General features: G+C 39.4%; 53 protein-coding genes, 1 tRNA gene and 1 pseudogene (1 of these 55 running past the window's edge). 30 read left to right on the top strand and 25 right to left on the bottom strand.

Going from position 1 to position 57,671, the window contains the following annotated elements:
• On the bottom strand, positions 1–442 hold the 5' portion of the coding sequence (locus NQ782_RS13780; RefSeq protein ID WP_000701693.1) for an META domain-containing protein. 89 nt of this gene lie to the left of the window's left edge; only the first 442 of its 531 coding nucleotides appear in the window; it begins with the start codon at positions 440–442; its stop codon lies off the left edge, out of view.
• Positions 443–650: 208 nt separating this feature from the next.
• Here NQ782_RS13780 and NQ782_RS13775 point away from each other — a divergent pair, with 208 nt between their 5' ends.
• Positions 651–1,823: an acyl-CoA desaturase gene (locus tag NQ782_RS13775; protein ID WP_057093899.1), complete on the top strand. Its 1,173-nt coding sequence runs from the start codon at positions 651–653 to the stop codon at positions 1,821–1,823.
• 113 nt (positions 1,824–1,936) lie between these two features.
• The gene (locus NQ782_RS13770) at positions 1,937–3,379 is read left to right on the top strand and encodes a YdiU family protein (RefSeq protein ID WP_001160208.1); all 1,443 of its coding nucleotides are present in this window, start codon (positions 1,937–1,939) and stop codon (positions 3,377–3,379) included.
• A 63-nt stretch (positions 3,380–3,442) separates the two neighbouring features.
• Here the strand turns inward: NQ782_RS13770 and NQ782_RS13765 are convergent, their stop codons facing one another.
• Together NQ782_RS13765 and baeS are read right to left on the bottom strand one after the other, a co-directional pair.
• Positions 3,443–4,129, bottom strand: a complete 687-nt coding sequence (locus tag NQ782_RS13765; RefSeq protein ID WP_000680577.1) for a response regulator — start codon at positions 4,127–4,129, stop codon at positions 3,443–3,445.
• 19 nt (positions 4,130–4,148) lie between these two features.
• A complete protein-coding gene (gene baeS, locus NQ782_RS13760) occupies positions 4,149–5,807 on the bottom strand; it encodes a sensor histidine kinase efflux regulator BaeS (protein ID WP_012300504.1) in 1,659 nt (552 codons plus the stop codon).
• 131 nt (positions 5,808–5,938) lie between these two features.
• Here baeS and NQ782_RS13755 point away from each other — a divergent pair, with 131 nt between their 5' ends.
• From NQ782_RS13755 to NQ782_RS13740, 4 genes are all read left to right on the top strand, one after another.
• Positions 5,939–6,319 (top strand): hypothetical protein, encoded by a 381-nt coding sequence (locus NQ782_RS13755; RefSeq protein WP_000784267.1) that lies wholly within the window; start codon positions 5,939–5,941, stop codon positions 6,317–6,319.
• 289 nt (positions 6,320–6,608) lie between these two features.
• Positions 6,609–8,411 (top strand): acyl-CoA dehydrogenase C-terminal domain-containing protein, encoded by a 1,803-nt coding sequence (locus NQ782_RS13750; RefSeq protein WP_001136747.1) that lies wholly within the window; start codon positions 6,609–6,611, stop codon positions 8,409–8,411.
• A gap of 167 nt (positions 8,412–8,578) precedes the next feature.
• Positions 8,579–10,360 (top strand): acyl-CoA dehydrogenase C-terminal domain-containing protein, encoded by a 1,782-nt coding sequence (locus NQ782_RS13745; protein ID WP_001123422.1) that lies wholly within the window; start codon positions 8,579–8,581, stop codon positions 10,358–10,360.
• A 118-nt stretch (positions 10,361–10,478) separates the two neighbouring features.
• Positions 10,479–10,961 carry a phosphate-starvation-inducible protein PsiE gene (locus tag NQ782_RS13740; RefSeq protein ID WP_057093901.1) on the top strand — a complete coding sequence of 161 codons (483 nt, stop codon included), beginning with the start codon at positions 10,479–10,481 and terminating at the stop codon, positions 10,959–10,961.
• 37 nt (positions 10,962–10,998) lie between these two features.
• Here the strand turns inward: NQ782_RS13740 and NQ782_RS13735 are convergent, their stop codons facing one another.
• Positions 10,999–11,382 carry an RcnB family protein gene (locus NQ782_RS13735; protein ID WP_000743009.1) on the bottom strand — a complete coding sequence of 128 codons (384 nt, stop codon included), beginning with the start codon at positions 11,380–11,382 and terminating at the stop codon, positions 10,999–11,001.
• A gap of 164 nt (positions 11,383–11,546) precedes the next feature.
• Here NQ782_RS13735 and NQ782_RS13730 point away from each other — a divergent pair, with 164 nt between their 5' ends.
• A complete protein-coding gene (locus NQ782_RS13730; RefSeq protein ID WP_004739912.1) occupies positions 11,547–11,993 on the top strand; it encodes a hypothetical protein in 447 nt (148 codons plus the stop codon).
• A gap of 313 nt (positions 11,994–12,306) precedes the next feature.
• Here the strand turns inward: NQ782_RS13730 and NQ782_RS13725 are convergent, their stop codons facing one another.
• Both NQ782_RS13725 and znuD read right to left on the bottom strand, forming a co-directional pair.
• Positions 12,307–13,770 carry a phospholipase D family protein gene (locus tag NQ782_RS13725; protein WP_046127674.1) on the bottom strand — a complete coding sequence of 488 codons (1,464 nt, stop codon included), beginning with the start codon at positions 13,768–13,770 and terminating at the stop codon, positions 12,307–12,309.
• A 75-nt stretch (positions 13,771–13,845) separates the two neighbouring features.
• A complete protein-coding gene (gene znuD, locus NQ782_RS13720) occupies positions 13,846–15,927 on the bottom strand; it encodes a zinc piracy TonB-dependent receptor ZnuD (RefSeq protein ID WP_049594531.1) in 2,082 nt (693 codons plus the stop codon).
• 135 nt (positions 15,928–16,062) lie between these two features.
• Here znuD and NQ782_RS13715 point away from each other — a divergent pair, with 135 nt between their 5' ends.
• The 5 genes from NQ782_RS13715 (at position 16,063) to NQ782_RS13695 (ending at position 21,131) form a co-directional block, all read left to right on the top strand.
• Positions 16,063–16,827 (top strand): DUF4184 family protein, encoded by a 765-nt coding sequence (locus tag NQ782_RS13715; RefSeq protein ID WP_001116941.1) that lies wholly within the window; start codon positions 16,063–16,065, stop codon positions 16,825–16,827.
• 170 nt (positions 16,828–16,997) lie between these two features.
• Positions 16,998–18,776: an aspartate--tRNA ligase gene (aspS, locus tag NQ782_RS13710; RefSeq protein WP_017725390.1), complete on the top strand. Its 1,779-nt coding sequence runs from the start codon at positions 16,998–17,000 to the stop codon at positions 18,774–18,776.
• 141 nt (positions 18,777–18,917) lie between these two features.
• Positions 18,918–19,136 carry a hypothetical protein gene (locus tag NQ782_RS13705; protein ID WP_267581232.1) on the top strand — a complete coding sequence of 73 codons (219 nt, stop codon included), beginning with the start codon at positions 18,918–18,920 and terminating at the stop codon, positions 19,134–19,136.
• Positions 19,136–20,074 carry a glycosyltransferase gene (locus NQ782_RS13700; protein WP_001170031.1) on the top strand — a complete coding sequence of 313 codons (939 nt, stop codon included), beginning with the start codon at positions 19,136–19,138 and terminating at the stop codon, positions 20,072–20,074. Before NQ782_RS13705 ends, NQ782_RS13700 begins: the two co-directional genes overlap by 1 nt.
• A gap of 37 nt (positions 20,075–20,111) precedes the next feature.
• The gene (locus NQ782_RS13695; RefSeq protein ID WP_000498151.1) at positions 20,112–21,131 is read left to right on the top strand and encodes a glycosyltransferase; all 1,020 of its coding nucleotides are present in this window, start codon (positions 20,112–20,114) and stop codon (positions 21,129–21,131) included.
• Between the two features lie 27 nt (positions 21,132–21,158).
• Here NQ782_RS13695 and rfbC read toward each other — a convergent pair whose 3' ends face one another.
• From rfbC to NQ782_RS13635, 12 genes are all read right to left on the bottom strand, one after another.
• Complete coding sequence (gene rfbC / locus NQ782_RS13690) at positions 21,159–21,710, bottom strand: dTDP-4-dehydrorhamnose 3,5-epimerase (protein WP_001195721.1); 552 nt, start codon at positions 21,708–21,710, stop codon at positions 21,159–21,161.
• On the bottom strand, positions 21,700–22,590 hold the full coding sequence (gene rfbA, locus NQ782_RS13685; protein ID WP_000054001.1) for a glucose-1-phosphate thymidylyltransferase RfbA: 891 nt from the start codon (positions 22,588–22,590) through the stop codon (positions 21,700–21,702). Before rfbA ends, rfbC begins: the two co-directional genes overlap by 11 nt.
• Entirely contained in the window at positions 22,587–23,480 is an 894-nt protein-coding gene (gene rfbD / locus NQ782_RS13680) for a dTDP-4-dehydrorhamnose reductase (protein ID WP_000698332.1), read from the bottom strand. The genes rfbA and rfbD overlap by 4 nt, the downstream gene beginning before the upstream one ends.
• Positions 23,481–23,482: 2 nt before the next feature.
• Entirely contained in the window at positions 23,483–24,550 is a 1,068-nt protein-coding gene (rfbB, locus tag NQ782_RS13675) for a dTDP-glucose 4,6-dehydratase (RefSeq protein ID WP_000670932.1), read from the bottom strand.
• 135 nt (positions 24,551–24,685) lie between these two features.
• A complete protein-coding gene (locus NQ782_RS13670; RefSeq protein ID WP_000193718.1) occupies positions 24,686–25,729 on the bottom strand; it encodes an ELM1/GtrOC1 family putative glycosyltransferase in 1,044 nt (347 codons plus the stop codon).
• A 12-nt stretch (positions 25,730–25,741) separates the two neighbouring features.
• Entirely contained in the window at positions 25,742–26,725 is a 984-nt protein-coding gene (locus NQ782_RS13665; protein ID WP_000705219.1) for a glycosyltransferase, read from the bottom strand.
• Positions 26,726–26,727: 2 nt separating this feature from the next.
• The gene (locus NQ782_RS13660; RefSeq protein ID WP_000499405.1) at positions 26,728–27,537 is read right to left on the bottom strand and encodes a polysaccharide deacetylase family protein; all 810 of its coding nucleotides are present in this window, start codon (positions 27,535–27,537) and stop codon (positions 26,728–26,730) included.
• A 13-nt stretch (positions 27,538–27,550) separates the two neighbouring features.
• A complete protein-coding gene (locus NQ782_RS13655) occupies positions 27,551–28,438 on the bottom strand; it encodes a mitochondrial fission ELM1 family protein (protein ID WP_000548418.1) in 888 nt (295 codons plus the stop codon).
• 67 nt (positions 28,439–28,505) lie between these two features.
• The gene (locus NQ782_RS13650) at positions 28,506–29,432 is read right to left on the bottom strand and encodes a branched-chain amino acid transaminase (protein WP_001046506.1); all 927 of its coding nucleotides are present in this window, start codon (positions 29,430–29,432) and stop codon (positions 28,506–28,508) included.
• A gap of 24 nt (positions 29,433–29,456) precedes the next feature.
• On the bottom strand, positions 29,457–32,207 hold the full coding sequence (gene glnE, locus NQ782_RS13645) for a bifunctional [glutamate--ammonia ligase]-adenylyl-L-tyrosine phosphorylase/[glutamate--ammonia-ligase] adenylyltransferase (protein ID WP_023060606.1): 2,751 nt from the start codon (positions 32,205–32,207) through the stop codon (positions 29,457–29,459).
• A gap of 68 nt (positions 32,208–32,275) precedes the next feature.
• Positions 32,276–33,544 (bottom strand): sensor histidine kinase KdpD, encoded by a 1,269-nt coding sequence (locus tag NQ782_RS13640; RefSeq protein ID WP_000194110.1) that lies wholly within the window; start codon positions 33,542–33,544, stop codon positions 32,276–32,278.
• 533 nt (positions 33,545–34,077) lie between these two features.
• Positions 34,078–34,164 (bottom strand) — tRNA-Leu (locus tag NQ782_RS13635).
• A gap of 181 nt (positions 34,165–34,345) precedes the next feature.
• On the opposite strand from NQ782_RS13635, the gene queA reads away from it, so the two are divergent.
• The 8 genes from queA (at position 34,346) to secF (ending at position 42,911) form a co-directional block, all read left to right on the top strand.
• A complete protein-coding gene (gene queA / locus NQ782_RS13630) occupies positions 34,346–35,383 on the top strand; it encodes a tRNA preQ1(34) S-adenosylmethionine ribosyltransferase-isomerase QueA (protein WP_001177138.1) in 1,038 nt (345 codons plus the stop codon).
• An 85-nt stretch (positions 35,384–35,468) separates the two neighbouring features.
• Positions 35,469–36,470, top strand: a complete 1,002-nt coding sequence (locus NQ782_RS13625; RefSeq protein ID WP_004739925.1) for a hypothetical protein — start codon at positions 35,469–35,471, stop codon at positions 36,468–36,470.
• Between the two features lie 92 nt (positions 36,471–36,562).
• Entirely contained in the window at positions 36,563–37,591 is a 1,029-nt protein-coding gene (locus tag NQ782_RS13620; RefSeq protein ID WP_001121115.1) for a hypothetical protein, read from the top strand.
• Positions 37,592–37,677: 86 nt separating this feature from the next.
• Positions 37,678–38,247, top strand: coding sequence for a LemA family protein (locus NQ782_RS13615; protein WP_000147157.1), 570 nt, complete (start codon positions 37,678–37,680; stop codon positions 38,245–38,247).
• Positions 38,248–38,422: 175 nt separating this feature from the next.
• On the top strand, positions 38,423–39,556 hold the full coding sequence (gene tgt / locus NQ782_RS13610; protein ID WP_000667231.1) for a tRNA guanosine(34) transglycosylase Tgt: 1,134 nt from the start codon (positions 38,423–38,425) through the stop codon (positions 39,554–39,556).
• Between the two features lie 98 nt (positions 39,557–39,654).
• The gene (yajC, locus tag NQ782_RS13605) at positions 39,655–39,984 is read left to right on the top strand and encodes a preprotein translocase subunit YajC (RefSeq protein ID WP_000051669.1); all 330 of its coding nucleotides are present in this window, start codon (positions 39,655–39,657) and stop codon (positions 39,982–39,984) included.
• Positions 39,985–40,035: 51 nt separating this feature from the next.
• A complete protein-coding gene (gene secD / locus NQ782_RS13600; RefSeq protein WP_001270222.1) occupies positions 40,036–41,937 on the top strand; it encodes a protein translocase subunit SecD in 1,902 nt (633 codons plus the stop codon).
• Between the two features lie 8 nt (positions 41,938–41,945).
• Positions 41,946–42,911: a protein translocase subunit SecF gene (secF, locus tag NQ782_RS13595; protein ID WP_001984787.1), complete on the top strand. Its 966-nt coding sequence runs from the start codon at positions 41,946–41,948 to the stop codon at positions 42,909–42,911.
• 63 nt (positions 42,912–42,974) lie between these two features.
• On the opposite strand, the gene coaBC is transcribed toward secF, so the two are convergent.
• Entirely contained in the window at positions 42,975–44,228 is a 1,254-nt protein-coding gene (gene coaBC, locus NQ782_RS13590; protein ID WP_000006956.1) for a bifunctional phosphopantothenoylcysteine decarboxylase/phosphopantothenate--cysteine ligase CoaBC, read from the bottom strand.
• A gap of 100 nt (positions 44,229–44,328) precedes the next feature.
• On the opposite strand from coaBC, the gene radC reads away from it, so the two are divergent.
• On the top strand, positions 44,329–45,048 hold the full coding sequence (gene radC, locus NQ782_RS13585) for a DNA repair protein RadC (protein WP_085920667.1): 720 nt from the start codon (positions 44,329–44,331) through the stop codon (positions 45,046–45,048).
• A gap of 61 nt (positions 45,049–45,109) precedes the next feature.
• The gene (locus NQ782_RS13580) at positions 45,110–46,021 is read left to right on the top strand and encodes a bestrophin family protein (protein ID WP_000637021.1); all 912 of its coding nucleotides are present in this window, start codon (positions 45,110–45,112) and stop codon (positions 46,019–46,021) included.
• Positions 46,022–46,028: 7 nt separating this feature from the next.
• Here the strand turns inward: NQ782_RS13580 and NQ782_RS13575 are convergent, their stop codons facing one another.
• Positions 46,029–46,880: a PHP domain-containing protein gene (locus NQ782_RS13575; RefSeq protein WP_001161530.1), complete on the bottom strand. Its 852-nt coding sequence runs from the start codon at positions 46,878–46,880 to the stop codon at positions 46,029–46,031.
• A gap of 44 nt (positions 46,881–46,924) precedes the next feature.
• Here NQ782_RS13575 and NQ782_RS13570 point away from each other — a divergent pair, with 44 nt between their 5' ends.
• From NQ782_RS13570 to mnmC, 4 genes are read left to right on the top strand one after another with little or no spacing between them, the layout of a single operon-like run.
• Positions 46,925–47,539, top strand: a complete 615-nt coding sequence (locus NQ782_RS13570; protein ID WP_000645707.1) for a septation protein IspZ — start codon at positions 46,925–46,927, stop codon at positions 47,537–47,539.
• Between the two features lie 34 nt (positions 47,540–47,573).
• On the top strand, positions 47,574–47,876 hold the full coding sequence (locus tag NQ782_RS13565; RefSeq protein WP_001115789.1) for a YciI family protein: 303 nt from the start codon (positions 47,574–47,576) through the stop codon (positions 47,874–47,876).
• 4 nt (positions 47,877–47,880) lie between these two features.
• On the top strand, positions 47,881–48,360 hold the full coding sequence (locus NQ782_RS13560; RefSeq protein WP_001175201.1) for a hypothetical protein: 480 nt from the start codon (positions 47,881–47,883) through the stop codon (positions 48,358–48,360).
• Between the two features lie 23 nt (positions 48,361–48,383).
• The gene (gene mnmC, locus NQ782_RS13555) at positions 48,384–50,255 is read left to right on the top strand and encodes an FAD-dependent 5-carboxymethylaminomethyl-2-thiouridine(34) oxidoreductase MnmC (protein WP_004833934.1); all 1,872 of its coding nucleotides are present in this window, start codon (positions 48,384–48,386) and stop codon (positions 50,253–50,255) included.
• Positions 50,256–50,306: 51 nt separating this feature from the next.
• Here the strand turns inward: mnmC and NQ782_RS13550 are convergent, their stop codons facing one another.
• Entirely contained in the window at positions 50,307–50,621 is a 315-nt protein-coding gene (locus NQ782_RS13550; protein ID WP_000619820.1) for a rhodanese-like domain-containing protein, read from the bottom strand.
• Positions 50,622–50,712: 91 nt separating this feature from the next.
• On the opposite strand from NQ782_RS13550, the gene NQ782_RS13545 reads away from it, so the two are divergent.
• Positions 50,713–51,201, top strand: coding sequence for a YajQ family cyclic di-GMP-binding protein (locus NQ782_RS13545; protein WP_001138893.1), 489 nt, complete (start codon positions 50,713–50,715; stop codon positions 51,199–51,201).
• 35 nt (positions 51,202–51,236) lie between these two features.
• A complete protein-coding gene (locus NQ782_RS13540) occupies positions 51,237–51,731 on the top strand; it encodes a DUF4442 domain-containing protein (RefSeq protein ID WP_000083571.1) in 495 nt (164 codons plus the stop codon).
• A gap of 40 nt (positions 51,732–51,771) precedes the next feature.
• On the opposite strand, the gene NQ782_RS13535 is transcribed toward NQ782_RS13540, so the two are convergent.
• From NQ782_RS13535 to NQ782_RS13525, 3 genes and pseudogenes are all read right to left on the bottom strand, one after another.
• The gene (locus NQ782_RS13535; RefSeq protein ID WP_001287658.1) at positions 51,772–52,194 is read right to left on the bottom strand and encodes an acyl-CoA thioesterase; all 423 of its coding nucleotides are present in this window, start codon (positions 52,192–52,194) and stop codon (positions 51,772–51,774) included.
• A 1-nt stretch (position 52,195) separates the two neighbouring features.
• Complete coding sequence (gene trxC, locus NQ782_RS13530; protein WP_000587654.1) at positions 52,196–52,633, bottom strand: thioredoxin TrxC; 438 nt, start codon at positions 52,631–52,633, stop codon at positions 52,196–52,198.
• Positions 52,634–53,586: pseudogene (locus NQ782_RS13525) on the bottom strand (alpha/beta hydrolase).
• A 191-nt stretch (positions 53,587–53,777) separates the two neighbouring features.
• Here NQ782_RS13525 and NQ782_RS13520 point away from each other — a divergent pair.
• Positions 53,778–54,113: a TIGR01244 family sulfur transferase gene (locus tag NQ782_RS13520; protein WP_001293924.1), complete on the top strand. Its 336-nt coding sequence runs from the start codon at positions 53,778–53,780 to the stop codon at positions 54,111–54,113.
• A 280-nt stretch (positions 54,114–54,393) separates the two neighbouring features.
• On the opposite strand, the gene NQ782_RS13515 is transcribed toward NQ782_RS13520, so the two are convergent.
• Complete coding sequence (locus NQ782_RS13515) at positions 54,394–55,869, bottom strand: hypothetical protein (protein ID WP_004833926.1); 1,476 nt, start codon at positions 55,867–55,869, stop codon at positions 54,394–54,396.
• 148 nt (positions 55,870–56,017) lie between these two features.
• Between NQ782_RS13515 and NQ782_RS13510 the strand changes: the two genes are divergently transcribed.
• Positions 56,018–57,391: a dihydrolipoyl dehydrogenase gene (locus NQ782_RS13510; RefSeq protein ID WP_057093823.1), complete on the top strand. Its 1,374-nt coding sequence runs from the start codon at positions 56,018–56,020 to the stop codon at positions 57,389–57,391.
• The last annotated feature ends 280 nt before the right edge of the window (positions 57,392–57,671 follow it).

Here is a 57,671-nt window from a genome sequence, read left to right as displayed (position 1 = left end):
GTAAAGAATCGACCAATTCTGCTTCTTGCGCCAAAGCGCCATCACAACTCGAATGACCTGCGTTAACTTCCATATCAAGTTTCTTTTGGCTGAAATCAAAAGTGTATCGCCCAAAAACACGATTACATCCTGTATGACCAGTTACTGTTTTGACTGTAGAGTTCAATGAAAGAGTCGGCCACTGGTTAAAGAATTTTGCCTTATGACCATTTATCTGGGTAATTTGCCAATCTATATCTTGAACACCATCTGGACTCACTTTCTTTTTCACAACTGGCGTTTGTACACGATGTGTTGGTTTTACTTGGCCTTTGTGATTATTTGGTTGCGGCGTGCTTTGACATGCTGCCAATACAAGGCTGATTGCGATGAAAAGACATTTCAATGGCAATTTCCTTGCAATATCAATGCTATTCTTTTTTCTCAATCGCTGTATTTTCATTACACAACTTCTCCTATCTGAAATGTTGTCAGGCATGGTTTAATTCTGTTACGGTTCTTTCAATACATCTGTACAATAATGCTAGTGATTCTCACTAAGCACGTGCTAATATGATGTGCAAAATAGCAATATATCTTGAAGATTGGTTTTGCTATGTCGATTTGTCTTTTTACCTTGTATGACAAGGTTTCTAGGAGCGCTGCCGGATATGACTTCCGCCCCACTCAAGGCCCCAATTAACTGGACCGCTAGCATTACCTTAATTGGTTTACCAATTCTTGCTGCAATCATAATCCCGATTTATGCGTATTATTATGATTTTAGTGTAAGCGCATGGGTAAGCTTATTTTTTCTTTTAGCTTTAAGTAGCATGGGGATTACTGCTGGTTACCATCGTCTTTGGGCACACCGTGCTTATGAAGCGTCGTTACCACTTAAAATTCTTTTAATGATTGGCGGCACATTTGCTGTACAAAACAGTATTCTGCTTTGGGCATCTGGTCACCGTACCCATCACCGTCATGTCGACGATGTAGATGAAGATCCATATTCAATTGAACGTGGCTTTTGGTATGCCCATATGGGTTGGATGATCCGCGATCATTCTCCATCTGAACCAGATTTTAAAAATGCACCAGACTTACTCAATGACAAACTGGTGATGTTCCAGCATAAATACTATGCCTTGATGGTCGTAGCAGTTCACGTTGGTATTTTAGGTTTGGTTGGCTGGGCAACTGGCGATTTATGGGGTGTTGTACTTCTTGGTGGCCTATTACGTTTAATCATTAGTCATCAAGTTACATTCTTCATCAACTCACTTTGCCACATGTTCGGTAAACGTCCTTATACCGATGAAAACTCAGCACGCGATAACTTCTGGTTAGCGATTGCAACTTGGGGTGAGGGTTACCACAACTATCACCATATTTTCCAGTACGACTATCGTAATGGTGTGAAATGGTGGCAATATGATCCAACAAAATGGCTCATTTGGACATGCTCTAAGATTGGTTTAGCAAAGAACCTACGTCGTATTCCAAGCTTTAATATTAAAAAAGCAGAATTGGCAATGAAGTTTAAATATGCTGAACAAGACTTGGCTATTTATGGTCATGATGTAAATGCCGACATTAGTCAAATGAAGCAACGTATTGCTCAAGAGTATGAAGCATTTACACATACTTTAAATGACTGGGCGAAACTCAAAGAACAAGAGTTACAAGCAAAGAAAGCAGCAATGGCTGAAAAGATTCACAAAATGGATCATAAGTTAAAAGTTGATTTCCAATTGCTTGAACATCGTTTGAGTCATCACCGTGAGTGTTTAGAAACTTTAATGCGTAACATTAAAAAGAACACAAACGTCGTACCAGACTAATACGTCTTTATCCCGAAATAGCACCTGTAGAGCCATACTTTGCAGGTGCTATTTTTTTGGCTTGTTTTTAACTATGGTATAGTGAATTTTGCCTCAAATATTTAGTCCAGCCTATGCAATTTAATCCGCTTTATTCATCGCTCAATCCTAAACTTTTTCATATCCAGCAACCTTCTCCGCTTCGTGGTGCAAAGGCTGGACACTTTAATTTAGCTTTAGCCGAAGAGTTACAATGGACAGATGAAGAAAAACAGGCTTGGGTAGAAATTTGCAGTGGTCAGCGTACCTTCTCGGAATTCCCGCCTTTGGCTATGGTGTATGCAGGCCATCAGTTTGGGCAATGGGCCGGTCAACTAGGCGACGGACGCGGCTTACTCATTGCGCAGATTCTTAATAAAAAAGGCCAAACCATAGATTTACATTTAAAAGGTGCAGGCCCCACGCCCTATTCGCGTATGGGAGATGGGCGAGCAGTTTTACGCTCTGTTATTCGTGAATATTTAGCAGGACATGCTTTAAATGCTTTAGGGGTTGCTTCTAGTCACGCAGTAGGTTTTACAAGCTCCACTCAAGGTGTACAGCGTGAAAAGCTAGAACCTGGCGCAATGTTACTTAGAACATCTGAATGTCATATCCGTTTAGGCCATTTTGAATGGATCAATCAATATGCACCTGAGCTATTGGCCGAGTTCACTCAAAAATGCATTGAATGGCACTATCCAGAATGCCAACAAGAAGAGCAACCTATTTTAGCTTTTGCTAAAGCTGTGATTAGAAATACAGCCATTATGATCGCCAAATGGCAGTTGGTCGGTTTTGCTCATGGTGTGATGAATACCGATAACTTAAATATTACGGGTTCTACACTCGATTTTGGTCCATACGGTTTTATGGAACGTTTCCGACCAAATTGGATTAACAACCATTCCGATTACCAAGGGCGTTACACCTATCAAAACCAACCGAGTATTGCGCACTGGAACTTATGGACTTGGTTAAATAATCTCATTCCACTTGCCGAACCTGAGCATAAAGAGCAGTTCAAAGAAGCGTTGGCCGCTTGCCTAGAAGAATTTGAGCCGACTTTTATTGAGCATTACACCACTGGGTTATGTCAAAAAATGGGGCTTCCTCATTTTCATAAAGACAGTACTGAATGCGGCTTAAGCTTTTTGCGTATTCTGCAAGCGGAGCAGCTCGATTACACCCAAAGCTTCATTCGCCTTCAAAATAAAGAATACAAAGCTTTACGTGATGACTGCCTTGATATTCGACAATTTGATGCATTCCTTACGCAGTATCAAAACATCCGTGAATATCAAGATATTGATGAGCTTGATGCAAACATGCAGCAGGTAAATCCAATTTATATCTTACGTAACCATATGGCACAGCGAGCTATTGAGGCAGCGGAGCGAGATGATTTTAGTGAGGTTGACCGCTTATTTAAGCTACTCAACCATCCCTATACAAAGCAATCAGATTTGGAAAAACCGGAAGATTTAGGTCCGTTACCAAGCGATGTACCTGATGTCGCGGTGAGCTGTTCTTCTTAATTTTTTATCCACATTTTCTGTGGATAACATTGTGGTTATCCACAGCATAACTTTTCTAAGCAATTATTCTTCTGGATATTCGAAGCGGTAACCTACTCCATAAACAGCTTGAATCCACTCATGACGGTTACCAGTTTCGGCCACTTCCGTGATTTTTCGACGCAAGTTTTTAATATGGCTATCAATAACTCGGTCGGCAACATCAAAGCTGTCCGGATTAATATGATCTAATAATTGTGCACGTGAATAAACTTGCCCCACATGTTCTAAAAATAACTCAAGTAGGCGAAATTCTGTGGGCGTTAAACTTAAAGATTTTTGTTGATACCAAATTCTTTGCTGTGCTTTATCAATACGGAAAGAATCATTTTGCTCTGGCTCAGCCTTACGTTCTAAACGGCGTAAAACGGCCTGTACACGAGCAACCAGTTCTTTTGGACTAAAAGGTTTGCACACATAATCATCTGCCCCCATGTTTAGGCCTAAGACACGATCAATTTCTTCGGTACGTGCTGTCACCATAATAATCGGTAAATCTGACTGTTCACGTACCTTACGGCAAATCGTTAAACCATCCATTCTTGGAACCATTAAGTCCAGAATCATTAAATTAGGTTTACGTTGTTGAAAGCTCGTGTAAGCATCCTGACCATCATGAAACATGCTTACTTCGAATCCAGCAGCCTCAAGATAATCACGCACCAGATGCGCTAACTCGACTTCATCCTCAACCAACATAATATGTTTCATGGGCCATTTTTCCTTTTATTTAACTCTGCTTTTTAAAGGTCAGTACACAACGTAAACCACCTAATGGTGAGTGTTCAAAACTGAGTGTACCACCAAGCGCCTGCGCAATTTTACAAGATAAAGCTAAGCCTAGTCCTGTTCCACCTGTACTACGCGTACGCGAATCATCGACACGATAAAAACGTTCACCTAAACGTGATAATTGCTCATCACTTAAACCAAATGGACTGTCATCAACATATAAAGTCCACTCCTGAGACGTTTGATTTGTATGAATATGAATCTTTCCACCTGTTTCGGTATAGCGAATACTATTACCGATCAAGTTAACAATAATTTGTTTAAATCGATCACGGTCTAACAATAAAGAAGCGCCTTCACCTTCCACCTCAATTTCTAACCCTGCTTGTTCGAGTTTAGGTCTGAAATTTTCGACTTCTTGCAGTATAACTTCCCAAGGATTAACCGAACTCAAATAACATTTAAGTTGTTGAGCATCAGCCTGAGCCAAGTCTGCCAGATCTTGTGTCAATTTCTTTAAACTCGAAACTTGTCGCATCATGGCATCAAGATGTTCAGGTGTTGCCTTTCGGATACCATCTTGCATCGCTTCAATCTGCGCTTGCAAAACAGCCAATGGAGTTTTCAATTCATGAGAGGTATCTGCAACCCATTGACGTCGTGATTCTTCATGCTGATGTAAAATTTCAGCTAAATGATTTAATTGAGTAGATAAATCACCTAACTCATCATTTCGTTTAATCACAACTTGGTGTTGATAATTACCTTTTGTTAACTCATTTGTTGCATTTAATAGACGCTGAATTGGCTTTTTAAAATAAGTTGCCATTAAAAGTGCTGCAACTAAACTCGACAGTAATGTTAAGGCATAAATTAAAAGTAAATAGCGCTTTTGATTACTGAAGAAATTAATACTTAATGCATCTTCTTTATCTAAAACTGGTTTTAGACCTAAATAACCTACGACCTGACTATTGACCATAATCGGGCGATAAGACATCTGATCCGAAGACGGCGGTTCACCGACTACAAACTGGTGTTTGGCATCATATAAAGATAAACGAGAACTTAAGCCCAGCCGGTCTGGTAAAGCAATAAAACGCTTCTTACCATTTTGCGTCTCAATGTCTTTGAGGCTTCCTTTTTTTGATTTGTTTTTATCATCGCTTGGACGAAACTGGTTTGCACTTAGCGGGAATCTTAAACCTTCAAACGGTTGATATTCCGAAGGTAAGTTTTGCTCAAGTGTACGTAGTTCTTCATCACTAAAAATAGAGTTTTTATTTACCGTTCCCGCATCTGGAGAAATATTAATGAGAGTGTGTTCATCGAAAGAATGCTGCTGAATGGCAATATCATATTGACGGCGTAACCACCACTGGGAAAGACGGTCATAATCATCTGGTGCTGCCGTTCCTTCAATTTGTAAGATTTGCGCCTGAATCGCATTCCCCCAATCATGATAAACAGTATATACATTTCCCAGATTAGTAATGAGCCGATCTAGCTTTTGCATTTCAACATCGGCTACATATTTGGCAAAGTTCTTTTGCATCGTCCAGTGCAGAACACTCAAACTTGCAGTTGCAATTAACAGCGTGGTAAGCAAGACCGTTAAAAATAACCGCAAGGCTATGGGAACACGTAGAACGTTCAAAAGCACTCTCTCATTTTTACTCTATATTTTGCATTGTAACCAACAACGAAAAGAAAAACTCTCCATTGTTTCTTCATCTTTATTATCTAATCTTTAAGCCATCTTAAAACAAACATTAAAGGGTTTTAACCATGAAAATGACGGCTAAAATTGCATTATTCAGTGCAGCAATTGTAACTATGGGTAGTTTGGCTGCTTGTCAATCAACAACTCAACCACCTAAGCCAGAACATGGCATGATGCAAGATGGCCCACGTGATGGTCACCACCATCGTATGAAACACCGTGAATTTACGCCTGAACAAAAAGCAGCATGGGAACAACACCGTGCAGAGCGTAAAGCTCGTTTTGAGCAAATTCAAAAAGCATGTGAAGGTAAAGCTGTTGGACAAACTGTCAATGTTCAAGTTGGAGATAAAACACTTGAAGGTACATGTAACCTCCGCTTTGAGCCAAAACGTCCTCAACCACCAGTCAATGCACCTGCTCCAGTAGCATCTCAAGCAAAATAATTCTAAAAACAATAAAACAAAAGGCGCCAGAAGGCGCCTTTTGTTTATACATAACTATTTACGATTTTGACTATTTGTCTCATCTAAACTTCATCAAAAGTGTTTACACTCAAAGCACTTACATAGTTCAAGTATTTTTTTCTTGACTTTGCAGTCACAAAGTAAAGGCCCCGAGGTGCTTGTACAGTTATGCAAGTTGTTGCACGATGTAATAGTTCAAGGTGCCTTATGGCACATTATCGTAGATTAGGATTATAACTCTGGTTTCACCAGTATTGAGGAACCCGATATGCCACAATACAAAGCGCCCTTACGTGATATGCAATTCGTTTTGCATGAATTATTAAATGCTGAAGAACACTATGCAAAATTACCTGACTTTCAAGGTAACGTAAGCCGTGAATTGGTTGATCAATATTTAGAAGCTGCGGCAGACTTCTGTGAAAATGAACTTTCTCCTTTAAACCAAGTTGGCGACCGTGAAGGTTGTACTTGGAATGATGGTGTTGTAACTACACCAACAGGCTTTAAAGAAGCTTATCAAAAATACATCGAACTTGGCTTCCCGTCTTTATCAGCAGAAGAACAATACGGTGGTCAAGGTTTACCTAACTCTTTAGGTATCGCAATTTCAGAAATGGTAGGTAGCTCTAACTGGGCATGGGGTATGTACCCTGGTTTGTCTCACGGTGCAGTACGTACATTAGAACATCACGGTTCTGAAGAGCAAAAAAATACTTACTTACCAAACCTTGTTTCAGGTGTTTGGACAGGTACGATGTGTTTAACTGAATCTCATGCAGGTTCAGACTTAGGTATTATCCGTACTAAAGCAGAACCAAATGCAGATGGTAGCTATGCAATCTCTGGCGAGAAAATCTTTATCTCTGCTGGTGAACACGACATGGCTGAAAACATTATCCATATCGTTCTTGCTCGTCTACCAGGCGCACCAAAAGGGACTAAAGGGATTTCGTTATTTATCGTTCCTAAGTTCAACGTCAATGCAGACGGAACTCTAGGCGAACGTAATGCCGTACGTTGTGGTTCAATCGAACACAAAATGGGTATTCACGGTAACGCGACTTGTGTCATTAACTTTGACCAAGCAAAAGGTTATTTAATTGGCCCTGAAAACCGTGGTTTGAACTGTATGTTTACCTTCATGAACACAGCACGTATTGGTACCGCGGTTCAAGGTTTATCTGCATCTGAGTCTTCTTTCCAAGGTGCTTTAACTTACGCGAAAGAACGTTTAGCTATGCGTTCACTTTCTGGTCCTAAAGCTCCAGAAAAAGAAGCAGATCCAATTATCGTTCACCCTGCCGTTCGTAATATGCTTTTAACTCAAAAAGCGTTTGCTGAAGGTGGTCGTGCACTTGTGTACTTACTTGCTCAATATGCAGATATCGTTGAAAAAGGCGAAACTGAAGAAGAGCGTAAGTTTGCTGACAACATCTTGTCTTTATTGACTCCAATTGCAAAAGCATTCTTAACTGAAACAGGTTCTGAATCAGCTAAGCACGGTGTTCAAGTGTTCGGTGGTCATGGCTTCATTTCTGAGCATGGCATGGAGCAAATCGTACGTGATACACGTATTGCTTGCTTGTATGAAGGTACAACTGAAATTCAAGCACTGGACTTGTTAGGCCGTAAAGTTTTACAAACTCAAGGTGCAATGCTTCGTGATTTCACTAAGATTGTTCACAAGTTTGTAGAAGCAAATAAAGACAATCCTGCCATGAAAGAGTTTGTTGAGCCACTTGCTGCGCTGAACAAAGAATGGGGCGACCTCACTATGCAAATCGGTATGCGTGCAATGCAAAATCCGGATGAAGTGGGTGCAGCGGCTGTAGATTACCTCTACTTCTCTGGTTACGTTACTTTAGCTTATCTATGGGCTCGTATGGCGCTTGTAGCACAAGAGAAATTAGCGGCGGGTACAACCGATGTTGATTTCTACAATGCGAAAGTAACTACTGCTCGCTTCTACTTCAAGAAAATTTTACCGCGTGTACGCTCTCATGTAGACGTTATCGCAGGTGGTTTAGACCCATTGATGGCATTAGATGCTGAACATTTCGCTTTCTAATCATAGTTAGTTGCGATATGCAATGTTAAAAACCAAAAAAGGACTGCTCAGTTTTGACGGTCCTTTTTTTATAAAATCAATGATAAATTTAGATTTTAAATTCAATATCCATTTCGTTTTACAGGATATCTAGCACAGGCCGATGTGCACAAAAAAGGTGAACGATTATGCCAATTTACAATGCTCCTTTAGCTGATATGAAATTCATCTTAAATGATGTATTTAAAGCAGAACAATTTTGGCAGGCTAATGAGAAACTCGCTCATGTAGATGCTGCAACAGCTGAAGCAATTTTAGAAGAAATGGCTAAATTTGCTCAGAACGTGACTCATCCATTAAACCGTACTGGTGATGAAGAAGGCGCTCGCTACGAAAACGGCGAAGTCTTTACTCCTGCTGGCTTTAAAGATGCATTTCGTCAATATGCAGAAGGTGGTTGGATTGGCTTAGGTGCAGATGAAGAATGGGGCGGTCAAGGCATGCCAAAAATGCTTACCGTTCTTGCCGATGAAATGTTATTCGCGACAAACCCATCTTTCATGCTTTACCCGCTTCTTTCAGTGGGTGCAGGTATGGCTTTAAGCAGCTACGCATCTCAAGAACAAAAAGAAACGTATTTACCTAAGATTTATTCAGGTGAATGGTCAGGTACCATGTGTTTGACTGAACCACATGCCGGTACTGACTTAGGTATTATCAAAACTAAAGCCGAGCGCAATGAAGATGGTACTTATAACATTACAGGTACTAAAATCTTCATCACTGGCGGTGACAACGATTTAGCAGAAAACATCATTCACTTAGTACTTGCTAAAACTCCAGATGCTCCTGCTGGTTCACGTGGTATCTCGCTATTTATTGTACCGAAATACCTTGTAAATGAAGATGGTTCTTTAGGCGACCGTAACCATGTTGGTCCAGGCTCTATTGAACATAAGATGGGGATCAAAGCATCTGCAACTTGTGTGATGAACTTTGACGGTGCGAAAGGTTACCTCGTTGGTAAAGAAAACGAAGGCCTTGCTGCCATGTTCGTGATGATGAACTACGAACGTTTATCAATGGGTATTCAAGGTTTAGGTGCTTCTGAATTTGCTTATCAAAATGCTGCTCAATACGCGACTGACCGTTTACAAGGTCGTAGTGCAGCTGGTGTTCAGTCACCAAGCAAACCCGCTGATAGCATTTTAGTCCACGGCGATGTACGTCGTATGTTGTTAAATGTACGTGCAAACAACGAAGCTTCTCGTGCCTTTGCAGTTTATGTAGGCCAGCAGCTCGATATCACTAAATTCTCAACTGATGCAGAAGCCGTGAAAAAAGCCAATGACCGTGTTGCGCTTTTAACCCCAATTGCAAAAGCTTACCTCACAGATACAGCCTTCCAAGCGACATTAGATGCTCAAATGGTATTTGGTGGTCACGGTTATATTCGTGAATGGGGTATGGAGCAATGTATCCGTGATCTTCGTATTGCTCAAATCTACGAAGGAACTAACGGCGTTCAATCTCAAGATTTAATTGGTCGTAAAACCATTAAATGTGGCGGTGCATTCATTGCTGAATACATCACTGAAATTCGTGACTTTGCAAATGACTTAGACACTGATTTGAACTTCATTAAAGATGCAACTTTAGATGCTGCAACTGAAATCGAAGCAATCACTCAGTTTATTATTGAGCAAGCTGCAGAGAACGTAGAGTTCCCGAACTCTGCTGCTGTTGATTACTTACATGCAGTGGGTCTACTCAGCTTCTCTTATATGTTTGCAAAAATTGCTGCCGCTGCTAAAGACAAGTCTGGTGATTTCTACCAAAACAAACTTGCATTGGCTCAATACTTTGTTGAACGTATCTTGCCAGATATTGATGCACGTATTGCTAAAATCAAAGCAGGTTCAGACTTAATTATGGGCTTTAGTGAAGATTACTTTACAAACCAAGCGTAATTAAATTTTTTATAAAAACGCCTGAATAATCAGGCGTTTTTTATTTTGTATTTACTATTTCCATTGGCACAAAATTTGTTTAATTTCTAAACATTCTCATATCAAAAAAGATTTTACTATGCCTGATCCCAAAAAGTTTGAAAGAACCCTTGATTGGTTTGGACATTATGCTGTTGAGGCTTTTCATTATTTAGCCTTATTTATTATAGGCTGTATGATTGCTTGGTCTGCTGCTCATACCGTTTTTGAAATTTTGACCGTCAAAAAATATGCATCAATCGATGACATCTTATTGTTATTTATTTACCTAGAACTTGGGGCAATGGTTGGAATTTACTTTAAAACCAATCATATGCCTGTACGCTTTCTTATTTATGTCGCCATTACAGCCCTAACACGTTTACTTATTTCTGATATCCAACATGACCATAAAGCCGACCTTGATCAAGTCATTATTACTGGCTCAATTCTTATTTTAGCTCTCTCTATTTTAGTTGTCCGTTTTGCTTCTTGGCACTACCCATCTGTTATGAAAGAAAAACATTCAAAAACACCTACTTCTTTAAAAACACCCCAACCGCAAGATGACGAGTTGGCATAAAAAAATGGCCCTAAGCTGGCCATTTTTTACTTTACGTTTAACGAACTCGATAAATGTGATGTTTCGAGTCAACCAATAAGTATTGGTTAGGAGTCTTCACCCAGTGGTATCCACGTGGTGGTGCATATAAGCGATGTGCACGCCAGTCGGAGACATAATAACGGCTATTACGGTATTCCACAGGAATACGATCACCGCGCTTAAAGGCTACATATCGGCCATAATGGTTGCCACGCTCAGAGTGTGACCAAACAGGAGCTCTATGATCATTGCGGTGGTCATAACGATAATCATGACGCTGTTCATAGCGATTATGGTCTTTACCGTGATAGTTATCCCAACGATGATTTGAATCGGCCATCGCAGTTGCCGACATACCCAACATTAATGTTGAAAGTACGAGAACAATAGGCTTTTTCATGGAGTATTCCTTTTTATCTTGATCTGAAGCTAGATTAAGAGAGAGTCAAGGAGAAACCATGAATAAAATGGCTTTGATTGATATTGTTTGTAATGACTATAAAGAAAATATGAAGAATCTGTATCTGTGCTACCATTAGCATTTTTCAAGCTAGGTCAATTGCTGTGTCTGAAATCAGTTTTGAACGTCTTCATCAATTTTTCTGCAAAGTTCCAAGTGTACAAGAAGCCCGTATCATGGCTCATGGAGCAGATGGCGAACGCGCTTGGTGGTTTAAGTTCAGTATTGATGTAGAACACCCTCTCGCATGGCAAACCGTTCAAGAACTAGGGCATGTTTTAAATTACCTGTCGACGAATGAGCGTTTACCTACTTTATTCTTTCCTGTGTCTCCACCACCTTACATGAATGGTGAAGCAAAAGATTTTTTATCATGGGTTATTCAGTGTAATCACCCTGAGTTTTCTCCAGATGTGGTTTGTGATTGGCTTGAAGCGCGTTTGCCGAATCCTGTAGATGATGAGTCGCAGTGGAAAATTAAGACGGATTTGAGTGAAATAGAGAAGTTAGATGATAAGGCTTTAGATCAGTTGATTCCGCCTGCGCCTTAAAATATTCCAAGTTTTATTCTCTATTTTTAATTAGCACGACGGGGTCTTACCGCTTTAAGTTCTACTTTTAGTAGCTAATTCGTTACTTTGGTTTCGCCCAAAGTAACCAAAAGCATTTGTCATCCACAAAACCTGAGGTGCGAATAGCAAAGATTAATAATCTTTGCCGTACCGCAAGGCGAAAGCTATGCTTGAGTTTGAACTACGCACTTTGTTTGTCTTGCGCTCGAAGCAAACGATGTTTGCTTTCCCTCGCTCAGGTTGTGGATGACTCTAAGCACAAGCCATTTTTTGGAAAACTTCAAGATAGTAATTAAAAAGTCGATAAACCTGACCATTCCATAAAACGATAAATCCAATACTTCACTTTAGACTCATCAGCATACTTCGCATAATCCACGCTCATCTGTCTACCTTGTAGGTTTGACCACGAAGTATTGAAGTAATTCTGAGCGTCTTTAAAGACTTGATCTTGAACTTTGCCTACAACCAACATATCCGTTTCAAGGTTATAATTTTTTAAATTACGGGCTGTAAAATTGGCAGATCCTACAATTAACTCAGCTTGTTGAGCATTATATTTCAAGATCATTTTGCTATGGTTCTGCTCGCCATGAGTATCACACCAACGAATTGGAATGCCAGCAGCATGTAACTCTGACGCTACCTGACGGTTTGGGATACCATTCTTTTGTCTACCAAACGCATCTTTATTTGGATCGAGTAAAACACGAACAATAACGCCACGTTCTTGGGCACTTTTTAGAGCTTTAATAATCTTACGTTCAGACAAATAGAACATACTTAAATCAAGATGTTCTTTAGGTTTAGCCGTATTAATTAATTTTAATACAGCTTCATAGATTGCCCCTTCAGTTAGCACTTGAACTTGAGGCTTGCTAACGTCTTTTTCAAAATCGCCTAAAATAAGTGATGGTGTACTACTTCCTGACATTTGCGCAACAGCAGCTTCGGTTTGAAGTACATCAGCAGCTGTGGCTCCATTTACCACCAATGCCACATTAGAATGGCGCGAACTACCATCATGCGGATTTGCTGAGGTCACCAATGACTTCCAACCCGCATCGGTATCAACGACAACAGTTTTACGATGGTTTGCTTTAAAGTTAAATAAGTTCAAATAACTACGTAGCGTAATTTTTTCATCGCCAAATGGGTTGGGTAACCAGCCTTTCTCTGGATTATTGCCAATATTTTGGCAACAGATGTACCAAAACCCTGACCAGAATGGGTTAGAAGCACGTAAAGGTGCCAGATTCGTTTCGATGACATCAACACCAGCTTGGCGTAATTGACGGTAGTGTTCAGGGCTTAGTCCACCATATACCGAATTAATCGGGTCGGTAATCATAACAACCTGAATTTGAGGGTTTTGTCTTTTTTTACTCACTAATGCATCAGTGAGCTCTTGCATCAATGGTCTTTGCTTGAGTTTCGAGTCACCCACTTCTGAATTAAACAAGAACATATCTACCACAATCGTGGTTTTTGCCTCATCAATCATTTTCAAGATTTCATCAAAGATGTGCTGATCAACCTGCTGTTGCCCTTTCGCATCAATATACGTTTTATCAGCTAAAAATTTGACTTCGGCATGTCTAAGCTTGCCACTAAAGTTAATCCCTTGTGGTAATGGTTTTACTGTGTGATAAATTGTCGATGCAAGATATGCAATAGCAACAACGCAAAGTATGACCGCCATATAACGACGTCCTGACCAATTTAACTTTTGATGAATTCGCTGAAAAATACGCATAAAAAAGACCTAACTTGATAGTTTCAAATTAGGTCTTTTGGCTTGATTTTTCAAGTTTAGTTTCGTGTTGAAGCCTTAGAAACTAAAATCTACACCGACGGTAAAGTTACGTCCAACTTGCGGGATATTTGATAAGAACGACGCATGTTGATAAACCGTGTCATCTAACAAGTTATTTGCTTTCATATAAACACGATAATCTGTTTTTGCACCATATTGTCCAGAGTATGCTACCCCTAAATTGAGCATGTTGTAGCCTTCTGTTTCGGTTTCATAAGCTGCGATCTTATCTTGATTAAAGACATGGTAGTACTCGGCAGAACCACTAAATCCATAGCCAAAGTCTGCATCAACTTTAGTACCTAAACGTCCCGCTGGAATACGTGGGGCGTTACCCTCGGCATCAATTTTACCGCGTACATAGTCACCAAAAGCACTGATCTTGTACATTGGAGTAATTTGATAACCAATTTCACCCTCAGCACCATAGAAACGTGCTTTATCTTGAGTATATTGAACTAAGCGAAAGTCTTTATAACGGTCAAGGGTTTGCGCATAGATGTAGTCATCAAACCAGTTATGGTAAACATGAAGATGATAATCAAGTTTGTCATTATCAAAATGCAAACCTAACTCAACATTATTTGATTTTTCCTTACTGAGTTGATCATTTCCTAACTCATAAGTATTGGTCGCAAAATGGGCACCATTTGCATATAACTCTTGAGCAAGAGGCAGACGCTCTTGGTGTGATGCTACAAATGAAAGCTTATAATTTGGCGCAAACTCCCAGTTGGCAGCACCTGCATAGGAAAAAGCAGAACCGTCAAAATCTTGTTTAGAGTTATCATCTACATCGATTTCTTGCTGATCTGCACGAGCAGAAAGTTCAAAATGAACATCTTTCCATTGTTTATGTTCTAAAGCAAAAACACTCCACTTTTTGGTAGTAGTTGGTGCCATAAATGCTTCTTCACCAGTTAAATTTAGTTTTTGTTGGCCTAACTGGGTACCAATTACCCCTTCCCAATCAGCAATAGGGTTATGGACTAACTCAATACGCCCATCATAACCTTTGTTTTGGAATCGAGTTGCGATTGCCCCTTCTTCAATCTCATCATGCTGATAATCTGTATAGCTCGCTTGGGCACGTAACTTTTGGAAGCCTGCAAATGGATCGTTTAACTCGGTTTTAAAATCATAACGCTCAGACTTTAAGTCAATCCATGGACCGCCATGTTCATGCTCATGTTCTTCATGCTCATGATCGTGAGCTTCTTCTCCATCTTCGTGCTCATGTTCATGTGGATCACAATGCAAATGCGGTCTTCCACCTAGATGAGCGCTACAACTTTCGTACTCATGGCTATGCCCGGGTAAGCCATACTGGTCTCGACGATTACTATAAGAAATACCCGTATAACCACGGTCATAAATCCAAGACAAACCAACATTAACCGAGTCACCCTGCGCAAAAGTATTGTCTACACGGCGCTCTTTTTCACCTTCATGAATATAGTTTGGTGCAATATAGTTATTCGCATCACGTGTTAACCCTTCAACACGTAATGCAACTTGGCTTCCCAACCCTACAGTTACCCCAGCACTCGCCAGCTTTTCATCACTTCCAGTGTTGTAACGTAAGCCAACTTGTCCTTCATAACCATTTTCAGGCATTTGTGTAGGGATCTTGTTATCAATAACGTTGACTAAACCACCAACAGTTCCCGCACCAAACAATAAAGTAGAGGGTCCACGAATCACTTCAACTTGTTTTGCGAGAACTGGATCTACTGTTACAGCATGATCAGGAGACAAAGTTGAGACATCCACATTTTCAGATGAATTTTGAAGAACTTTAACACGTGGTCCATCTTGGCCACGAATCACCGGACGACTTGAACCAGCCCCAAACTGATTCGCATAAATCCCCACCTCACTATTGAGCGCATCCCCAATAGTGGCGGCCCCTTCAGTCAAATGCTTTTGGTCAACTACAGTATCAGCGACTGCAAAATCTTTTGAAGTTTGCTCAAGGGGGTGCGCCTTGATGCGGATAGTTTCTAACTTCTCAACATTTTCATTTTCTGCTGCAAATACAGGTATAGATATGGCAGCCAAAATGGATAAGGTCAAAATATTTTTATAGAACAACATGAGGTGAGTCTCTAATCGTACGCCTTTTGTTTTGTTATATTATAACATTTCAGTTGTTTTGCAATAAAAAACATTCGTTAATGACATGTTTCGATAGACTCAACTTTTTGATGATGTGAGAAGCTTTCTTTTCTAATGCCTTTTACAATCTCCCATGCAGTTATCGCCCCTCCACTTGCTAAATTGAGCCGAAATACGTTACCCATTGCCGCCTTAGCAATTGGCAGTATGACGCCCGATCTTTACCGCTTATTTACAATGCAATCAGGTATGCTGACTCATCAATGGAAGGGGCTTTTCTACCCTAATCTTGCATTAGGGTTATTATTCTGTGTCATTTGGTACTTACTTTACCGACCTGTGGTTTACCGTTTTTTTGGTATCCAACACGATTTAAAACTAGATTCTTTTAGACATTTTTTTAGCTTTTTTATTGGAATCATAATTGCTCTACTCATTGGTATAGCAACACATCTCATTTGGGATGGCCTTACCCACTCAGACTTTAGAACTTTTATATTTCAAGACTTTTTATCGCAAACTGTTCACTTGTTTGGCCGCCCTTATCCATTGCATCGCCTTCTTCAACTCGGTTCTTCTGCTCTGGCATTACCTTTTTTAGGCTGGATGAGTATTCATTACTATCAGCGCCATAAACAGCATTGGAAAGTAAATTATAAAATTAAAATTTTTGCTTGGTGTTTATTTACTTTATCTACACTTTTAGGCTTATTTTCATTTTGGGACTATGCCCGTTATATTCCCCATGAGGTTTGGCATTCTGATACCTATTATTTTACTGGCCGCTCTATTAATGAGTTTATGCAAGGTTGGTTAAGTACTTTTAGTTTGGGATGTCTATTATTCTTATTTTTAGATCGACAACAAAGAATGGGCTAAATAGCTAAAGTTGCTGCCAAATTGCTCATTTTTAGCTAAATTATAGCTGTTTTTTGATCTAGTTCTTGTGGCATGTCATTCAACAGGGCATAATCGAAAACTTATTTTTTTGACGGTGCGCGGTTTACGCATCCGTCTTTTCAGCCAATATAGTTTGGATAATCTTCATCATGATGCGAACTCATTACTGTGGCTCTTTAACTGAAGCCCAAATCGACCAGACCGTTACATTATGCGGTTGGGTACATCGTCGCCGTGACCATGGCGGTGTTATTTTCCTTGATATGCGTGACCGTGATGGTCTCGTTCAAGTGGTTATTGACCCAGATACTCCAGAAGCATTTGCAACTGCAGATAAAGCACGTTCTGAATATGTATTAAAAGTTACAGGTCGTGTTCGTCGCCGTTATGAAGGTACTGAAAACCCAAATATGGTGAGTGGTCAAATCGAAGTTTTAGGCAAAGAAATCGAAGTTCTTGCTGCATCTGAAACTCCACCATTCCCATTAAATGATGACACTATTAACGTGTCAGAAGAACACCGTTTAAAATATCGTTTCTTGGACATCCGTCGTCCAGAAATGTTAGATCGCTTACGTTTCCGTTCTAAAGTAACCAACTTGATTCGTAACTATTTAGACGATCATGGTTTCTTAGACGTTGAAACTCCGATTTTAACTCGTGCAACCCCTGAAGGTGCGCGTGACTATTTAGTACCAAGCCGTGTACAAAATGGTAGCTTCTATGCACTTCCACAATCACCACAATTGTTCAAACAATTGTTGATGGTTGGTGGTATTGATCGCTACTACCAAATCGCGAAATGTTTCCGTGATGAAGACTTACGTGCTGACCGTCAGCCTGAATTCACTCAAATCGACATTGAAACATCGTTCTTAAACGACGATGATATTATGGATTTGATGGAAGGCATGACTATTAAATTATTTAACGACTTGCTTGGCGTAAAATTTGAAAAATTCCGCCGTATGCCATACAGCGAAGCAATGCGTGATTATGCATCTGACAAACCAGACTTGCGTATTCCGTTAAAACTCGTTGATGTTGCAGACTTAATGCAAGAAGTTGAGTTCAAAGTATTTGCAGGTCCAGCTAAAGACCCTAAAGGCCGTATTGCAGCACTTCGTGTACCGGGCGCAGGTTCATTAACACGTAGTCAGATTGACGAATACACTAAATTTGTTGGTATCTACGGTGCAAAAGGCTTAGCGTACATTAAAGTCAATGAAATCGAAAAAGGAATTGAAGGTCTTCAATCTCCTATCGTTAAATTCATCGAACCAATCGTAATGCAATTGCTTGAACGTGTTGGCGCTGAAAATGGCGATATCGTATTCTTTGGTGCGGACAAAGCTAAAATTGTAAATGATGCAATGGGCGCCCTTCGTGTCAAAATCGGTCATGACTTGAACCTTGCGACTTGTGAGTGGGCTCCACTTTGGGTTGTTGACTTCCCAATGTTTGAAGAAACTGACGATGGCAAATGGACTTCTGTTCACCATCCATTCACATTACCTAAATCTAGCGTAGAAGATGTGAAGAGCAATCCAGGCGAAGCACTTTCTGTTGCTTACGACATGGTATTGAACGGTACTGAAGTTGGTGGTGGTTCACTTCGTATTTACACATTAGAAATGCAAAAAGCGATTTTTGAAGCGCTTGGTATTTCCGATGAAGAAGCAGAAGAAAAATTCAGCTTCTTACTCAATGCGCTTCGTTACGGTGCACCTCCTCACGGTGGTTTGGCATTTGGTCTTGACCGTTTAGTAATGCTTATGACTGGCGCGACTTCAATTCGTGATGTTATTGCGTTCCCTAAAACGAAAACTGCTGAATGTCCACTTACTCAAGCACCGGCTCCTGTTGAAGCAAACCAGCTTCGTGACTTGGGCATCCGCTTACGTGAACAACAAAAGAAAGAAGCTTAATTGCTCTTTAATAAAAAACCCTGCAATTGCAGGGTTTTTTATTAGACGGTCTCAAACAAACATTCGGTTTTTATAAGCTATGCTTTGCGAAAAAGCACGTCAGTGGCATAATAAGCTGCTTTCAATTAAGAGGTCAGCTTTATGGTTATGCGCCCAGATGTACGTCGACATGCTTTAGTCGTGATTGTATTCTCCCTCGCACAATGGTTTTTCATGCGCTACATCCTTGCGAATGAATTATTTAACCTCACGACGAACCAACGTATTCTTTATTTCTGTGTAAGCAGTTTAGTCGGTGCATTACTTATCTTTGTTGCACTGATTTATATGGTGCTCAAAGGTAATGCGGATAAAAAGTAATGCAAAAGAAACTGCTCATCATTGGTAAACGCAGCGGTATTTTGCAGTGGTACGAAAATATTCTTGCTGCTGCCCATCAAAGCCCTGATTATGAAATCCAAGGCTTTGCCTTAAATCATAACAATACCACCGATCGGTTTCTGAAAAAGCTATTACCAAACAAAGATATATATACGGCAAATTTACTCAAAAAGAAACTGCAAACGTTTCAGCCAGATTTGATTCTCATTGCCGATCTTTTTTATTTTAATGATCATTTACTGCAAGTTTTGGCAGACTTTCCATGCAAAAAAGCACATTGGATTGGTGACTTTTTTGATGAACGCTTATTAAAATCTAAAGACGTCATTGATTTATATTGCTTTACCGATTCTAGCTTTATCGAAGATGCGAGAGCAATGGGACTAAATCATGCCATTTATCTGCCTCTTGCTTATAATCCAAATGTCTTCTTTTCTAGCAATGAACAAAAAGATGATCGTCTTTTATTTGTAGGCGCATGGTCGCCTGATCGACAAGAGCTCATTGAACAGATTCCCCTTCCCCTCACTGTCTATGGGAAAGGATGGGATAAACTCAGCAAATCAAACAGTATTGTTCACCCTCACAATATTCCTTTGACTGAAGTTGCCGAACTCTACAGAACGCATCGTTACATCTTGAATGTCATTAACAAGAAAAATATTCGTCAAGGTATGAATATGCGTTGTTTCGAAGCTCCGGCTTGTGGTTGTATTTTGGTAAGCGAGTATGTTGAAGATCTAAACTATGCTTTTGATATCAAAAATGAAATTATTTCATTTGAGAATCCGCAAGAATTGCAATTGAAGTTAAAAGATCCAATAATCAGCGCTGAAGCAGCCATGTATAAAGTTCAACAGAGTCATACTTATAAAAATAGGATAGAGACCGTCGTTGACTTATTGCTTCAAGCTTAAGTTTTAGCTTTTTTAATTTTGTATAGGCCACCCTCACGTGTTTGTTAGTGTTATTGTTCCAAGTTATAACCATGACCAATATTTAGAAGACAGAATTGAGAGCATTCTTAACCAAAGCTATTCGCAATTTGAAGTGATTCTTTTAGATGATCTATCACCCGATCATAGTGCCGAAATTTTAGCGAAATACAAAAGCCATCCGAAAGTTTCACATTGCATCATCAATGAACAAAATTCAGGCTCAACATTTTGCCAATGGAACAAAGGCATGCATCTAGCAAAAGGCGATCTGATCTGGATTGCAGAGTCTGATGATGTTGCCGACTTACAATTTTTGGAAAAATTAGTCCCTCATTTTGAAAAAAATCCTAAGCTTGTTCTTGCCTACAGCCAATCTCATCGAATGAATGCACAAGGTGAAGTCACGGGTTCATGGAAAGATTTTACTGATCAAGTTGATTCAAAATTATTTGAAAATGATTTTGAAATGAATGGTCTCGAATATATCGAAAGATTTTTAAATGCTCAAAACACCATTCCAAATGCCAGTGGTGTCATTTTTAAAAAACAGACTTATTTCGATGTAGGTGGAGCTAATCCAAGTCTACGCTTTATTGGTGATTGGGAAATTTGGGCAAAAATCGTATCGCAAGGTGACATCTTCTTTACGCATGAGTGTTTAAATTATTTCCGCTACCATGACACCAGTGTTATTGCCCAAGCCAAAAAGAAAAAAGATCATTTTGAAGTAAGACGGCAAGTGATTTTGCTCCGCCAAAGCATGTCTCAATTCTTAAAAGACTATTCCAAGACACATCCAGAAGCCAAAAAGGCTTACTGTATTAACCAGCAGAGCTTATCTAAAGAATTGAGAAAAAATGCTTCTTTGGCAATTCGTCGTCGCTATTATGATCGAATTATTCCAACGAGTATCACTGCACTACAGACTCTACCTTTTTATGTTGTCCCTTTTTACATACTCAAATTACTTATTCAGTTCATTTTATCAACCTGTTTAGTCGCACCATATAAAATAATATTGAAACAGCCTCGATAAAAAAAGAGGAGATAAACTCCTCTTTTTTTATGCTTTAAATGCATCTGCAATCTGATCTTTATCACTCACCAACACCTCACCAACCTCATCAAGAGGCCAGTTAATCGCTAGTGTTGGATCATTCCAAATAATAGCGCCTTCACTTTCTTTATTGTAGTAATTGGTGGTTTTGTACAAAAACTGGGTATTGTCTTCAAGTGCGATAAAGCCATGAGCAAAACCTTCCGGTATCCAAAACATGGTTTTATTTTCTGCACTCAGTTCAACACCAACCCATTCACCATAAGTTTTTGAGTCAGGTCGAATATCTACCGCAACATCCCAAACACGACCTTGTACAACACGTACCAGTTTTCCTTGCGCATAAGGTGCATTTTGATAATGCAACCCACGTAACACACTCTTTTGAGACAATGAATGGTTATCTTGTACAAAAGTTGGAACAGGCAAGTTTAATTGTTCAAGTGCTTGTGCAAAACGTTGCTGATTAAAGCTTTCCATAAACCAGCCGCGATCATCACCAAATACATTTGGATGTAGAATCAAAAGCCCTTCTATTTTAGTCGTTTCAACCTGCATTTGACTCTTCCCAGATTTTTTTCAAATATTGACCATATTCTGTTTTTTTCAAAGCTTCAGCACTTTCTAAAAGTTTCTCTTTGCTAATCCAACCTTGATTGAAACCAATTTCCTCTAAACATGCGACTTTTAATGACTGACGCTTTTCTACAGTATAGATAAAGTGACCTGCTTCTAAAAGCGATTCATGCGTGCCCGTATCCAACCATGCAAACCCTCGCCCTAAAAGCTCCACATTCAATGAACCATCTTTCAGATATGCATTATTGATATCAGTAATTTCAAGTTCGCCACGTGCAGATGGCTTCACTTGTTTAGCAAACTCTACAACACGATTGTCATAGAAGTACAAACCCGTCACGGCATAAGGTGATTTTGGCTTTAATGGTTTTTCTTCAATGCTGAGAACTTTTCCAGTTGGGTCAAACTCGACAACACCAAAACGCTCTGGGTCTGTCACATGGTAACCAAATACTGTTGCACCATGCTCTCGATTACTCGCAGCTTCTAATTGTTTGCCAAAACTTTGACCATAGTAAATATTGTCACCCAAGATCAAACAAACATTATCTTGACCAATAAACTCTTCACCAATTAAAAATGCCTGTGCCAAACCATCTGGAGAAGGTTGTACTTTATAAGTAAGTTCAATACCAAATTGAGAACCATCACCGAGCAGTTTTTCATATTGGGGTAAATCTTCTGGTGTCGAAATCAATAAGACTTCACGAATACCGGCAAGCATCAATACAGACAATGGATAGTAAACCATTGGTTTATCGTAAATTGGCAAAAGCTGTTTCGATACACCTTTGGTAATTGGATGTAAGCGTGTACCTGAACCACCCGCTAAAATAATACCTTTACGTTTGAGACTCATTTATTTAATAGCTCCACTATGGTTCGCTTTACACCATCTTGCCAGTTAGGTAGACAGAGTTTAAAAACATGCTGTATTTTTTGGTTGTTCAATCTTGAATTGTGTGGTCTGGTTGCTGGTGTTGGGTAAGCCTTTGTTGGAATTGGATTAACCTTTTGTACAATCAGCGCCTGTCCTAATGACCGTGCTTGCTCAAATACATAACTTGCGTAGCCAAACCATGATGTTTCACCACTCGCCACCAAATGATAGACACCAGCTTTACTCACATCGGCTACGACTTGAGGAATAGCATGTGCGGTAATATCAGCAATTAGCTCAGCAGAAGTTGGAGCACCAATCTGATCATCAATAATCGACAACTCTTCACGTTGCTGAGCCAAGTTCAACATCGTTTTCAAGAAGTTTTTTCCTTTACTTGCATAGACCCATGATGTTCTGAAAATTAGATGCTGACAGCCACTCTCAACAATTGCCTGTTCGCCTAATGCCTTGGTTTTACCATAGACATTTAATGGTGCAATTGCATCTGTTTCAACAAAAGCTGTTTCACCTGCCCCGTCAAAAACATAATCGGTAGAGTAATGCACAAATAAAGCTTTAATTTGCAAACATGCATCGGCTATAGCTTTTACAGTTTGATGATTCACAAGATCAGCCGAATCCTGCTCAGTTTCAGCCAAATCAACAGCTGTATAAGCAGAAGCATTAACGACTACATCGGGTTTTAGCGCCACAATCGTGTCAAAAATTGCCGATGGTTGAGTCATATCGCCAGATAGACCATTTAAACCATGACGGTCTAATGCAACTACCTCGCCCAAAGGAGCAAGCGCTCGCTGTAGCTCCCACCCAACTTGTCCATTTTTTCCAAGCAATAAGATCTTCATAGTTATCCTTGATATTGCTTGTTTAACCAAGACTGATATTCGCCACTTTGAACGTGTGCAACCCATTCAGTATTACTTAAATACCATTCAACGGTTTTACGCAGGCCCGTCTCAAACGATTCTTGCGGAACCCAGCCTAAGTCATTTTTAATTTTTGTCGCATCAATTGCATAGCGCACATCGTGACCTGGGCGATCTTTGACATAGGTAATTAAATCTTTGTACTGTGCTACACCTTCCGGCTTATTCGGTGCCAATTCTTCAAGTAATGTGCAAATCGCATGAACAACTTCGATATTGGCTTTTTCATTGTGACCGCCAATATTATAAGTTTCCCCAACCACACCTTGCGTTGCAACAGTAAAGAGTGCTCGTGCATGGTCTTCTACAAATAACCAGTCACGAATTTGCTGACCATTGCCATATACAGGGAGTGGCTTGGCTTGCAAAGCATTTAAAATCATAAGCGGAATCAATTTTTCCGGGAAATGAAATGGCCCATAGTTATTTGAACAGTTGGTCACCAACACCGGTAAACCATAAGTACGGTTCCATGCACGGACTAAATGGTCTGAGCTGGCTTTGCTTGCAGAATATGGTGAACTTGGTGAATACGATGTTGTTTCGGTAAATAGGTCGGTTGTACCTTCTAAATCACCATAGACTTCATCGGTTGAAATATGATGGAAGCGGAATGTTTCCTTTTTTGAACCATCAAGGGTTAACCAATAAGTACGGCTTGCTTCCAACATTTGGTATGTACCAATAATGTTGGTCTCAATAAAAGCATAAGGTCCTGAAATTGAACGATCTACGTGCGATTCAGCAGCAAGATGCATCACTACATCAGGTTGAAAACTTTTAAATAATTCATCTAAAGCTGTACGGTCACAAATATCGGTCTGAGAAAACTGATAACGTGGGTGATCGGCAACAGAGCTTAAAGACTCTAGATTTCCCGCATAAGTGAGCTTATCGACATTTAATACTTCATGTTCAGTATTTTGAACAATATGACGAACCACCGCCGAACCAATAAAACCTGCACCACCAGTAACCAAGAACTTCATAATAAATCATGTAACTCCATTTTCTTAGTCACGGATTTTATCACCTATTTCCTATTTAATTTAGCGTTAACCTCAGAAAGCCCTACGCAGTTTGACCATTATTACAAAAAATAAAATATAAATACTTAGCTAAACTTATTTGTCCAAAACCCGATTTAACTTCCGAGTTATTTCGCTGGTATGATCTTGCATCTCTAACTCTTGAACAACCTGAGAGATTTGATAAGAATCTGAAACAGTTAATAAATATAGCCAATGTTGCTGTGCTAAAAACTTTAATTGGTGCTTAATCTGTTCATCCTGCATGGACTGCTCATCATAAAGTACCAGCAACTTACTTCCTGACATGACCACTTCTGCCACCATCGAAGTCGAGTCCGGACTCGTTAGAATCCAGTCAGCTGCTTTAATATAATCTTTGATATCACAGTTTTGGCCTTGTGCTACCCATGTTAACTGGTCATGAGGCTGAAAAATGCCGTACTGCTCAGCAAGCTGCTGTAATTCTTTTTCAAAAGTAATCGGTGTTCTTCGTGATGTTGTCAGTAGCAATCTCGCTGTAGGATATTGCTTTCGAACCTGCTGTAAAACAGTTGCCCATTGTGCCGCTTCACCAATTTTTACTGTTTTAGTGTCAGCACCAATCAAAATTGCAATCGTTTGCTCAGCATTTTGAATACCCAAATGTTCCCGCGCCCGCTCACGTGTTAGAGGTAAAGCACTCATTTTATTCGGTGCAATTGGATAATAAAAATAATGAGGCAATACGGCTTGTTGCTCATGAATGGTAAATACCACATCAAACAAGTCAGCACGAATCCCCCGTAATGAACTTGCGACCAGATTTTTTACAGGCTGATCTTTGAGCAAATGTTGTTTGAGCAGTAGATTGGCAAGTAGAGTGTTTCCCCCTGCCGATACAATATAAGCAACCTGTTTCTGCTCTAATGCACTTAGGGTTTGGGAGTCAAGAAAATAACGTAACCACTCTGTATTTATTGAAAACTTGATCAATAACTTGAGAACACGATACAACCATTTTTTAGGTAGATTTAATTGAACCCATTCCACCTGATAATCTTGTTGTTGATTCAGTAGCTGAACTATTCCTTGTGTTTGAGTTTCATGGCCTGCTTTACCATCGGTCAACGCTAGGATGAAAGGTTTTTGTTGTGTCATCAATCCATCATCCTATGCTGAAAGCAATGATTGATAGACTTTGACCGTATTATCGATCATTTTTGTAAAAGTCAATTGTTCTTGTGCCAAGGCATAAGCCTGTTTAAAACTTGCTTCAGGGGCTACCACATCCAAATAGTTTTGAATCACTTGTTGCAATGCTTCAATATTATTTGGTTCACATAGAAACTCAACAGGAATAAACTCAGCCATCATTCCGACATCAGTTCCTAACACAGGACGTTGAAGCAATAAACTTTCAGCAAGTGTATACGGCCCCCCTTCACGCAAGGAAGACACAATCAAAGCCTCATGGTCTGTAATCAATGGGTGAATATTGTCGCTATACCCATACAAGTGAACCCGATCAGCTAATTGGTACTCTTGAATCAATTGCTCTAACTTTTCTCGTTCTTCACCATCACCAACAATAGTTAATTGGTGTGAAATGTTCCGCCAAGCAGCCAGTAAAAGATCGAAACCTTTCACTTCATTTAAACGTCCAATGGCAATAAATTTTCTATTTTTTACAAATGATTGAGCAGGCATATTCAAAGAAATACCATTATAGACCACACTGAGTTTTTCCGGCTGCCCCACAATCTGCGCGAGTCGCTTACTCACACAAATGATATGATCAAATGCTAAGTAAGAATCAATCTTTTTCTTTGCACCATGGATAGTCACCACACAAGGGAAATCAAAACCTGCAATCATGCCTTGCAACAGTTTGGCCGTTTTAGAAGCATGAGCATGTAGCACTTGTGGTTCTGTCCCCAATATTGTTTTTTTTAGCAGATACTTCGTCCACGGGTTATAACGACTGCCACTCATATCAAAAGCAACAAAGTTTACCGAACTTTCCACCTGACTTTGATATTTCTGATGTGCAATTAAAGAAACTTCATGTGCTTGTGATAAACCAGCAGCCAGCTCAAGTACATGCTTTTCTAAGCCACCTTCCTCATCACTTGCCATCACAAGCGTAATTTTCATGATTAGCCCTCACGCGTACCAAGTTTTAAACGAAGCTTGACGGCGAATAATGAATCTTTTCCGCTGATCTTAATACGTTGTAGTTGCATAAAGTCCGGCTGTTCATCATCAATGCCTTCCATTGTGGTCACTGCATTGCTATACCCTGACTGTTTTGCCAGTTTAACATCTCGGTCTGAGTAAATACCAAATGGATAAGCAAAACTGGTTACTGGTTTTTCTATCAGTTGTTCAAGCCACTGCTTTGAATCTGATAGTTCTTTTAAACAATCCGTATCATCCAGTTTGTTTAAATTAGCATGCGTTAACGTATGTGAACCAATTTCAATCAGTTCGCTATCTGCCAGTTGCTTGACTTGAGCATCATTCAACTTAGCCTCACGCATGAGTTCACCACTATTATGATGTTCTTTTTTATAGGTTGACCAATCACGATCATGACGATCAACCACCACATATATGGTTGCCTTGGCCTGATATTTTTCTAAAATGGGATAAGCATTTTGTAAGTTGTCTAAATAACCATCATCAAAGGTAATGGCAACTGTTTTGGCTGGGTGCTTTCCCCAGTTCTCTTGCAATTCGTGCATCGTTACAAAATGGAAGCCTTGCGCTTTCATCCAGGCAACTTGCTTTTCAAACTCAGCGGGCTTGACCCGAAGCTTATTAAATTTGGCACCATTAATATGGTCTCGTACCATGTGATACATCAATACACGTGGTCGATTCCAATCCACTGCTGGCTTCCACCACGCATACTTATAGCTAAATAACACAATAAGCAAGACCAGTAAAATCAGGATATAAAACACAATGCCAAACTCATTATTTCGCTAAAAGATATGTTGCCACACGGTCTGCTTCTTTAAAAGCATAAGGTTGTGGCAACTGTACGACACAAGTATTCTGTGAAATTAGTTGTGATTCTATCATTTGATCAATCGAGTGCGTAATTCTATCGTCTTTCAACCGATCGATTGCTATGACCCCTACGCGACAACCCGCAGTAAGTGCTTCAAAAACCATAGAAACGCTATCTTCTGTTACCCATACAGCTTCTGCTTTTTGCATCTCTTCAAAAATCCAGCCTTGAGGTGTTTGCTCAACCGGAAATATTTGTAAATGCTGGGCAAAACTTTGTTGTCTTAAAATATCAATAAACTCTGCTGGGGTTCGACGTGAAGTCGTTAGAATGATTTCAGCATCCGGATTATTCTCAACAATCTTTTGCACGCTTAATAATACTTTTTCTTGGTTCCATTGATGCCGTTTTGACGAACCACCTAATGCAATTAAAATTCTAGAAGCTTGATGGCGTTTTTCATTACGAATGGGATTTAATGCCCCACGCGTAACAACCACTCGATTATTCGCAGGAATACCGTCGTGCTCTGGAATCACAGCATAATTAAACCAAACCGTCGGTAAATTTGGCTTCATTAAAATAATGGTCTTAGCCTTTTTGAAAATTTTACCGAGCAACCAGACACGAAAATGTGTATGACTTCCAACACCAAATATAAAATCGGGTGCCTGTTGAAATAGAGATTTTTTTGAAGAAAAAAGCGTTTTGATTAGAGAAAGAATAGGCAAGTCATTAATAGAGACTTCTTCAAAAGTTGCATTTGCCTGCTGTCTTTGCATCGCCTGAAACAAGCCTAAAGCTTGTGAGCGATGCCCTGCTTTACCATCAGAGACATAGACAATATGCATAAAAGCTCCCTAACCCAAAAATAAAAAGGCGAAACCAACGTTCGCCTTTTCATGTTAACGGATTAACTTATTTTACGTAAGTTAACCAGTGTTCATATTTTGGATTTTTACCTTGAACTGCATCAAAGAAAGTCTTTTGGATTTCAGTGGTAATTGGGCCACGGCAACCCGCACCGATTTGACGGTCATCGTATTCACGAATTGGTGTTACTTCAGCAGCAGTACCTGTGAAGAATGCTTCATCGGCAATATAGAATTCGTCACGCGTAATACGACGCTCAACAACTTCATAACCAAGATCTTTAGCAATCGTCATCACGGTTTGGCGTGTAATACCGTCAAGTGCACCACCCGCAATATCTGGAGTGTGTAAAACGCCATCTTTAATCAAGAATACGTTTTCACCAGAACCTTGGCACACATAACCTTGTGGATCCATAAGCATTGCTTCATCGTAACCAGAATGTGCAACTTCTTGGTGAGCAAGAATTGACAACGTGTAGTTACCAGATGCTTTTGCTTTACACATGGTCACGTTTGGATGGTGGTGAGTAAATGATGAAGTTTTAACGCGAATACCTTTCGCCATTGCTTCATCACCAAGATATGCACCCCATGCCCATGCTGCAACAGCGGCATGAATGGTGTTATTTGTTGCTGCAATACCAAGTTTCTCTGAACCGATCCAGATCAGTGGACGTAAATAGCAAGAAGCTAATTTATTTTCACGAACAACATCGATTTGTGCTTGTTCAAGCGCTGCTTGATCATACGGCACTTTCATTTGATAAATTTTTGCTGAATTTAACAAACGTTTTGTGTGGTCTTGAAGACGGAAAATTGCAGTACCTTTAGGAGTTTCATAAGCACGAACACCCTCAAATACGCCCATACTGTAGTGTAAAGTATGGGTTAAAACGTGAATCTTTGCATCACGCCAATCAATTAATTGTCCATCTTGCCAAATAAAACCATCACGATCAGCCAAATTCATGGAACACTCCAAATTGTTATAAAATCATTCACTATCCAACTCAACCGAGGCGGTTGGGTCTATTAATCTTTGCCATAAATTGCAAACGACCGCACGGGTACTACGCCAGTCCGCTGCGCTTACTTGCATGGATTGATTCGCAAGGGCTAAGCGGTGGCTTTCGGCACGTTCACTAAGATAGGCTCGAATTAATGCTGTGGCATCTTCACTGGATAAGCAGTCTGCTTTAGCAGCATCTTCTAATATTCTTACATTATCAGAATAATGGGCGAGATCGGGTTTCGTCCCGCTCCATGCAAGTACAGCATACTGTGCCATAAATTCGATATCTACGATACCACCTGCGTCCTGTTTTAAATGAAAAATACCATGTTTTTTTTGTTCAGAAGATGAACCTAAGTGGTCTTTCATTTTCTGACGCATTTTCAGCACTTCCTCACGAACATAAGCCTCATCTCTAGATTGAGTCAATATCTCGCGGCGAAATATTTCAAATTTTTGGCAAAGCGCTTCATCACCTGCAATAGAACGTGCACGAACTAATGCCTGATGCTCCCAAAGCCATGCACTTTTCAACTGATAATGCTCATAGGCTTTCAGGCTTGTCACCAATAAACCAGCCTCACCTGAAGGTCTTAAACGTGTATCAATTTCATAAACGCGGCCATCAAGCGTTTGAGTGGTCATTAAAGACATAAACTTTTGAGCGACACGCATGGCAAACTCAAAACCTGTTATTGACTTAGTACCATCCGTGTCGGCTTGTTCATCTAGATAGTGAATAAAGACCAGATCTAAGTCCGAACCATAGCCCAGTTCAATGCCACCCACCTTGCCATAACCAATAACGGCAAAGGCTTTATAATCGAGTGAACAACGTTTTCCCTCGACATCTTTTGGGTAACCATGACGTTTTGCTACGGTCTGATAAGCTAAATTAAGGGTCGCATTGACACTGACTTCTGCAATATCTGTCAAAGCATCAGAGACCTTCATAAGAGGGCTTTCAGCTAACACATCACTTGCAGCGACCGTTAACACATTACTCTTTTTAAACAGGCGAAGTACCCGCATTTGATCTTCGACCTGATCAATTTCGATACGAAGTAATTGCTGACGTAATGAGTCTTCCAAGTCCTTACGTTTTGGTAATTCAAAGTCCATCGACAAGAACTCATCCAGCAATACCGGATATTGCGTTAACTCTTCACAAATCCACGGGCTCACTGTCGCCATTTTTACTAAGCGTTGTAATGCCCCTTTACTTTCAATCAGCATTACCAAATAGACGGTTCGACGCATGACTGATTCAATCAGTGGCATTAAACGTAATAATGCAGTTTGTGGTTGTTCAGACTGTAAAATGGCTTCAATTAAATGGGGCCAAAACGTTTTTAAACGCTGCACGGCATTGGAAGGAAGTTTTTTAAGTGCATGACCATGCCAGAACTCATGAATTAAATTTTTTGCATTATCATCTAACACTTCATCTAGCTGCTGCTCTAACTGTCCAAAGTTCTCGGTAGCTGCATTGGAACTTGTGTCTTCAATGAGCTGCTTAAACTGAACTTTTACTTTTTGGCGTTTCTCGTTAAGAACATCAATAAATTCATTCCAACTCGTAAAACCCAAGGTATCTATAATGCGTTGTCGTAAATCTGCTTCTTCTGGTAATAGTTGCGTTTGTTGATCATTCAAGGCTTGAATTGCATGTTCAACACGGCGTAAGAATAGGTAAGCATCTTCAAGCTCTAGTACGGCCTGTTTTTCTAACAAGCCTGCCTCACCAATATGCTCAAGACTGACCAAACATTGACGATCTTGTAGCTCACGTTTAGAACCGCCGTAAATAAGCTGGAACACCTGAACAATAAACTCAATTTCGCGTATACCGCCTGCCCCGAGTTTAATGTCATCTTCAATATGCCGACGTAATACTTCGCGCTCAATCATCGCTTTCATATCGCGCATGGCAGCAAAAGCGGTGTAATCGACATAACGGCGGAATACAAAAGGACGTGTCATTTCTAATAAGTCTTGCCCTTCTTTACCCCCCGTGACAACGCGTGCCTTAATCCATGCGTAACGTTCCCATTCACGGCCATGCTGACTTAAATATTTTTCTAAAGCTGCATGACTAATCGCTAATGCTGAGCCATCTCCCCAAGGCCGTAAACGCATGTCTACTCGAAACACAAAACCATCTGCGGTGATATGTTCAAGTAAATAAATAAGTTTTTGTCCCCACAAAATACAGAACTGCTGTACATCAATACATTTACGACCGTTGGTTTCGCCTTGCTCATCAAAGGCAAAAATCAGGTCGATATCACTTGATAGATTTAATTCCTGTGCCCCAAGCTTACCCATGGCAACCACAATCAAATCTTGAACTTTGCCTGAATAACTTAATGGTTCGCCATGTTTAGCAACCAATGCAACACGAGCAAAAGCCTTTGCGGCACAAATACTTGCATCGGCAAAGTCTGAAAGTTCACGAGTAAGTGTAACGACATCCGTCAGTTGATTGGCATCTTGCCAGATCCAGCGAAACATTAAACGACTGCGCAGTATACGAAGCGCACGCATCCAAGTTATTTCATCGCCAATTCCATCAAGCGTGGTGTCTACAAGTCGGTAAATTTGTTCTGTTGAGAGCGGTGCAGCAAATTGATCTATTTGATAATCTTGTTCTAAAACAGCCTGATGTAACCCTAAAACTTGTTCAGCATATTGGCTGGCACGTAATGTTTTTTGTAACTGCTCCGCATTCATATAAAAAAGCTCTTTTCCTCAGACTCTCTTTTTAGTTATAGCAGTTCAAGTAGTAGTAGGAAAAGGGATTAAACCAATTTTGCTTCAGATGTATTTTGTTGTTCTACATGATGTTCAGGGACTTCTTGAGCAGAAGGTAATAAAACTTTAAATGACGTTCCCACTCCTTTTTGGGAGGTTACACTAATTTTCCCCTGATTAATCTCGACAAAACGCTTACATAAGCTCAAACCTAAACCCGCACCTTTTTCCCCAGCGGTGCCTTTAAAGCTTGCTGTAATACGCGGATGAAATAAATTTGCCATTTGCTGTTCAGTCATGCCAAGCCCTGTATCACGTACAGTGATTTCGACATTTGTACCCACCTGCTTCGCTTCAATGAACACTTTTCCAGAGCCGTCAACATCGGTAAATTTCAATGCATTTGACACCAAGTTTTGGATCACGGAAGTCATCATATTAATATCGGCATAGATTTTTAAATCTTCGGAAACCGCATTTACCAATTCAATATTTTTCTTTAAAGCCAATGTATGCAGCACATCACAAACAATATTGCTCACTTGTCTAAGCTTAAAATTAATTGGGTGATAAACAAAGCGACCACCTTCGGCCATTGCCCATGTCAGCAAACTTTCAAGTAAGTTATAGGTCGATTGAGAAGTGTCGTATAAATAATCGGCAATGTTTTGAATACTCGACTCATCCAGTGTTTCACGTTCTTTAGCTAACACTTCGGAGAAACCTAACAAGCCATGAAACGGCGCCCGCAAGTCATGCGAAATAATAGAAAAGAACTTTGTTTTACTCGAGTTCAGTGCGACTTGCTGCTCATAGAGTTCATTTAATTCTTCATAATTAAACTTCAACTCGACTTGTTGCATAAAGCTAGAACAGTAATCGAGAAGCAACTGAATTTGATCATCTTCAAAACAATTTTCATCGTCATCGAAGAAAACTGCAAATCCCATAGATGTCTGGTCAGGCTGCACCAAATGGACAGCTAAGGCACGCCCACATTCAATATTTAGCTCTTTTAAATAGTTGATTAAATTTTGATAAGAAGGATGATTGTGATGAATCACCTGTTGTTTAGCAAAACATTGTTTTAGGTGTCTTGAAGGTTTAAAAGAAATTGCAGTCATGCCATCCGGGCAATGATGCCAAAAATAAGGTTCCTGATTAAAAGTAAGCAAAGCTTTTTGACACTTCAACAGGCGAAGACTAAACCGGAAAAATTGCTCAATATAATTCTGCTCGGCATTTAATCCAAGTAATAGTGATATTTTACAAGCTGTTAACTGCTCTACCTGATGTAGTTCTAATCGCTGTGTCATGCCCGCCTCACAGATTTTGTCATTGTTGGTCGGAACCGCTCTTTTGAAGAATGTACTTATAATCATTATGATCTACTACAAACTTTAACACAGTACATTAAAAGAGCAACTTTCTTTTCGAAATAGAAATGTGAAGTTTCAATTAAAGGTTTTCAGATACATAAAGTGGGTATAGTTTAGAAAAATACAACAATTTTTTTGGAAGAAAGAGTTGTAAGTAATAAGAAATAGGAAGTCAAAATTAGCTAGAAAAGAGATAAAAATTAACTTAAATCATCTTATAAATATGAAACCTTAACTTCGACTCAAATTTTGCTTTTATCAAATGCATTTAATATTTAAATAAAGTTTTCTTAAATTGAAAAATTAAAAGACTTTTAATAGCTCTAAATTTATAAATGATTTGATCCCGACCCTTGGAGCCAAAGTAAGTAGTTCATAATTTCTTAAAGTCTATGAACTATTCTATATCCAACAAAAAACCCCTAAGCCGTTAGCTTAGGGGTTTTCGTAGAATCTTACGATTCTGAATCTGGTCCCGAGGGTCGGACTCGAACCGACACGTCATCTCTGACAGCGGATTTTGAGTCCGCCGCGTCTACCAATTTCACCACCTCGGGAGAGGAAGTATGTTTGTGTTGCGTATATTAGCGCGTTTGCAAAACTTGTCAAACCCTAAGTGAATATTATCGTTCACTTTTAGATCATTTAAAAATTTTTCATGATTTAGGCCAGAAGCACAGCCATAAAAAAGCGAAAAAGTTTATACTAGGCGCAATTTTTGCGGTGTTTTTCCTGAATATGCAACTGTCTGACTTTTCCTTTGAACTACCCGATGAACTTATTGCCCGTTACCCACTCGAAACACGTAGTGCTTCGCGTTTATTGCATTTAGATGCTAAGGGCCAATATCACGATCATATGTTCACAGATATTATTGATCTGTTCGAAGAAGGTGATTTATTGGTACTCAACGATACCAAAGTCATGAAAGCTCGACTTAAAGGGAAACGTGCTACAGGTGGTGCTATTGAAATTTTGGTTGAGCGTATGCTAAACCACACCACAGCGTATTGCCATATTAAAGCGAGCAATTCACCTAAAGCAGGGGCTGAGCTTTTTGTTGGTGCGGACAATATTCCCGTGATTGTGCGTGGCCGTCACGAAAACTTATTTGTTGTTGAGTTTTCACAACCAATTTTGCCAGTACTTGAGCAATATGGTCAGTTACCTATCCCGCCTTACTTCAATCGTGAAGCAGAAGAAATTGATACTGAACGCTATCAAACGGTTTTCCATAATCCAGAAAAAATTGCCAGTGTGGCTGCCCCAACAGCAAGCTTGCATTTTGACGAAGAGTTGTTAGCAAAGTTAGACCAAAAAGGCGTTAAGAAAACGTTTGTGACTCTTCACGTCGGTGCAGGTACTTTTATGCCTGTACGTACTGATGACATTACAAATCATGTTATGCACAGTGAATGGTGTGATGTTCCTCAAGAAACTATTGATTTAATTTTGGCAACTAAAGCACGCGGTAATAAAGTGATTGCTGTCGGTACAACTGCAACACGTGCTTTAGAAAGTGCAGCTCAAGCGCATGGCGGAAAAATCGCAGCATGGACTGGTGATACGCAAATCTTTATTTATCCAGGTTATGAGTTCTGCATCGTAGACCGTTTAATTACTAACTTCCATTTACCTGAGTCTACCCTGCTCATGTTAGTTTCAGCATTGTCAAATAGAGAAAATATTTTGGCTGCTTATGAACATGCCGTTAAAGATCGCTATCGCTTCTTTAGTTATGGCGATGCAATGCTGATTGATAAATTAGAAGTTTAAAGATTAAAGCTGGGTTAAATCTTATAAGTTAATTCGAGGTTTAACCCAGCTGACCCACCTACAATTTCGATTAATAATAAAATTTATGAAACTGCTTTTTCAAAAAATTCAAAGTGCTTTTGACAATCAAAATACACATAACAAAATTACTTTAAGAAATATTGAGGCATTAAGAAATTTACTTAATCAGCAATTACCACCTGATATTCTTGTTTATTCATTAAAGAATTGGACAGGCCCCCAACAACTTGATATTCGAAATTATATTTTTTGGAATGCTACAATTTTCGCCTTAGTTTGTATGGCCTTAGGCTTTTTAATCTCGATTTACTTCTTCCCTTTTGCCATTCTTGCGATTTTTTATGGTTTTTATCATAGAGCATCGACGGCCGAACTGATTTGCCTACTTCAAGATATCCAAACTTATTATTATGAACATAAATATAATTTCAAATTTGCAACTGAAGATAACCTACCTAAAGAAGGAACGTCCGCTTCAGACTTTCCTTTGTTTAAGTTAGGCAATCAACAAAATTCAGTTTTAACTGCAATACTCGGCAAGTGGCAAGTAAGAGAAACAACTCACCCCTATAAAATATTTAGATACCATTATGTCAATCGAGAGATGGCCTATAATTCAAAAGGTAAATGGGAACTAAAAGATGTTAGCTACAATTTATACCGCATCATTTTAGAGAATTTTCCAGTTCGCGGAGTCAGCATTTCAAGTCAACAGAAAAAGGCTTGTCGCTTAGGAGTAGGTTGGGAATCAAGTGATATCCGTTTTAATCAAAAATACCAACAAAGCGGAATTAATGAATTGGACTTAGTAAAATTTCTAAGCCCTGATCGGTTGTTATTATTAGAGAAAATGTTGGAAGGGTTCCCAGGGGATTTCTATGTACACCCTGAAACATCTGCATTATGTTGGCTCTGTAATGTAAATCTTTTACGCCAGCAAAGTTTATATGGCACTAGTGTACGTGAGCTTGCTGAATGCCTTGAAACTCTTTCAATGCCAGAATTTGAGCAGTTTGCAAATATATTGCAGCATTTCATTGATGAAACTCAAATACCGAAGTCATAAAAGTAATTATTTAAGACTTATTTCTATTTATCTCTTTCAATTTAAAAGATAATCTAGAGTTAGCAATTTATGATAATCAACTCATTACCTTCATGCCAATTGATACCATACAACAAACACTTCATATAAGACGTAAAAAAAATACACAGGTCTTTCGTAATATTGCCCGACTTTGGGATGCTGGACAAAAGTCACAAACAGATCAAGAACTCTTAAACGCGTTACATCCATGGCGTGAAGATCATAACCTTCGTTTTGTGAATACCCTGTCTTATTTATTAAGTATTTGCAGTATTACGACGCTATTATTTGGATATTTTTTTCATCCTTATATTCAATATAGTTGGAGTCTATTATGGGCATTTTTAACTGGTTTCCTCGCCTATTTGCTCTATGAACCGCAAAAACCTTTAACTGAAGTTATTCATTATTTAGAACAGCGTATGACTGCTTTACGTTATGGCCTAAAGTTTCAGCAGTTACCAGCTTATCTTCCAATACAAGCCCAACCCATTTTAGTCTTAAGCAAATTAAAACAACACTTTCCACTTTTTAACCGAGGCAATGAAGCGAATGAAATTACCGAGTTTGCTTCAGTAACATGGAATGACGGCATTACAGATCATCAAGTCCTGCTATTTAAATACCACTATGTAAATAATTTACCTATTCTTCAAGACCAGAACAGCGATAAAAAAATAGTAAAAGAGATTCATAAAGACTTATGGGGCGCTTTTATTTTTCAAATACCAGCTTTAGGTATTGCTGTAAGTAATCAACGTTCTCGCTTTTTTGAACCATACTTAAGCGAATGGCAAAGTAGTGACATTCTCATTAACCAAGAACTGAGTATTTTCGGAACCGACCAGCACCAGTTAGCTAAAGAAATGAGTCCAAGTCTAACTTTAAAACTTCATGATTTTTTTCAACATTTTAGCGGGGATTTAATTTATCATCATGAAGAGCAAATATTATGTTATCTCGGTGAGCAAGATCTTTTTCAAACCATCAGTAAACGTAGTGAAATTCATGATATTCCCGCATTACGTGGTCACTTACGTACCATGACTATGCCGCAATATGAAAAATTTCAGCAATTCATGCTTAATTTAATTAAATAAATCTCTCGTACTGCTGAACTGGCAACTTATTAAAAAAATAAGAAGTTAGAGGGCATAATGAGGGAATAACAATAAGAGGAGTAAAAATGACAGGTTTATTCATTTTCTTGGGGATTTTCGTTGTACTGATTGCTTGGGGCATCCACATTCGCAATAACATTGTGCGTTATTTCAATGCGACCAAACGCGCTTGGGCTGAGGTTGCCAATTTCGAACGCCAGAAAGTAAAAACACTTGAAGCACTAGAAACCACACTCAATCAATATACTCAGTTCGAGAAGTCAACTTTAGAACAAGTAACTGCTTTACGTCAGCAAATTCTAAGTTTGAATGTCGATCATACTGATATTGCTCAATTACAACAGATTGAAAAAATGAGTAAAGAGCTAATCCGCAGCCTAAATGTCGTGATTGAAAACTATCCTGAACTAAAAGCAGATACGCTCTATAGCAAAATGATGGATGATATTCAGGAACAAAACGAAAATGTCGGCGCGGCAATCAGCATTTTTAACCGCAACGTCGAAGTATTTAATAATCAGATTGAAGTGTTCCCAAATAATATTATCAATACGATGACTTTATCTAAAAAAACAATTCGTCCTTTTCGAGATAATTTGGTTACTAACAATTTTGACTATAAACCGAACTTTTAGTCGAAATAAAAAGACAATCGGTCACTCAGAAATTTGACCGATTTTATAGTCAGCTACATTTAGTAGTAGAACTACGTCGCAGAATCAAGGAAAATAGCCCTCTTTTTAGCAGCGAACTGTTTTTTCGCCCTTGCACTGCCCTAAGGCATTGCTTGCTATTGTTCAGGATTTTTAAATGAAGTTTGAAAAATTAGGTCAGTCGGGTCGTGCCCGTCGTGGTCGTTTAACTTTAGAACATGGTGTTGTTGAAACCCCTGTTTTTATGCCGGTGGGGACTTACGGTACAGTTAAAGGCATGCTGCCACGTGATATTGAAGATATTCAGGCACAAATTATTTTAGGTAATACCTTCCATTTATATTTGCGTCCGGGCCTTGAAGTGATCAAGCAACACGGCGGCTTGCACGATTTTATTAAATGGAATAAGCCAATTTTGACTGACTCTGGCGGCTTCCAAGTATTTAGTCTTGGCGCTATGCGTAAAATTAAGGAAGAAGGTGTTACTTTCCGTTCTCCGATTGATGGTTCAAAAGTCTTTTTATCGCCTGAAATTTCAATGGAAATTCAGCATGTATTGAACTCTGACATTGTCATGATTTTCGATGAATGTACGCCTTATCCTGCGACACATGAAGAAGCACAAAAATCATTACAGCTTTCTTTGCGTTGGGCAAAACGCTGTAAGACTCATCACCACGATGAACTTAAAAATAAAAATGCGTTATTTGGCATTATTCAAGGCGGCATGTATGAAGACTTACGTGATGAGTCTTTAAATGGCTTACTTGAAATCGGCTTTGACGGTTACGCAATTGGCGGTTTGTCAGTTGGTGAACCAAAAGAAGAGATGATCAAGGTTTTAGATTATCTTCCAAACAAGATGCCGCATGACAAACCACGTTACCTGATGGGTGTAGGTAAACCTGAAGATATCGTAGAAGCGGTGCGCCGTGGTGTCGATATGTTTGACTGTGTAATGCCAACACGTAATGCACGTAATGGTCATTATTTTGTCACTGATGGTCTGGTACGTATTCGTAATAGTAAATATCGTCATGACCAAGGACCACTTGACCCACACTGCGATTGCTATACCTGTAAGAACTTTACTCGTGCTTACCTGTTCCACCTTGAGAAGTGTGGAGAGATGTTGGCGTCTATGCTTGGTACCATTCATAACTTACGTTATTACCAACGTTTAACTGAAGGTATGCGTGATGCATTAGACAATGGCACTTTTGATGAATTTGTTCAGGACTTTTATGCCCGCCGCGGATTAGAAGTTCCACCATGCCCTGTCGATGAATAAGCGAGATTTGCGCTCAACCTCAAGACAAGGTAAATTGCAAAACGAATTAGGATTATGTCAGGTATCTGACTCATATTTTTTAACTTTAGGAAATTAAAATGAGCTTGTTCATTTCTACTGCACATGCAGCTCCAGCAGCAGCCCAAAGCCCTGGCCTTTTACCAAACATTTTGATGATTGTTGTATTCGTTGCAATCTTCTATTTCTTAATTTGGCGTCCTCAAGCAAAACGTGCAAAAGAACACCGTTCTTTAATCGAAAGCTTGGGTGTTGGTAGCGAAGTTGTCTTTGCTGGCGGTTTAATGGGCAAAGTAACTAAACTTGAAGGTGACTATGCGGTTGTTGAACTTAACCGTGGTGTAGAAGTAAAAATTCAGCGTGCCAGCGTAATTTCTGTATTACCAGAAGGCACTCTAAATAACCTTTAATCATAAAACAGTCGTGCTTTAGCACGGCTTTTTCATTTAAGAAGAAAGCGAATGCGTTACCCTGCATGGAAATATTTACTGATTCTGGTTGTTCTGGTAGTCAGTACATTATACGCACTGCCTAGTCTATATCCGGATGAGCCCGCCGTTCAAATTTCCGGTGCCAAAGCTGGTACCCAAATTGATCAAAGTGTGGTGCAAAAAGCAGAGCAAATTTTAAAAACAGCAAATATTGCAAGCCACGATAATACTTTTACAAATAATGCTGCTCTCTTGCGTGTCAGCTCCTCTGAAGCGCAATTGAAAGCAAAAGAAGTATTACGCCGTGACTTAGGTGATCAATATGTTGTAGCCCTAAACCTTGCACCAACAACTCCAGAATGGTTGCAAAAAATTGGGGCGAAACCAATGAAACTTGGTTTGGACTTACGTGGTGGTGTCCACTTCTTGCTTGAAGTAGATATGGACAAAGCCATTTCCCAACGTATGGAAACCTCTGCCACTGATTTGCGTCGTCAGTTCCGTGAAAACAAAATTAAATTTAACAATCTTGCGTTAAATAATAATGTGATCACTGTTCAGTTTGCTGACAATGCGGATCGTGATGCAGCAATGGATTTTTTACGCCGTAATGGTAATGAATATACCCAACAGGCATTAGCGAGCACGACAGGTTCAATCTTAAAGCTCACTTATACTGATGTACGTCGTCAAGAAATTCAGGCTTATGCAGTTAATCAGAACTTAACAACACTACGTAATCGTATTAACGAACTTGGTGTTGCAGAAGCTTTAGTACAAAGTCAGGGTAGCAACCGTATTGTCGTTGAATTACCGGGTGTTCAAGATACAGCAGAAGCTAAACGTGTTTTAGGCCGTACTGCTAACCTCGAATTCCGTTTGGTATCTGACTTAAATGATCAATATATTGATCCATATACGGGTAAATATAATGGTCAACCGTTACCTCCGGGTACGGAAGTTTTTGCTTATCAGTCTTTAGATAGTGGTCGCCAACTGTTGTTGCAACGTAACCGTATCTTGACTGGTGAACGCGTTCAAAATGCAAGTTCTGGCTTTAGCCAAGACTCTGGTGGTGCCGAAGTAAATATTACGCTCGACAGTGCTGGCGGTAAGCTGATGTCAGATGCAACCCGTAATGCAGTTGGAAAACGCATGGCGGTATTGTTCATCGAAAATAAACAAAAGATTAGCTACGTTACAGATCCAAAAACTGGTGCTCAAACAGAAGTTCGTACACCATATACCGAGTCTGTCGTGATTAATGCCGCAACCGTTCAAGCCGTTTTAGGTTCAACTTTCCGTATTACTGGTTTAAGTTCACCTCAAGAAGCATCTGAACTTGCGTTAATGCTTCGTGCCGGTGCTTTAGCTGCGCCAATGTACTTCGTTGAAGAGCGTGTTGTTGGTCCAAGCCTTGGTCAAGAAAACATTGATAAAGGTGTACTATCAACGCAAATCGGTTTCTTGCTTGTTGCAATCTGGATGGTCGTATTCTTCCGTCTATTTGGTTTAATCGCGAACTTTGCACTTGTATTTAACTTGGCAATGATTTTAACCATTATGTCTTGGATAGGTGCTTCCCTCACCTTACCGGGTATTGCGGGTATCGTCATTACCATTGGTATGGCCGTCGACGCCAACGTACTGATATGTGAACGTATTCGAGAAGAAATGCTCTGGGGGGCCTCACCTAAACAGGCCATTGTGGCGGGTTATGATCGAGCCTATAACACCATTTTCGACTCGAACTTAACAACGTTCCTTGTTGCATTCATTCTGTTTGCAATCGGTACTGGCCCGATTAAAGGTTTCGCCGTGACATTAATGATCGGTATTATTTGCTCAATGTTTACTGCAATTACAGTAACGCGTGCGATTGTACAAATCATTTATGGTAAACGCCGTAACTTGAAAAAGTTGAGCATTTAAGGAGATCTATGATGACTAAAGTGACTCAACAGCCTTCAAAACAATATGGTCGTCCGGATGATGCAAAAATCATCCCGTTCATGAAGATTGCTAAACCTGCAGCAATCTTCTCGATCCTTATTACTTTAGCGAGCATTTTCTTTATTGCGACCAAAGGTCTTAACTTAGGTTTGGATTTTACAGGTGGTGTTTCAGCTGAGCTTAACTATGCTCAGCCAGCAAATCAGGCAGAAGTTATTCAGGCTCTCGACAAAGCTGGTTTTAAAGATGCTGTAGTACAAACTTTGGGTAGTAATAAAGACTTACTTGTTCGCATGCCAGTACAAGATATTAAGGTTGAAGATCTTAATAACGCGATTACCAAAGCTGTGCAATTGCCAAACAATGCAGCAGAAGTTCATAAAGTGGACTCTGTAGGTGGTCAGGTAGGTAACGAGCTTTATGTTCGTTCGGCTGGTGCTGTTGCACTTGCGCTGATTTTAATGTTGATCTATGTCACCATTCGCTTTGAGTTCAAACTCGCAATGGGTGCCGTGATGTCTTTATTCCATGACATCATCATCATTATTGGTGCATTTGCTTTATTCCAATGGCCATTTGACCTAACAGTTTTAGCTGCGGTACTGGCGGTGATTGGTTTCTCGCTTAACGATAACATCGTTGTTTCAGACCGTATCCGTGAAAATTTCCGTAAAATTCGAGGTGCAACTCCACGTGAAATCGTTGATATTGCGTTAACTGAGACTTTACGCCGTACCATCCATACCTCAATGACCTTATTGCTTGTAGTACTTGCAATGATGTTCTTAGGTGGTGATGGCTTACACTGGTTCTCTGTTGCAATGTTTGTCGGTGTCTTTGTCGGTACTTACTCTTCGATTTATATCGGTACAGCATTTGCCTTATGGCGTGGTCTTAACCGTCAAGACTTCATTGTTCAGGTCAAACCTGAATTTGAAGATGAAATCCCTTGATTGTCTAAATAAGACTATAAAAAAACCGCGATTTATTCGCGGTTTTTTTATTTGGTGCAAAAATTATTTACGGCGTAATGCATCCGAAATAGCTTCAACCAATTGTTGAGAAATTTCTTGCTTAGATGCTTTCTCTAACTCACGTTTTTTCATATGGTAACTTTCAGCAAAAAATACTGTCATCGCATTTTCATCAGAAGCAAAGCCAATATCAGCACGAGAAACATCGTTACATGCAATCATATCTAGCTTTTTAGCAACGAGTTTCTCTGCTGCATATTCTTCAACATTCTGCGTTTCGGCAGCAAAACCCACCATAAATGGACGTTTTTCCTGAGCTGCAATGGTTGCCACAATATCCGGATTTTTTACAAGGGAAACATTCAGCTCATCCCCTGCTTTCTTAATTTTATGCTCTGCCACTTCGGCGACGCGATAATCAGCTACAGCCGCCGTCGCAATAAAGATGTCACAGCCAGTCTCAAGCGACTCCATACTGACATCTAACATTTGTCGAGCCGAAGCAACATTTACACGTTGAACACCGTTTGGAGTATCTAAACTTACGGGACCAGCAATTAACGTAACTTTTGCGCCTGCTGCATAACATGCCGCAGCTAAAGCAAAGCCCATTTTTCCAGTACTATGATTTGAGATATAACGAACAGGGTCAATCGCTTCACGGGTTGGTCCAGCAGTAATTACAACTCGCTTACCTGCCAACAACCCAAATTTTTCAGCAATTGCACGTTGGGCTTGATGGAAATAACCCGCCACTTGCCTTGCAATTTCTTCCGGTTCCGGCATACGGCCTAAGCCTACATCACCACACGCCTGCTCCCCTGCATCTGGCATAATCACATGCACGCCATCTTCAACCAGAGTTTGCAAATTACGCTGAGTTGCTTTTGCAGCCCACATTTGCTGGTTCATCGCAGGAGCGACCCACACAGGCGCTTTAGTTGCTAAAAATAAAGTACTGAGTAAGTCATCTGCCAAACCATTAGCAAACTTAGCTAATGTGTCACAGCTTGCTGGAGCAACCAGTAATAAATCAGCCCAACGAGCCAATTCAATATGGCCCATTCCAGCTTCAGCCTCAGGGTCTAAAAGCTCGGTATGTACAGGATTTCCTGAAAGAGCCTGAAAGGTTAGAGGTGTAATAAATGCTTGAGCCCCGTGTGTCATCACAACCCGAACGTCAAAACCATAATCTTTAAGACGACGGACCAAAATGGCACTCTTATAGGCAGCAATCCCACCTGTAACAGCTAAAACAATGTTTTTATGAGGAATAACACTTAAATCAAAGCTCACGAACAGGATACCTTTCTGTTGCAGTGGCGCTCACAATAGCATTAAATACGCGCAGACCCAAGATTGATTGGGCAAACAAAATAAATTTTTAAGCAGAATCTTGCTGGGGAATATGAATACTTCTATTAAAAATTGGCCAGAACAAGAACGGCCAAGAGAACGGTTATTACAACAAGGCCCTCAAAGCCTTTCTGACTCTGAACTACTCGCGATCTTTCTTCGCTCAGGTTCACGTCAACATTCAGCAGTAGAGCTCGCACGTTTACTGATTCAACAGTTTGGTAGTCTAAACGCTGTTTTCGATGCATCTTACAATGAATTAGCTCAATTTAATGGTATTGGAGCTACCAAGTATTCCCAATTACTGGCCGTAAAAGAGCTTGGACGGCGTTACCTCGACTATCATTTTAGTCAGACTGAGCTAAGCCTTCATTCTTCTCATTTAGTTCTAGATTATTTGCGTTATGAATTAAAAGGTGAAAAACAAGAAGTCTTTGCGGTACTTTGCTTAGATGCCGAGTTGAGAAAACTACATTTTAAAAAGTTATTTTTTGGTTCAGTTCAACACTGCGCTGTTTCAGTGAATCAAACCTTACGTTATGCCTTACAACAGCACGCTTGCCAATTAGTAATAGCACATAACCACCCATTTGGTTCCCCACAGCCCTCTCCTGAAGATATTAAACTCACACAGCAACTTGAACAGGCCTGTCAGCTTGTTGAAATTCGCTTACTGGACCATTTTATTATCTCGCCAGAAGGTAGCTTTTCATTTGCTGAACAACAACTGCTCAACCCTACTTCAATAGCCGTTCAATGATATTGACAAAGCTTCACTAAGCTTAGAATATCAAAACAAAAATAGCGACGTTTAAAATAAAATGATTGTTCGTGAACAGGCCAGTATTTTTAAAGTTTTATTCTCTTGGCGAGGGACGATATTACCTAAAATTTTGCCCTCTTTAGGGGTAGTAATGCTGATTTCGGCAATCATTGGTGGGGTTGAATATATTAACCTCTATCGTTTTCCAGAAATTCCTTTAGTTGGCTTTACTTTAATTGGTGTCGTACTTTCTATTTTTTTAGGTTTTAAGAATACTGCATGTTATGACCGCTGGTGGGAAGCCCGAAAATTATGGGGGGTCCTGATTGCGACTTCGCGACATTTCGACCGTGACTGCCGGATTTTAACTCAAGCCCGCCGTGAACGTGTCATTCAGCACGTTATTGTATTTGCCAATGTGTTACGTGACCGTTTACGCCGTCAAACAGCCAACCCCACCGAGCTAATACAAACCAGTGGCATGAGCCAACAGGCATTGACCCAACTTTACCAACAGAATAACGCACCGCAATATACGCTTAGCCTTATTCAATGGGAATTATTACAAGCGCTTAAAGAAGGGGAAATTTCAGATATTATTTATGCTCAAATGAATAAGAATGTTGCAGACCTAAGTGTCGTACAAACTGGCTGTGACCGTATTGCAAATACTCCTATTCCGTTTGCTTATTCAGTTTTGCTTAACCGTACTGTTTATTTTTTCTGTTTTATGTTGCCATTTAGCTTAGGATCTTTGCTTGGTTTAGCAACGCCTTTACTGGTTGGAATTCTGGCTTATACATTTTTAGGACTTGATGCTTTAAGTACCGAAATTGAAGAACCATTTGGCACGCAAAGTAATGATTTACCTTTAGATGCAATGGTACGTAGTATCGAAATTGAGCTTTTGGGGACACTTGGTAAGCCCACGCCTCCTCCAATTCAAGCTCAAGATAACAATTTGCTCTAAAATATGATTAGATAAAACGCTCCCAAATGCCTTGCTGGTTACTCGTTGGTTTAGGGGTATTTCCTAATTTAATCCACGGCATATTTTCACCATGAAAATCGCTACCAATTGAAATAGCCAAATGATGCTGTTCAATCATACGATCAATCATTTGGCGAGTAGATAAAGGATCTACTGGAGGCGGCAACTCCACCGCATCTCCACCACAACTTGCAAATAACTCAATCAAATACCGGGTATTTGTAGCCGATAAATCATAACGGGTTGGATGAGCTAAAACTGCAAATCCTTTACTGTTATGAATAACCTCAATGGTCTCTTTCAAACCCAATCCTTCAAACTTTACAAAAGCACGCTTCCCTTCCTTTAAAAAACGATCGAAAGCTTGTTGAGGACGGCTCACTACATTCTTTTCAACTAAGGCTTTAGCAATATGGGTTCTGGTAATCCGGTCTGGTTGATTTTCAACTTTATCGAGAACATCTTGATAAATATCAAAGCCAATACACTTTTTTAATAGTTCACAAATAACTACTGCTCTTTGTGCTCTAATTCTTTTTTGTTGTTCTAATGCTTCTAAAATTGGGGCTTCATCTTGCATATTTAAAGCTACAATATGCACGCCATAGCTTTTTTTCGTGCTTGGTCGCGACCACTGGCTTGAAATCTCCACACCAGAAATAATTTTTAAATCATGGGGTTGTGCAGCATTTCTTGCACGCTGCAATCCATCCATCGTATCGTGATCGGTTAGCGCCAAAGTATGCAACTTCACATCGACAGCAGCTTGCACTAGCAATTCCGGAGACAAAGTTCCATCAGAAATATTGCTATGTGTATGTAAATCTATGCCTTGCATCTTTTATACTATGCCATTCACCAAACCTGATCAGATACTCTAACATGAAAGCACTACTGGACTTTGTTCCATTAATTATTTTCTTTTATTTATATAAGACAGTTGATCCAGCCGATACACAGCATCCTTTACTCAAACTGATCGGGTCTGCTGGCGGTGTTGATAATAATAATATTCTTGTTGCTACTACCGGTTTAATTATTTCAATGCTGGTAGTGTATGGTGCGTTGTTCATCATGCAAAAGTTCCGTCTAGATAAACAGCAATGGATTGTGCTGTTCATGACAGTCATTTTTGGTGGTATTACCCTTATGTTGAGCGATGATTTTTACATCCGCTTAAAAGCCGCTATTTTGAATCTAGTTTTTGCAGGTGCTTTCTTAGTTTCACCTTGGTTTGGTAAAGACCGTAAGCCTCTTATTCAACGTTTATTTGATCCAATTTTAGCCTTAAGCGAAAAAGGTTGGAAAAATTTAAACTTTGCTTGGGCAGCTATGTTTGTCGTGATGTCTGGTTTACATGTTTTCTTTGCGTTTTTATTCCACGGCGGAAAATATTGGGGCGAATTTACTGCATTTGGTGACATGATTGTCATGTTTTCATTTATCATTATTCAGTTCATTATTTTACGTAAACATTTTAAGTCACCAGATGCTTAATGTGGTTTCGGATTGATTATAGAGATACGATGACATGCCTTTTTTTGTTCTAAGCTGTACCGATAACGAAGGAACTCTAGAGAAACGTTTAGCAGTACGTCCTCAACATATCGAACGTTTGCAAAAACTTGATGATGAAGGTCGTCTAGTTGTTGCTGGAGCGATGCCAAAAGACCCTAATGACCCGCAAGCTGGTTTTTATGGCAGCACCATGATTGTAGAGTTTGATACACGTGAAGCTTTAGATGAATGGTTAAAAGAAGAACCATTTTTGAAAGAAGGCATCTATAGTCATGTTGATGTCAAACCATTTAATAAAGCATTTCCAAAAGGGTAAACGCATGCAGCTTGCAACCAAAAGCTTTCTTGGCTTGTGTTTGATATGTTCAACTGCCGGAGCAGTTGAACCTGCTGCGACACCAGCAACGCCTCCAACTGCAGCGTCAACACAGAATGCTAAACCAGCACCTACTTCTGCAACTGTAGCTAAACCCGCGACTACAACAGCACCAACCACAACACAACCGCTTACAGCAGAACAAATCGCAAAGAACAAGCAACAGCAAGATGCAAAAATTAAGGCTTTAGTTCAAGATCAAGCATCTCGTCTAAAACAGCTAGAACATGCAAACCTTGAAGCGCTAGCACAAAACCAAGAATTGCAGCTAAAGAACGATAACTTGTCTGTTCAGGTACAAGTTTTACAAAGTGAACGTAGTGCTCAAATGTTCTTATATGGCGCAGTAACTCTTGCAGGTGGCGTACTGCTTGGCTTCTTTATTGCGAGTTATGTTTACACCAAACGTCGACGTCAGTGGTAATCCTGAGCGACTTATTAAACCGAATGAACAAATCAAACCGTATACAAACTGCTGAGCTGGATTGGGAATCTATTGATGGTATTGAAGTTCCCATTTCCAAACAATTTGGTGACGTCTATTTTTCTAAAGATAATGGTCTGCTTGAAACACGGCATGTATTTTTAAATGGCAATGACCTATCAGAACGATTAGCCAATTTACAAGATTTTGAATATTTCAGTGTAGGAGAAACCGGGTTCGGCACTGGTTTAAATATTCTTGCGCTCTGGCAACTATGGCAACAAGTTCGTCCAAATAACCACAGTCATTTACATGCAATTAGCGTCGAAAAGTTTCCTTTAAGCAAAGCTGATCTCATTCGTGCTTTAAATGTATGGGATGAACTTAAACCGCTTTCCAAACAACTTATTGAGCAATATCCCTTACCTCTTGCAGGCTGCCATCGTTTAAGTTTTCCAGAAGAGCGCTTCAGCATCGACCTATGGTTAGGAGATGCACAAGATATTTTTCCAAGTATGGTAAAAATGAAGGCAGTGAATGCTTGGTTTCTGGATGGTTTTGCGCCTTCTTGTAATCCGGACATGTGGGAACAAAATGTTTTAAATAATATTGTTCGGCTTTCCGACTATGGCACTACCTTTGCCTCATTTAGTGTAGCTGGTGTCCTCAAACGTGGACTAAAGGCTCACGGAGTCGATATTTCTCGTCCTCGCGGTTTTGGACATAAAAGGGAAATGCTTAAAGCCATTTGGAAAGCACCTGTAAGTGAAGAAATTTTATTTGAACCAGTTAGCGATACTTTCCATTTTACTCAGCAGCGTATCGCCATAATTGGCGCTGGGATTGCAGGTTTAAGCACAGCTTGGGCATTTGCTCAACGTGGGCATCAGGTCACTCTATTTGAGCGTACAGCGCCGTTATCGGGTGCTTCTGGCAATCCGTTGGCATTGCTTAATCCGAAACTATGCCCAATTGAACAAAGCCATGAGCATCTCATGACTTTAAGCTGGCAACATGCATTAAATTTCTATAAAAATTTTCAAGCCTTTCGCCCGATTCAAATACAACAAATGGCTTTAAAAAATGCACAAGATCTTCTCGATCTTACTAATAAATATCCTGCTGATATTGTCACACAGCAAACAAGCTCACTTGAATCGGACTATCCACACATTATATTGACCGAAGCTGGAGCAGTTTCTCCGCACCAATTACGTGATGAAATTTTGCAACATCCAGGTATTGAACTGAAAATTGCCAATATTACGACACTTGTTTCTTTTGAAAATAAAGTTCAATTAAAAAGTGGTAATGAAACTACTTTAGAGGCTGATCATGTCGTGGTGTGCTGCGCCAGAGAAAGTGCTGCTTTATTTGAAAATTATCCGCTATTAAAACCTATACGTGGACAGGTGAGCTGGGTTGATAATTCTTTTGCAACCTTACCTTTAAACGAAGCCTATAGCTATGGCGGTTATTGTATGCAACTGAATACGTCTGAACTTATTCTAGGGGCTTCTTTCTACCCAAACAGAGACGATCAAGAAGTACTCCTTGATGACCATGTGCATAACTTTGAATTAATCCACAACGTTTTCCCTCATTATGCAAAACAATTACCGCCAGTCGAACAATGGCAAGGACGAGCATCAGTTCGCGCTCAAAGTCCAGATTATTTTCCACTTGTGGGAAAAATGCAGAAGGAAAGCCGTATTTCTACTTTTGCAGGTTTAGGCTCAAAGGGCTTTTTATTTGCGCCGCTTTGTAGTGAAGTTTTAGTGGCCCAAATTTTAGGTGAAGCCTGTCCTGTTCCCAAAAGCCTATTACAGAAATTAGATGCCCAACGTTTTCAAAAGAAAGTTAAACCTAAGAAACCTTATTTTAAATCTCAATAGTGCACTTGAGAAAATTTGGTCCCAATAAAAAAGCACCCGAAGGTGCTTTTTTTATGCGCCCTGCTCTAGAGGTAAACCTGCGTCACGAGCTGCACGCGTCCCTCCCATCAGCACGACATATTCACGCGAGGCATCTAAGCCTTCTAGTTTCTCAGCTGCACGAGGAGCTTTGCTACCACCACCACATAAAATATAAATCGGCTGATCCGCAGCGACCTGGTTCAAAATATCAGCATTTAAATCATTAATTGGGCGGCTTACCGCACCTTTAACATGCCCTTCTGCATAAGCACTTGAATCACGGACATCCCAGATAACAGCATTTTCTGGGAACTCAAATGTTGTAATTTCTTGTTTACGGATCATTGTGCACTCCTTTGATGTAAACAACACTTGGCAAATGAAGAAAACCCTCTTAGCATCTCAAATATTCTTTCACTTTGTAAAGGTCTAAACTATGCCTTCTTTCGATATTGTTTCTGAATTAGAGTTATTTGAAGTTAATCACGCTGTACAAAACACCCAAAAAGAGATTGCAACACGTTTTGACTTCCGTGGTCATGATGTTTCTATCGAATTAAATGAAAAAAATAAAGAGATAAAAATCAGTACAGAAAGTGATTTCCAGTGTGAACAAGTTTATAACATGTTAGAAAATCACTTTTATAAACGTAAAATTGATGTGCAAGCGCTTGATCCACAGAAAGCAACAGCATCAGGCAAAAATTTTGTACAAGTGATTAAACTAAAAGATGGCCTTGACTCTGATACAGCAAAAAAAATTAATAAAGCCATTAAAGAAAGTGGCATCAAAGTGCAATCCTCTATTCAAGGCGACAAAATCCGTGTAACTGATAAAAAGCGTGACACTTTACAACAAGTGATGGCTTTTTTACGTGAACAACAATTTGGTCTGCCATTACAATTTAATAACTTTAAAGATTAATGTCTTCGCATGACATTCCCAATTAAGGTAATCCCATGTCTCAATCCAATCGTCTATTAAAACTGGTAAAAGCAACTTCAAAATTCCCTAAAGGTATTCGGAGTACGCTTTGGAGCAAGGCATTTGGCCGCATTGTGCCAATGGTGGGTACAGCAAACATTCGCTATCTGGAAGTAGATGTAAACCATGTGACGGTTCGCTTAGAAAATCAAAAAAATATGCAGAACCATATTAAAGGTGTCCATGCTGCGGCTATGGCGCTTTTGGCAGAAACTGCAACAGGTTTTCTAACGGGTTTACATATTCCAGATAACCGTATTTTATTAATCAAATCATTACATGTTGATTATTTAAAAGTGGTTGAAGGTGGTTTAACAGCAACAGCGACTCTCTCTACCGAACAGCAAAAATATATTGCTGATCATGAGAAAGGTGAACTTGTTATTCCAGTTACTGTCATTGATGATGCAGGTAATGAACCGATTCAATGCCAAATGTTATGGGCATGGTTACCTAAACGTAAGAAATAAAGATATAAAAAAAGCCCAAATTCAAATTTGGGCTTTTTTATTACGATTCTTGAGAGATAAGAAATTTCTGTTTCGCTTCCTCAGGAATCTGACGTTTGTTGCCTTTTACATCTACTGCAACAAAGGTAAAGACCCCTTCAGTAATACGAATTGGGGCACGAGAGTCATCATGGCTATCCCAAACTTCAATTTGCATTTGAATAGAGGTATTACCCACTTTTAAGATTTTGGTATAGCAGCTAATGACAAAGCCTACTTTTACCGGAACCAAAAAGGTCATCTGATTAATGGAAATCGTAGCACAGCGACCACGACTAAAACGCTCCGCGTGAATTGCTCCAGCCAAGTCCATTTGTGACACGATCCACCCACCAAACACATCACCACTCCAGTTTGTATCTGCTGGCATGGCAATCGTTTGTAAGGATAAAATTCCTTCTGGTTTGGTATAAGCTTCTGACACCTTAGCTCCCGAAATTCAATTGAAGTTGTTGATCTAGCCACTGTTGCAATTCAGGCGCGCGTAATGCGCCGCTCATTCGAGCAACTTCTGTGGTTTTATTCATTAATACAAGGGTAGGAATACTTCTCACATTAAATGCTTGGCTTAAGCGAGGAGACTCTTCGGTATTAATCTTGGCAAAAATGACACGTGGATTTTGTTTTGCAACTTGTGCAAAATGTGGCGCCATCATTTTACAAGGTCCGCACCATTCTGCCCATAAATCTATCAAAATAGGCAGATCACTATTTGTGATGTAGTTGCTAAAGTTTTGTTCATTTAACTCAATTGGCGCAAGCGGGAGTAATGGCTGATGACATTGTCCACAACTCGGTTGATCGGTAAGTTTTTCCTCTGGTACTCTATTTTTTGCACCGCACGATGCACATACAATAATCATTTACATCACTCCTATATGCTGATGTAAAAATTCTAATTGGGTCGTCACTGCTTTTTCAAACCATGAACCGTGATAGATATCAAAATGTTTCATATCCCATTCATGATAACTCACAAAAGGAGCAATATTAGTCGCAGCTTCACGACTAGACTCAATTGGAATCAAAGAATCATGCTGAGCCGCAATAAATAAAACTGGAATATTAATTTGACGTACAAGTTGAATTGGGCGATAACGCATCAAATTAAAAAACACGCGTGCCGGGACTTCTCCACTCCAGTAATAATCCGGATTCACAATCGATAAATAACCATAATAGCTATCTGCTGTTGGCATAAAGCACAATTTATATTGATCTACCACAGGCAACCTTTTAGGGTTAAGGCCCATTTTTGAACCCATATAATCTTGGCTCGACAACTTTAAAGCTTGGGGATAACGCTGGAGTGGATATAATTTTGCTGTTTCCGCACCATCAACATATGGAATTTGTACCATAATGGCCTGAATATTCTTTAATTCAGAAGCTAGGCTTAAAGCATATCCCCCACTTAAGGATGTTCCCCACAATACAATTCTTCGGTTATCTATAAATTTACACGTAGAAGCATATTGGATCATGGTCTTCCAGTCTTCTAGTTGATAGTTGATAGTTGATAGTTGATAGTTGATAGTTGATAGTTGATAGTTGATAGTTGATAGTTGATAGAAATCATCTCTCGGGGCTTACCTGTACTTCCACCCCAATATCGGTAATCAAATAAAATAACCGCATAGCCAGCTTGAGCAAAACGCTGGGCATATTGAATGAGTTTGAATTGACGCAATCCGGCAAAACCATGTGCCATGATAATTACCGCAGATTTATTATTTGTTTTTGGAATATAAAAGTCAGCTGCGATCATTTCCTGATCACATGGAACATATAAAGGCTCAACCGTATAAGCGTGCATATGTGCTCCGTGGCATTATGGTCGAAGTAATGAATTTACAAAAAACATCCTGATCGCCTTTTAAAAATCTAGAGCTGTTCTTTTACATAAATTTTATCTATGTAGGAACAACGTTTTAGTGTCTTGTATCTCAGGTTAAGCTTAATGCTATGATACAGCATAAAGGTTTTATTAAATTTTGGAGTGACGAAATGTCAGAGAATGTTGGTTTCGCAGGTCAAATTGGCCCAGAACATGTGGGTCAAGTTGTAGAAAAAGGCTTTAAATCTATTATTAATAACCGTCCTGACATGGAAGGTGGTCCAGAACAACCAACCAGTGCTCAAATTGAAGAAGCAGCACGCCAAGCTGGTCTAGATTATGTTTATCAGCCTGTTGTAGCTGGCCAAATTACTGAACTTGATGTTCGTACTTTTGCAAATCACTATAATGAACTTCCAAAACCGGTTCTCATGTTCTGCCGTACTGGAAACCGTTCAAACAATCTTTATCAATTAGCCAAACAAATGGATTTGTTAGACGATTAAATAAATTCATAAGCTCTATTTTTATTTAAAGATAGAGCTTTTTTTTAATAAAAAAATATATACAACTGCATCAATTCAACAGATATACAAACAGTCTTCAGCTAAAGTTGTTAAATCACTTTTTATTTACTTAGTTATTTTATGAATAAATTGATTTTGTTATTAGTAAGCTGCCTTATTCTCAGCGCGTGTTCATCTATGCAAGTACGCCCTACTGTCGGGGTAAGTATGGGAACACAACTCTAAAAAAGAAGCAGCTCAAAGGCTGCTTCTTTTTATATTAATTACCATTTGAACAGTTTGGATCTATTCCATATGGACTTTCCATATTTGGGCCATTAAGATCCGTAAGGCTGACATCTTTAGTTAAATAACCTAAAGTTAAGGATGTAGAACCTTTAATTAAACTTCCCGAAACTGTAGATTTAGCTGTTAACTGAACAGTTAACCATGATGCATAAATTTTAGGATATTGAATTTTAAGATCAAAACGTCCATTTGCATCTGTCGTATATTTATTATTGGTTGTAGCGGTACCTGCACTGTTGATATACGATACAACTTGGACTGTAGAATTTTCTTTGAGCGGCTTTAATTGATTAATAACGTCCCCATTCACATTTACAGCTTGGACTGGTGATGTACAGGCTGCTCTAATAACAGGAAGATATTCATCTGGTTTACCATCAGTTGGATTAGAAGTATCAACAAACCCATATCGACCCTTATAATACGCAAGAGCATTAACGCCCATGACTACATCTTGATTGGGTAGCGGTTTACCATCCACATCAGTCACTTGTACTGAAATATTTTTATAGTAGTAGACTCCATCACTTGAATCTTCCATTGTGGTCGGATTATATGCTACGGCAATAGCGCCTACTGCTACTGGTACATCAGAATTAACCACATCAAGTTTATATGTATAAATTTTTGTAGATTGGCCAAAGTTTGCTTCTAAAACAAGATCATCTGTTACGAACTGACCAGCACTATATGATGAAGTTCTTTGATTTTCACTAAAAGATAAAGTATAGCTGATCTGACCATTTACATCAGTTTGTGTCGCATTAGGAGTAAATTTGACACCATTTAAAACTGAATTTCTAACTTTAAGTGTAATCCCTTGGTTTGCTAAAGTTGCACCATTTGCATCTACAGCTGTTAATGTGACGGTTGTTTGATCACCTCTAACATTTAGAGAGGTTTTTGTAGCATCAAACAATACAATACTCGTAGTATCAGCTTCGACAGTACTGTTGCTACCTGTTACTGTCACTGTCTGTTCTTGAGTAAGCGTACCATTATTCGTAGAGACTTTTAATTTAAAACCATTTTTAACCAACTCATTTATCGAACTCGATGTTTTTGGTGTTTTTATAATGTATATAGCATTACCTGCCGCATCAGTAGTTTGAGTAGATACGCCTTCTATAGATACGTTATTTGTTGGATCATCTAATTCCAAAGTGACATTAGCACCAGCAACACCGCCTTTATTCTTATCTAAAGCTCTAACAGTAGCAGTTAAAGTATCATTCGTTGCGGCAACTGATAATTTATCTAGTTCTATCTTTAAAGCTATAGCAGTCGCTTGCTGAGATCCGCTATTATTACTTCCAGATGATGAGTTACTATTTGATGAACCATTTTGGTAATAACCATCACCTCCCCCGCCACAACTTGCTAACATAATTGATACAGCAATAGCCGACAACTTCAAGGTAAGTTGTTTTTTATACATACTTTTCATTTCCCCAATCTTTCCTAAAGGTATAAGATTTTTTAATTATTTATATTATTAGTGTAATCATATTGGATGCACTCTGTAAACATAAATTACATTGTGTTTTTATTATGTAACTTATTATACGAAAAATTTATAGTTATTAGGATTCATAATGTTCGATCTTATTATCATTGGCGCGGGTACGGCTGGTATTAGCGCTTATAAAGAAGCAGTAAAATACACTAATAATCTTTTAATTATAAATGATGGCCCTTGGGATACCACTTGCGCACGTGTAGGATGTATGCCAAGTAAAGTCTTAATCTCTACTGCAAACCGTATGCATGATATACAAAATGCTCAAGAGGTTGGGCTGAGTGCTTCAGCAGATATTAATACTGATCAGGTTATGGAGCATGTGAGAACCTTACGTGATCGTTTTACTAAGGCCACAGTAAAAGATGTCGAACAATGGCCCACTGAACATAAAATTTCGGGTAAAGCTCATTTTATTGATGCAAAAACTATTGAAGTAAATGGTAAACGGTATCAGTCAAAAAGTTTTATTTTAGCAGTAGGCTCTACACCTAATTATGATCAAAGTTGGAAACAAGAATTAGGTGATCGTCTTATTACTACAGATCAAATATTTGAATTAAACACCCTACCCAAGTCTATCGCTATTATTGGAAGTGGAGTAATTGCCTTAGAGATTGCCCAAGCCATGCATCGTTTGGGCGTAGAAACCACTATATTTGCTCGTAGTAAAAGAATCGGGATATTTACTAGTCCTAAGCTACAACAGCTCGCTCAAGAAGAACTGAGTAAAGAGTTAAATTTTTTATTCGAGACATTGCCTCATGAGGTTAAGTCTACTTCTGATGGCGTTATATTGAATTATAAAATTGATGAAAAAGAAAAGTCTATTCAAGTTGAGTATGTATTATCTGCAACAGGTCGTTCGAGCTTACTTGACACGCTAAAGCTAGAAAATATTGATAAATCTTTTAAAGATATTAAATTACTACCTATAAATGCAAAAACTAAACAATTAGATAACTATCCAATTTTTATTGCTGGTGATGCGTACACCTCTACGCCTTTACAACATGAAGCTGCCCATGAAGGCAAAAAAGTTGTTCATAACTGTTTAAATTATCCACAGCTTAATTCAGTTAAGACCCTCTCTCCCTTAGGAATTGTATTTAGTCATCCAGAAATGGCAATTGTGGGACAAAGTTATAAACAACTTAAAGATAATAGAGTAGATTTTGTTACAGGTGAAGCATCTTATGAAAGACAAGGAAGAGCTATCGTACTCGGGAAAAATAAGGGTGCTATTGAAGTTTATATAGAGCGAGAAAGTCAGAAATTGCTTGGTGCAGAGTTATTTACCGAAGCTACAGAACATATGGCTCATCTATTAAGCTGGATTATTGGAGAAAAGCTAACTTTAAATGATATTTTAGAGAAACCTTTCTATCATCCAACACTAGAAGAAGGCCTGCGTACTGCTCTTAAACATGCTCGCAGACAGTTGAAATAATTATTATTAAAAGAGAGTTCTCTTGCAAAGTTAGCTCTTTATACTTCAAGAAGCCTTCTTCTGTTGAGTGATACATTTTTGCTTGATTGAGGCTAAATTCGTTCAGCTAGATAATACACAGTTTATTTTTATTCCCTAACCACTTTTTACCCAAAAAAAACACCCCAACCTCTTTTGAGATTGGGGTGTTTAGAATAATGAGCTGGCGATGACTTACTCTCACATGGGTAATCCCACACTACCATCAGCGCTAAGAGGTTTCACTTCTGAGTTCGGGAAG

The sequence above is a fragment of the Acinetobacter sp. BD54 genome (genome assembly GCF_044778325.1).
Classification (GTDB): domain Bacteria; phylum Pseudomonadota; class Gammaproteobacteria; order Pseudomonadales; family Moraxellaceae; genus Acinetobacter; species Acinetobacter baumannii.
Note: the sequence above shows the minus strand (reverse complement) of the source record. Positions and strands in the feature narration are given on the sequence as shown.

Coding starts and splice junctions, on each gene's coding strand:
- mnmC (WP_004833934.1), top strand. CDS start 48,384: ATGAACAAATCAAACCGTATACAAACTGCTGAGCTGGATTGGGAATCT.
- NQ782_RS13520 (WP_001293924.1), top strand. CDS start 53,778: ATGTCAGAGAATGTTGGTTTCGCAGGTCAAATTGGCCCAGAACATGTG.
- rfbA (WP_000054001.1), bottom strand. CDS start 22,590: ATGAGTCTCAAACGTAAAGGTATTATTTTAGCGGGTGGTTCAGGTACA.
- NQ782_RS13775 (WP_057093899.1), top strand. CDS start 651: ATGACTTCCGCCCCACTCAAGGCCCCAATTAACTGGACCGCTAGCATT.
- NQ782_RS13625 (WP_004739925.1), top strand. CDS start 35,469: ATGAAACTGCTTTTTCAAAAAATTCAAAGTGCTTTTGACAATCAAAAT.
- NQ782_RS13620 (WP_001121115.1), top strand. CDS start 36,563: ATGCCAATTGATACCATACAACAAACACTTCATATAAGACGTAAAAAA.
- NQ782_RS13740 (WP_057093901.1), top strand. CDS start 10,479: ATGCCTGATCCCAAAAAGTTTGAAAGAACCCTTGATTGGTTTGGACAT.
- NQ782_RS13655 (WP_000548418.1), bottom strand. CDS start 28,438: ATGCATATTGTCTATGTCTCTGATGGTAAAGCAGGGCATCGCTCACAA.
- znuD (WP_049594531.1), bottom strand. CDS start 15,927: ATGTTGTTCTATAAAAATATTTTGACCTTATCCATTTTGGCTGCCATA.
- NQ782_RS13750 (WP_001136747.1), top strand. CDS start 6,609: ATGCCACAATACAAAGCGCCCTTACGTGATATGCAATTCGTTTTGCAT.
- NQ782_RS13615 (WP_000147157.1), top strand. CDS start 37,678: ATGACAGGTTTATTCATTTTCTTGGGGATTTTCGTTGTACTGATTGCT.
- secD (WP_001270222.1), top strand. CDS start 40,036: ATGCGTTACCCTGCATGGAAATATTTACTGATTCTGGTTGTTCTGGTA.
- NQ782_RS13550 (WP_000619820.1), bottom strand. CDS start 50,621: ATGATCCGTAAACAAGAAATTACAACATTTGAGTTCCCAGAAAATGCT.
- NQ782_RS13745 (WP_001123422.1), top strand. CDS start 8,579: ATGCCAATTTACAATGCTCCTTTAGCTGATATGAAATTCATCTTAAAT.
- NQ782_RS13665 (WP_000705219.1), bottom strand. CDS start 26,725: ATGAAAATTACGCTTGTGATGGCAAGTGATGAGGAAGGTGGCTTAGAA.
- trxC (WP_000587654.1), bottom strand. CDS start 52,633: ATGATTATTGTATGTGCATCGTGCGGTGCAAAAAATAGAGTACCAGAG.
- NQ782_RS13565 (WP_001115789.1), top strand. CDS start 47,574: ATGCCTTTTTTTGTTCTAAGCTGTACCGATAACGAAGGAACTCTAGAG.
- secF (WP_001984787.1), top strand. CDS start 41,946: ATGATGACTAAAGTGACTCAACAGCCTTCAAAACAATATGGTCGTCCG.
- glnE (WP_023060606.1), bottom strand. CDS start 32,207: ATGAATGCGGAGCAGTTACAAAAAACATTACGTGCCAGCCAATATGCT.
- queA (WP_001177138.1), top strand. CDS start 34,346: ATGCAACTGTCTGACTTTTCCTTTGAACTACCCGATGAACTTATTGCC.
- NQ782_RS13640 (WP_000194110.1), bottom strand. CDS start 33,544: ATGACACAGCGATTAGAACTACATCAGGTAGAGCAGTTAACAGCTTGT.
- NQ782_RS13575 (WP_001161530.1), bottom strand. CDS start 46,880: ATGCAAGGCATAGATTTACATACACATAGCAATATTTCTGATGGAACT.
- NQ782_RS13510 (WP_057093823.1), top strand. CDS start 56,018: ATGTTCGATCTTATTATCATTGGCGCGGGTACGGCTGGTATTAGCGCT.
- rfbC (WP_001195721.1), bottom strand. CDS start 21,710: ATGCAGGTTGAAACGACTAAAATAGAAGGGCTTTTGATTCTACATCCA.
- NQ782_RS13705 (WP_267581232.1), top strand. CDS start 18,918: ATGGTTATGCGCCCAGATGTACGTCGACATGCTTTAGTCGTGATTGTA.
- NQ782_RS13765 (WP_000680577.1), bottom strand. CDS start 4,129: ATGAAACATATTATGTTGGTTGAGGATGAAGTCGAGTTAGCGCATCTG.
- NQ782_RS13540 (WP_000083571.1), top strand. CDS start 51,237: ATGTCTCAATCCAATCGTCTATTAAAACTGGTAAAAGCAACTTCAAAA.
- tgt (WP_000667231.1), top strand. CDS start 38,423: ATGAAGTTTGAAAAATTAGGTCAGTCGGGTCGTGCCCGTCGTGGTCGT.
- NQ782_RS13715 (WP_001116941.1), top strand. CDS start 16,063: ATGCCTTTTACAATCTCCCATGCAGTTATCGCCCCTCCACTTGCTAAA.
- NQ782_RS13755 (WP_000784267.1), top strand. CDS start 5,939: ATGAAAATGACGGCTAAAATTGCATTATTCAGTGCAGCAATTGTAACT.
- NQ782_RS13580 (WP_000637021.1), top strand. CDS start 45,110: ATGATTGTTCGTGAACAGGCCAGTATTTTTAAAGTTTTATTCTCTTGG.
- yajC (WP_000051669.1), top strand. CDS start 39,655: ATGAGCTTGTTCATTTCTACTGCACATGCAGCTCCAGCAGCAGCCCAA.
- aspS (WP_017725390.1), top strand. CDS start 16,998: ATGATGCGAACTCATTACTGTGGCTCTTTAACTGAAGCCCAAATCGAC.
- NQ782_RS13725 (WP_046127674.1), bottom strand. CDS start 13,770: ATGCGTATTTTTCAGCGAATTCATCAAAAGTTAAATTGGTCAGGACGT.
- rfbD (WP_000698332.1), bottom strand. CDS start 23,480: ATGAAGATCTTATTGCTTGGAAAAAATGGACAAGTTGGGTGGGAGCTA.
- NQ782_RS13700 (WP_001170031.1), top strand. CDS start 19,136: ATGCAAAAGAAACTGCTCATCATTGGTAAACGCAGCGGTATTTTGCAG.
- NQ782_RS13560 (WP_001175201.1), top strand. CDS start 47,881: ATGCAGCTTGCAACCAAAAGCTTTCTTGGCTTGTGTTTGATATGTTCA.
- rfbB (WP_000670932.1), bottom strand. CDS start 24,550: ATGAAGTTCTTGGTTACTGGTGGTGCAGGTTTTATTGGTTCGGCGGTG.
- NQ782_RS13735 (WP_000743009.1), bottom strand. CDS start 11,382: ATGAAAAAGCCTATTGTTCTCGTACTTTCAACATTAATGTTGGGTATG.
- NQ782_RS13570 (WP_000645707.1), top strand. CDS start 46,925: ATGAAAGCACTACTGGACTTTGTTCCATTAATTATTTTCTTTTATTTA.
- NQ782_RS13770 (WP_001160208.1), top strand. CDS start 1,937: ATGCAATTTAATCCGCTTTATTCATCGCTCAATCCTAAACTTTTTCAT.
- NQ782_RS13515 (WP_004833926.1), bottom strand. CDS start 55,869: ATGAAAAGTATGTATAAAAAACAACTTACCTTGAAGTTGTCGGCTATT.
- NQ782_RS13650 (WP_001046506.1), bottom strand. CDS start 29,432: ATGAATTTGGCTGATCGTGATGGTTTTATTTGGCAAGATGGACAATTA.
- NQ782_RS13670 (WP_000193718.1), bottom strand. CDS start 25,729: ATGACACAACAAAAACCTTTCATCCTAGCGTTGACCGATGGTAAAGCA.
- NQ782_RS13545 (WP_001138893.1), top strand. CDS start 50,713: ATGCCTTCTTTCGATATTGTTTCTGAATTAGAGTTATTTGAAGTTAAT.